Genomic DNA, 42,659 nt, shown 5'->3' with positions numbered 1-42,659 from the left:
TTCAAACCGTGGGGGAAGAATAACGTCCTTCAAGGCTGACTTCTTCAGCAGCCTGTTAAGGCCTAGCATGAATTCCACTCATTCATTGCTGAGAACCCTGAGCTTTTTCTCATGAAGCGGGTTTCTTCACTCTATGTGAGTTCTTTTGCTGTCCCGAAAGCTGATTGGTGTCGATAGGTGCGTCGGACAGTCGAAGTCACTGTGTCAATTACGTGTCACAAGATGTAGTGCTGATCATATGTGCCTACTAAACTGTTCAGACGTAAGTATCTGAAAGTAGCAGGTATGGACTTGCTAGTCAGCTATATCTAGTTATCCAGATACAAACCGAAGATGTCGGGAGTTCGAGTCTCTCATCACCCACCATCCAAATTTTCAAAATTTTATCAGATGCTTGGCTCTTGCCTCTTCGCCATTCGCGCAGGGACTTACTATTGCGTGGCAATGGTCTGTCTCCGTCCGCGCCCAGCGGCACTAAGCAGATCCGCAGGATGGAGCAAGGCAAAGATCGCACCTTCACGCCCGATCTGCGCGTTCTGTCACGGGTAGAATTTCAGCGGCTTGCCCAATGATCCTAGCTTTAACTCCCGCAAGCCTCGCCCGGTGAGGGTGGGTTCGGATGCTCTGATGAAATAAACTTTGGGCGGTTTGAAACTTTTGGTTCCCGGCTGACGTGTCTCCTGCATCAGCGGCTCAGACGAGCCTTTGAAAACAAGGGAGAACGACCAATGACCTTCAAAACCTTTCTGAGCACGGCCACTGCCATTGCCCTTGGCACCGCCGTTTATGCCGCCAACCCAACAGTGGGCGGCGCGCCGATGCTCGTAGAGCGCAACATCATCGAGAATGCTGTCAATTCGCCGGTTCACACAACGCTGGTTGCGGCGGTGAAAGCCGCCGATCTGGTCGAGACATTGCAGGGGCCGGGGCCGTTTACCGTGTTCGCGCCGGTGAATGATGCGTTTGCGGCCCTGCCCGCAGGCACGGTCGAGACGCTGCTGATGCCCGAGAACAAGGCCATGCTGCAAAAGGTCCTGACGGCTCATGTGGTCGCCGGTGACTGGTCCGCCGCCGACATCATCGCCGCCGCGCGCTCCAGCAAAGATGGCTTTTACCACTTCAACGCCGTGTCGGGCGACGCCCTGTCGGCGCAGGTCAAAGGCAACAACGTCTACATCCTTGATGAAAGCGGCAACGCGGCCCGTGTAACGGTGGCTGATGTAGACCAATCCAACGGCGTGATCCACGTGATCAACGCTGTCCTCGTGCCAAAGTAGTCCCCCACACTGGCACGGGGTCTGCCCCTCCGCCGCACGGATGGCGGGGGGGCTTTACGCAGCTTGATGCGGATATGCTTCCTGAAAACCCATGCGCGCGCCGATCAGTGTCGGGTGCGCGTCGGTCGCCTCAGCCTCGCGCGATCTCCAGAAACCGCGCAATCTGTTCCCCTGTCACAGACCAGTCGCACACGAACCGCGCCATCAATGGCTCATCGCTTGCGCCGCTCTCCAATGGCCCCTCGTAGAGCCCATAGACCGCCCCAGCCGCCTTGAGCCGCTGATGCGTGGCGCGGGGCAGGCGGGCAAAGATCATGTTGACGGCGCGCTCAAACACCATCTCAGCCCCCGGCACATCACGCAATCCGGCCTCTAACAGGGCGGCGCGGGTATTGGCCTCTTGCGCGGTGCGCAGCCACAGCTGCTCGCGCAGATAGCCCAGCATCTGCGCCGACAAATACCTATGCTTTGACACCAGATGCGCCGACCGCTTGCGCCGCAACTCGAATTCCCAGGCATTCTCGGGGTTGAAAAAAATCACCGCTTCGACGCCCAGACAGCCATTCTTGGTGCCGCCCATGGAAACCGCGTCAATCCCCGTCTTCCACGTCATCTCGGCAGGCGTGCAGCCCAGGGCCGCCACCGCATTGGCAAAGCGCGCCCCGTCCATGTAGCAAGGCAGCCCGTGATCGCGCGCGATCCCGCAGAGCGCTGCAATCTCGGCGCAGGTGTAAACCCGCCCCCGTTCCGTCGCCTGCGTCAGGGCAAGCGGCCCGTGCTGCGGATTGTGCACATCCCCCGCCGGCCAGAGCGCAATCGCGCGGGCCAGATCCTCGGGGGTCATCTTGTCCGCTTCCCCCACAAGGCTCAGCTTGGCCCCGCCGGTGAAAAACTCGGGCGCGTTGCATTCATCGGTGTGGATATGCGCCAAGGGCGTACAGAACACCGTCTGCCACGGCTCCGACAGCGTCGCGAGCGCCAGCGCATTGGCCGCTGTGCCGGTCGCCACCAGATAGACACTGGCCTGCGGTGCCTCGAACAATTCGCGCAGCCGGTCGCGGACCTCCTCCATCGGTGCCTCGGTGCCATAAGAGGGCATATGCCCCATATTGACCTCGGCCATCGCCTGCATCACACCGGGCAGCGCCGGGCCGGAATTGTCAGAGGCGAATTGCATCAGAGCGGCTCCTCGATGATGTGATCTTCCCAATCGTCCTCGGACACCTCGAATTCCGGCACCGTGCGATGCCGCATCGACACGCCCGCCTCGTGCACGCTGTTCGCATCGCCGGAAATCAGCGGGTGCCAGTCGAACAGCGGCTTGCCCTCGTAGAGCAGCTTGTAGGCGCAGGTTTCCGGCAGCCAATAGGCATGGCTCTCGATCGTATGCGGCTTGAGCGTGATGCACTCGGGCACGAACTGATGCCGGATCGGGTATTGCGCGCAGAGGCAGGTGGTATCGTCGAACAGGCGACAGGCCACGCGGGTAAAGGCAACCTCGCCGCTCTCTTCATCCTCCAGCTTGTTCATGCAGCATTTGCCGCAGCCATCACACAGCGCTTCCCATTCTGCGCGGGTCATGCGGTCAAGCCGCGTGGTTTCCCAGTAACGCGGGCGCAATCCGCTGCGATTTATGGCGTCACTCATAGCGCGGCCAGAATGGCGCGGGCGCGCAGGCAATCGGCATCCATCTGCGCGATGAACGCCTCCAGACTGTCGAATGTCGCCTCGGGGCGCAGATAATCGACCAGCCCGACCGACAGGTTGGCCCCATAGAGATCGCCCGTGAAATCAAACAGGAAGGTCTCGATATTGGCCTCTTCGCCCTGAAACATCGGCCGCACGCCGAGCGACGCGGCACCGTGATACTGCCCCTTGTGCGGCCCATCCAGCACATCGACCAGCACCGCGTAAATCCCGAACTTGGGCGGATGCAGCCCCTTGATCGACATATTGGCCGTGGGATAGCCCAGCGTGCGCCCCCGCTGCTCGCCGCCAATCACCGGCCCGTCGATCCGGTGCCAATGGCCCAGCATGGCGGCGGCGGCGCGTGGCTCGCCTGCACTCAGCGCGGCGCGGATCGCGGTGGATGATACCTGCCCGCTCTCGCCCTCCAACAGCGTTGCAATGGTCACGCCAAACCCCATCTCGCGGCCAAAACCCTCCAGCATCGCGGCATTGCCCGCCCGTCCCTTGCCAAAACAGAAATCCGATCCCACCACCACATGCCGCAGACCCAGACCGTCGCGGATCACGTTTTCGGCAAAGGCGCGCGGGCTGAGCGCGGCCAGACCGGCGTTGAAATTGATCTCATAGAGCCGCTCGACCCCCAGCTTTTCCAGCCGATGCGCCCGCGCCTCGCGACCCATCAGGCGAAAGGGCGGCGCGTCGGGGGCGAAATATTCCCGCGGATGCGGCTCGAAGGTGAGAATCCCCAGCGGCGCGCCAATGCGCTGCCCCGCGCTGCGCGCCATCTCGATCACCGAGCGATGGCCAATATGCACGCCATCGAAATTGCCGATGGCGGCGCTCGCGCCCCGGTCGGCGTCGGTGACATAGGTGTAATCGCGGATGATACGCATGGGCAGAGGGGTAGCGCCGCAGCGCCGCCTGTGCAAGAGCGATCAGGCGCTGCGCGGGCGGCGCAGGGCAGTCACAAGATAGACCAGCAAGAGACCAAAGGCGCTTCCCGTCAGAAAGAGCGCCAGCGCCGCCCCCATCGGCGGCAGCGGCACCATGCCCGCCAGCGGTCCCGGCAAATCCCCTGTCACAAGAACCCAGCCCATCGTCGCCCCGAACCAGCCCAGCACCATCGCAAGGCCCCCGCCCAAGACCCCCTGCAACCCGGCCCGGCGCCCGCGCAGCCCTCGGCGAAGCGCGGTGACAGGCCGCCCCAGATCCCGCCCGATGGCCAGCAGGGCTGGCACCACCAAGAGCACCAGCACCATCCCGAACCCAAGCCCATAAACCAGCGTGATCACCGTCGGCTTGAGGAATTGCGCCTGTGTCGAGCGTTCAAAGAGCAAGGGTGCCAGCCCCAGAACCGTCGTCAGCGTGGTCAGAAGAACCGCGCGAAGCCGGTCGGCGGTGCCCTCTATAATGGCCGGGATCAACCCCCGCGATTGCGCATGTTCGTCAATCGACGTGACCAGCACGATGGAATCGTTGATGATGATGCCGGTCATGCCCAGCAATCCGACGACCGTGAACATCGACAGCGGCACATCCCATTGCGCATGGCCCCAGATGGTGCCCACCAGACCAAAGGGAATGATCGCCATCACCACCATGGGCCGGGTCCAGCTGGCAAAAACCAGCGACAGCACGATGTAAATGCCCAACAGCGTGGCCATCAGGCCCAGTCGCGCATCGGCCATGAACGCGTCTTCCTGCTCATTCAACCCCGCCAGCCGATACTCGACCTGATAGCGCGCCGCGACATCGGGCAGGATCTCTGCCTCCATCGCGCGGGAAATCTCGGCGGCGCGGGCCGGGTCATCCTCGGAAATATCGCCCGTCACCGTCACCAGCCGCAGGCCGTTTTCCCGCCGGACCGAGGCAAAGCCGGTGCGCGTTTCGACGCTGACCACATCGGCCAAGGGCACGTATTGCCCGGCGGGCGTGCGCAACTGCATCTTTTCCAGAAAATCGGCGGTCAATTCCCCCCTCGGGCAGTTCTACCCGCACCTCGGCAGAGCGCGGCCCGTCCGGGTAGGTTGCCGCCTCGATGCCGCTCACCCGGTTGCGCAGCGTGCGCCCCAGATCGTCGATGCTAAAGCCGAGCGCCGCCCCCTGCGGCGTCAGGTCCAGGATCACCTCGGCCTTGTCATAGGCCAGACTGTCCTCCAGGCCCGAGACCTCGGGATAGCGCCCGAGCGCGGTTTTCAGCGCCTCTGCCGCGGATTTGAGCTGCTCTGCCTCCGCGCCATAAAGCTGAATGTCGAGCGCATCGCCCCCCGGCCCCGCCCGCGATCCGCGAAAGCTCAGCGTTTCGGTCAAGGGATGCTGTACCACCCGCTCTTGCAGATCTGCGACAAAGGCAAAGCTGGAATAGGGCCGCAGATCGGCGTCGATCAATTCGATGGAAATCCCCCCCAAAAGATCGGCCTCGCGCGTGTCCGATCCCGACAGGCCGCGCCCTGCCGCGCCACCGACCTGCGCCACCACATAGGCCAGCGGGTTTGCCCCGTGCTCGGCCTCATACTCCGCACCCAACGCCTCGGCGGCCTGCTGCAACGCGCGCATCTGCGCCAATGTGTCGTCGCGCGTGGCCCCCGGCAGCATCGCGAAATTGCCCGTCACGCTGCCTTGTTCCGGCGCGTTGAAAAACCGCCATGTCACATCACCGCGCACGAAACTCGCCACTTGCGTCGCCAACAGCAGCACCGCCGCCGCCAATACGGCATAGCGGCCCCGGATCACCCAAGCGATGAGCGGGCGAAAGGCACGGTCGCGAAACACCCGAAACCCCCGGTTCACCACCCGGCTTGGAATGTCATACCAATGCTCACGGGCGGAATGGGCCAGCGCGTGCGCCATATGGTTTGGCAGGATCAGGAAACACTCGATCAGGCTTGCCACCAGCACGGCAATCACCGTGAAGGGAATGTCATAGATCAGATCGCCAAACCGCCCGCCAATCACCGCCAGCCCGAAAAACGCGATCAGCGTGGTCAGCGTGGCGGCAAGGACCGGCAGCGCCATGCGCCCGGCGGCCCGCTCTGCCGCCACCATCGGCGGCTCGCGCAGGCGACGATGCCGCGCATCGGCATGTTCGCCTACCACAATGGCATCATCCACCACGATCCCCAGCGTGATGATCAAGGCGAACAGCGAAATCATGTTGAGCGTCAGGCCGGCGGCATACATGAATGCCATCGCCGCCAGCATCGCCACCGGAATCCCCGCCGCGACCCAAAACGCCGTGCGCGCGTTGAGAAAGAGGAACAGCAGCCCCACCACCAGCGCCAGACCTGTCAGCGCATTCTCGACCAGCATCTTGATCCGGCCCGAAATCGCCTCGGCCCGCGTGCGGATGAGGTCGATACTCACCCCCTCGGGCAGGGTGTCGGCCATGCGGTCCGCCACCGCCTGCACCTCGGCCTGAATATCGAGCGCATCGCCTCGCGCAGAGCGGTCCACCCGCACACTCATCGCAGGGGCCTCGCCCACGTAATAGGCCAACTCCCGCGTCGCCCCCTCGACCCGCACGCGCGCGACATCCCCGACCGTCAAGGCGCTGCCATCCGGTGCAATGCGCAGCGTGATCGCGGCAATATCGCGGGCGCTGCGTTTCTGCGTGCCGGTGCGCAGGCGGGTATTGGCCCCGGTCATGTCCCCCGCCGGATCGGCGGTGATCTCGGCGGCAATGGCGGCGGCAATCTCGGCCATGGTGATGTCGTGGGCGATCAACGCCTGACCCGGCACCTCGATCACGGTTTCGGGCGCTGCCACGCCTTCGATGGTCGTCCGCGTCACCCCGGCATCAAAGAGTCGCGCCACCAATTCATCCGCCAGCCGCGCCAGTTGCTCGGTGCCCACCGGCCCGGTGATCACCACATCCGTCACCTGATCGCGCCAGGCACCGCGCCGCACCACGGGTTCCTCCGCTTCTTCGGGCAGGGTGGTGATGATATCCAGCGCCGCCTGTACCTCGTCCGCCGCGCGGCCCATATCCCAGCCCGGTTCGAATTCGAGCGTCACCAGCGCGCTATTCTCACGGCTGAGCGAGGTGGCCGCTTCGACCCCTTCAACAGCCAACAGCGCCGGTTCCAGCACCTGCACGATGCCCCCGTCCACATCCTCGGCGCTCGCCCCTTCCCAGGCGACCGACACGCTCACATTGTCGATCACCACATCGGGAAAGAATTGCGCCCGCATGCGCGGCAACGCCATCAGCCCCAGCGCCACCATCAGCACCAACAGCAGATTGGCCGCCGTGCGGTGCCGCGTGAACCAGGAAATGACAGCCGCCATGCCGCTCAGCCCCCGATGCGGCGTTCCAGCCGTTCCACCGTGCTCAGCGAGATTTCGGGTTGTTCCAACTGCGCCAGCAGGCGGCGCTTGGCCTCTTCCGGCATGTCGGTGCTGGCCTCGACATAGGCCACCAGCCGCGCCCGCCTGTCCGGGCTGAGCGTGACGGTATCCGCCTGTGGTGTGGCCTCGGCACTCTCCAGCTTGCGCACCTTGATCCCCGCGCCCAGAACCGGCGTGCGTTCCGCCACCACATCGCGCCCCGCCAGCCCCGGCGCCGCCACCAGAATGTCATTGCCCTGCCGCCGCAAGAGTGTGACCGCCACCGCCTCCAACCGCTCCTCGACACCGATCACCAACACCTGACCATCCGGCCCAAGCGCCGTCGCGGGCAGGCGAATGGCGGCGCTCAAGACGGGCTCTTCAACCGTCACGGTCACGAAATCGCCGGGCTTCATCGCCGGGGCATTGTCCAGCGTGGCAAAGATCAGCCGTCCGCTCTCGCCCTCTGCCAGCGCCGCACCCTGCCGCGTGATCCGCCCTGTCGCCGTCAAATCCAGCCCGCCGGTATCAAGCGTCACCGTCACCGGCGCATCACTCAACCTGCCGCCCTCATCCAGCAGCCGCGCATATTGCGCCGTGGAGACGCGAAACGCCACCTCCAGCGCCGCGCCATCCACCAGTTGCGCCAGCTGCTCATTGGCTGCCACCAGACGGCCCGCAACCACGCTCACCTCGCTCAGCGTGCCGGTAAACCCTGCGGTGATCCGTGTCTCGGACAGCCGCCGCTCGGCCTCGGACAGTGCCAGTTCGGCGCGCGCCGTGGATGTCGCCGCCTGATCTATCCGCGCCTCTGCCAGCGCTAGTGCCTGACGGCTGGCCAGTACCGCCTGCCGCGCCTGCACCACGTTGAATTCCGCGTTCTCGACGGCCGTAAGCGTGCCCACGCCGCGTGCCTCCAGATCACGTTGCCGCGCCAAGGCCCGATCCTGTATTTCGGCCTGCTCGCGCCGCGCGGCCAACTCGTCCTGCGCCAGATCGAAGGCGCGCGCCGCCTCGCGCGCCTCGGCGCGGGCATCCATCAGGTCGGTGCGCGCGCGCTCGCGCGCGCTTTCGGCATCCGCAGGGTCGATCCGCGCCAGAAACTGCCCGGCGCGCACTTGTCCGCCTTCGATGAATTCGGGCGCCAGCTCGGTAATCACCCCGGTCGCCTGCGCGCGAATTTCCAGCGTGCGGCGGCTCTCGATCTGGCCAAAGGCGGTGAGGGTCGGGGTGATCTCTGCCTCGACCGCCCGCACCGTGCGCACGGCAAAGGCGCGCTCCTTGCGCTCGGGCACACGCACCTCACGGGCCATGCGCTCTTGCACGGCACTGACCACGGTCTGCCCGGCATAGGCCAAGAGACCCAAGGTAAGGGATAGCAGAAAGAGCCCGATCAGACCCTGACGCAAAAACCGCATGGCGCGCAACCTCTTGAACCGGCCCGGTCGGCTGGCTGATCCGTGTAATGTAACCCCGGCCCGCAGAATGCCAAGCCGCTCGCAGAGGTCATACGCCGCCGCCCGTCACTTCCGGCGTTGATGCTCGTCAAGGCGCGGCATGATTTCGACGAAATTGCAGGGCCGGTGCCGATAATCGAGCTGATATTTCAGGATTTCGTCCCAGGCATCCTTGCACGCCCCCGGACTGCCCGGCAGCGCAAAGAGATAGGTGCCGCCCGCCACGCCCCCCGTCGCCCGGCTCTGCACCGCCGAGGTGCCGATCTTCTGCATCGACACGATGGTAAAGACCGTGCCAAAGGCGTCGATTTCCTTTTCATAGACATCGCGATGCGCCTCCACGGTCACATCGCGGCCCGTCAGGCCCGTGCCCCCCGTGGAAATCACCACATCCACCTCCGGATTGGCGATCCACTCGCGCAACTGCTCGGCCACCTGATCCCGCTCGTCCCGCACGATCATCCGATCCGCAAGGATATGCCCCGCCTCCTCGATCCGCGCGACCAATGTGTCGCCTGACCGATCATCGGACATATCGCGGCTGTCCGATACCGTCAGAACGGCGATCCGCACCGGGATAAACTCTTTGCTCTCGTCGATACGGGACATGGGATCAACTCCTTTGCATGAGCGCCAGACGGGCGGCCAGCGCTGTAAAAATCGTGGCCGAGGCAATCCCCAGCCCCCGCGCGAACCGTGGCGAGGTCGTCAGACGCCGCCCCAGCCCCCCGGCAAAAACCCCGACCGCGCCGTTGATCACAAACCCACCCACCGCGAGGATCAAGCCAAAGATCAGGAACTGCGGCAGGATGGCGCGCGCGGGGTCAACGAATTGCGGCACAAAGGCCAGCACAAAGAGAATGACCTTGGGGTTGAGCAGGTTCACCATCATCCCCTCGCGGAATGCGCGTGCCACCCCCATGACCCGTGCATCGGGGCGCAGCGGCCCCATCCGCAGCGCGCCCCAGGCCAACCACAAGAGATACCCCACCCCCAGCCAGCGGATCACGTCCAGAACCAACGGCTGTGCGGCGATGGCCGCTGCCAGCCCCAGCCCCGCCAGCGTGACATGCACCATGCCCCCTGCCGAAATCCCGGCACTCGCGGCCAGCGCCGGGCGCGGCCCCGCGCGCAATCCCAGACCAAGGCAGAACATCATATCCGCCCCCGGCGTGAGGTTGAGCGCGAGGCCCGCCGGGACAAACGCCAAGAGGATCAGGGGATCGACGATCATGCACCCATTTCCCGCAACCGCGCCTTGAGCGCCAATAAATCCGCCCAGGCCTCGCGCTTGGCCGCAGGCGTGCGCAAGAGATAGGCAGGATGAAACATCGGCAAGGCAGGCTTGCCATAGGCTTCGGCCCAGCGCCCGCGCAGCCGGGTGATGCCGCGCTGACCCAATCCCGCCTCGCAACTGATATTGCCCATGAGCACGACCGCCGCCGGGTTCACCAAGGCCACATGCCGCGCCACGAAGGGGCGCATCATCGCGATTTCCTCGGCATTGGGGTCGCGATTCTGCGGTGGCCGCCACGGCAGGACATTGGTGATATAGACCGCCTCTTGTGGCGCTTCTGCCCCGCGCATGAGGCCAATCGCCGCCAGCATCCGGTCGAGCAATTGCCCCGCCCGTCCCACAAAGGGCTTGCCCTGCTGATCCTCGTCCCGGCCCGGTGCCTCGCCGATGATCATCACCCGCGCCGCCGGATTGCCATCGCTGAACACCAGATTGCGCGCCCCCCGCTTCAACTCGCAATGCGGATAGGCCCCAAGGGCCGCGCGCAACGCCTCCAAATCCATGGCTGCCGCCGCCGCTGCTTGCGCCGCCGCCGCCGGATCAGGGCCCGCGACCAGCGCAGGGGCGGCAACCGCTGCGCGGGGGGGCTCGGCCTTTGGGGCGACTGCGGTCTTGGCGGCCTTCTCGGGCAATTCATAGCGGTTGACCGGCGCATCGCCAATCGCCTCGGTCGCGCCAAGCTCGATCTGCCAGATCAGGCTGGCCAAGGCGTCATGGGGGCTGAGCGTTGATTCCATGGGCGCGACGCTACCCCGTGGCGCAGCGCGGTGAAAGGGCCATGATGGCGCGCCCATGTCTGAGCGCGGATTTGAGTATTTGCAGAACGATGAACACCAAACGCCCGCGCGCAATCCGCGCCTTGCCCTGCGACACCTGCGGTCTTACAAAGCAGGGCGGAACGGCTCTGGAGGGCGGCATGACATTTCCACACGCGCATCTTCTGGGGATCGAGCCGCTATCCCCGGCGGATATCACCGCGATCCTCGATCTGGCCGAGGATTACGTGACCCTCAACCGCAGCGCCACCAAACATGGCGATGCGCTGGCGGGGCTCACGCAGATCAACATGTTCTTCGAGAATTCCACCCGCACCCAGGCCAGTTTCGAACTGGCGGGCAAGCGTCTGGGCGCGGATGTGATGAACATGGCGATGCAGGCCTCCAGCCTGAAAAAGGGCGAAACCCTGATTGACACCGCTCTTACCCTCAATGCCATGCACCCCGATCTTCTGGTGGTGCGCCATCCCCATTCCGGCGCGGTGGACCTGCTTGCGCAAAAGGTGCGCTGCGCCGTGCTCAACGCGGGCGACGGGCGGCACGAACATCCCACCCAGGCGCTCTTGGATGCGCTGACGATCCGTCGTGCCAAGGGGCGGCTGCACCGTCTGACCGTGGCCATCTGCGGCGACATCGCCCATAGCCGCGTGGCGCGCTCGAATATCCTGCTGCTGGGCCGGATGGAAAACCGCGTCCGCCTCATCGGTCCGCCCACGCTCATGCCCGCCGGCATCGACGCCTTTGGCGTCGAGGTCTATGACGACATGCGCCGCGGGCTTGAGGGGGCCGATGTGGTGATGATGCTCAGGCTGCAAAAGGAACGCATGGACGGCGGTTTCATCCCCTCCGAGCGCGAATATTACCACCGCTACGGGCTCGACGCTGAAAAGCTGGCCCATGCCAAGCCGGATGCCATCGTGATGCACCCCGGACCGATGAATCGCGGCGTCGAGATCGACGGCGAGATTGCCGATGACATCAACCGCTCGGTCATTCAGGACCAGGTCGAGATGGGCGTCGCCGTGCGCATGGCGGCGATGGACCTGCTCGCGCGCAACCTGCGCGCCCGCCGGGCGGCGGCATGAGCACGGTTCTGCGCATCCCCGCCGGTGAGGCCCATATCGTGCGCCTCTTTGCCGTGGACGAGGATCGCGCCAAACCTCATGCCGATGAGGCCATCCTCGCGGCGCTGGGCGCAGGCCCGCTCAAGACGTCGGAAATCGAGCTTTTCGATGTGGCCGATCTGAATGGTATGACGCTCACCGATTATCTGGCCGAGGGGCACGGCATCGCCGCGGCCGACCTCGCGCCGATGCAGCCGCAGGTCAATGGCCTCAAGGGGCGCGTGCTGATCCTGCCCTCGCGTGCCTTTGAAGGGCGCGCACAGGACATGCGCCCGCGCAGCCCCCTGCGCCTCGTCGCGCGGTTTTCCGAAGAGGTGGCCCCCGTGCGCTTCGCCCCCCTGCCCACCGGCAGCGCCGAGGGCCTGCTCACCCCTCGTGCCAACGCTCGCCCGCAAGGTGCGGGTCGGTTGCGGCTCATGGCCTTTGCCGTGCTGGCGCTCATGGCCATTGGCGCGGCCGTCGCCATTGGCCTTGCGGTGAAGCTATGAGCGAGGGGCTGATCCATTCCATGACCCCGACAACGCCGCTCGATCCGGGCGAGCGCGTGATCCACAGCTTTCATCCCGACCGTGCCGCCTATCGCCGTGACCACGCTTGGCTTGCCGCCGGGGCCATGGCGCTGGGCATGGCGATTCTCTGGGCGATCGGCAATCCACATATCTGGACCGGGGCTGTGGGCGGGCTTGCCGCGATTGCCGTGCGGGGCTTTTACGTGGCCTCAGATGAATTGAAGGCACGGTGGGATCTGACCGACCGTCAGCTCCTTGGCCCACAAACCCGCGTGGTGCGGCTCTCAGAGATAAAAACGGTCCGGGGCTTGGGCAGCGCCGTGCAGGTGATCACCGCCACGGGCGACAAGCACCTGATCAAGTATCAGGCCGACCGCGCAGGCACCGAAGCGCGGATCCGTGCCGCCGCAGGACTATAAGAGGACAGGATGCAGGACCCCAAAGACCCACGCATGTCCGGCAAGATCGCGATGTTGGCCCTTCTGGTGATCGCCGCCCTGACCGTGGTCATGGTCTGGGTGGCGGGATGAGCGAGGGGTCGCGGTGGGACGCGCATCTTGACCCGCAAGACATCCTCTTGCGCGGGGCCAGCAATTCTTATGTCCCGCCGCTTTGGCGAACAGCGCTCGAAATCGTGGGCGGTCTACTGATTTTATACCTCGTTTGGCTCGACATATCACAAAACGCGCCCGAGCGCTTGGGGCGGTTCTGGGGCGGGGCATTGGGTGGCTTGATTGGCTGGGGAATTGTCTCTCGCCGTGTGCGATGGAACTCTGGGCGAGAATGGGCGATCACGGCATCCGCCATTCATTTCAACAACCGGCCCAATATTTCCATCGGGGATTTGAGCCATGTCCGTGGATGGGGGCATGACGTTGTCTTGATACGGCCCGATACGGGTTGGATGAACGTAAGACTGATGAAAGTTGAGAACGCGGCCGAGACGCGCGAATTGCTGCGGAATCTGATCCGCAGCGGGAAGGACGTGACAGTATGACCCAAACCCTTTTCACAAACGCCCGCCTGATCGACCCCGAGGCAGGAACCGACGTCCCAGGCTGGCTCCTGATCGACAAGGGCTTGATTGTCGCGCGCGGCACGGATGCCCCACCGAAGGCTGAGGTCGTGATGGATTGCGCTGGCCATTGCCTTGCCCCCGGTATCGTCGATATCGGCGTCAAGGTGTGCGAACCGGGCGAGCGGCACAAGGAAAGCTATCGCTCGGCTGGCCTTGCGGCGGCGGCGGGCGGTGTCACCACCATGGTCACGCGCCCCGATACATCCCCCGCCATCGACAGTCCCGAGGTGCTGGAATTCGTCGCGCGCCGCGCCAATGAGGCCGCGCCGGTCAATGTGCTGGTCATGGCCGCACTGACCAAAGGGCGGCAGGGCCGCGAGATGACGGAAATCGGCTTTCTCATGGACGCAGGCGCCGTGGCCTTTACCGATTGCGACCATGTGGTCAGCGATACCAAGGTTCTCAGTCGCGCGCTGACCTATGCCCGTTCGCTCGGTGCGCTCGTGATCGGCCACCCGCAAGACCCCGGCCTGAGCGCCGGGGCGGCGGCAACCTCTGGCAAATTCGCCTCGTTGCGCGGCCTCCCCGCCGTCTCGCCCATGGCCGAGCGGATGGGGCTCGACCGTGACATTGCGCTTCTGGAAATGACCGGCGCGCGCTATCACGCCGACCAGATCACCACCGCCCGCGCGCTGCCCGCCCTGGCCCGCGCCAAGAAGAACGGGCTTGATATCACGGCAGGCACGTCCATCCACCACCTCACCTTGAATGAACTCGACGTGTCGGATTACCGCACGTTCTTCAAACTCAAACCGCCGCTCCGCTCTGAGGACGACCGCCAGGCGGTGATCGAGGCGCTGCGCGAGGGGCTGATCGACATCATTTCTTCCATGCACACGCCGCAGGACGAGGAATCCAAACGCCTGCCCTTCGAAGAGGCGGCGAGCGGGGCCGTCGCGCTCGAAACCCTGCTGCCCGTGGCGCTCCGGCTTTACCATGCCGAGGCGCTCGATCTGCCCGCGCTCTTTCGCGCCATGTCGCTCAACCCCGCCAAGCGGCTGGGGCTGGCCTCGGGGCGGCTTGCCGTCGGCGCACCGGCCGATCTGGTGCTCTTCGATCCGATGAAGCCTTTTGTGCTCGACCGTTTCGCGCTGCGCTCGAAATCCAAGAACACCCCCTTTGACGGCGCGCGCCTGCAAGGTAAGGTCTGCGCGACCTATGTTGCAGGCACCCGCGTTTACGAGGCCGACACATGCCCCTGATCGAAACATCCACCACCTTGCTGATCCTCTGGGCCGTGATCGGCTATCTTCTGGGCTCCATTCCCTTTGGCATGGTGCTGGCGCGGATCATGGGCCTTGGCAATCTGCGCGAAATCGGATCGGGCAATATCGGGGCCACAAATGTGCTGCGCACCGGCAACAAGACCGCCGCCGCGCTCACGCTTCTGCTCGATGGCGGCAAAGGGGCGGTGGCCGTGCTTCTGGCGCGCGGGATGGCGGGCGAGGATGCGGCGCAACTGGCGGCCTTGGCATCCTTCGTGGGGCATTGCTATCCGGTCTGGCTCGGGTTTCGCGGCGGCAAGGGGGTGGCGACATTCCTCGGGATATTCCTCGCGCTCGCTTGGCCCGTGGGTCTGGCCTGCTGCGCCACATGGCTGGTGACAGCGCTGGTCACGCGGGTCTCGTCCAAGGCCGCGATCATGGCGGCGGCGCTCTCGACCGGCTGGATGGTGGTGCTGGGATACGGCACGGGCATGGTGCTGGCCTTCGTGCTGTCGCTGCTGGTCTTCTGGCGTCACCGCGAAAACATCGCACGGATCAAGGCGGGCACAGAGCCGAAGATCGGGCAAAAGGGGTAGGCGGGCGTAAATTTAGCCCCGCGCGGAATCAATGCGCGGAACGCGCCGCCGCGCGATCGCTGGGCCGTCCCGCGGCCTAGCGATTTGTAGAGGACGCGTAACTCTTTGACGTTATACGGACTTGGCTGGCATAAAGTGGCAGCCACAGGTGTTGCTTCGCTGGTCCCCAGCCCAGCGACCGCGCGGGCTATGGCAACCAACCGCCCCCTTACCCCTCGTGAACGATCTTGATATGCCGCTCGCCCCGCGCCTCGGCCAAACCCATCTGCTTTTGCCGCTCGCGAAACCGCGCCTTGTCCTCGTCGCTGGTCTCCCCCGCGCAATGATGACAGGAAACACCCTCTTCATACTCGGGCCGGTCCATATCGGCAGGCAGGATCGGCCGCCGACAGGCATGGCACAGCCGATGCGGTCCCTCGACCAACCCATGCCCCACTGACACCCGCCCATCAAAGACAAAGCATTCGCCCTGCCATGTGCTTTGATCCTCAGGCACCTCTTCGAGATACTTCAGGATACCGCCCTTGAGGTGATAGACCTCTTCCACCCCTTGCCCCAACAGGTAATTGGTGGATTTCTCACAGCGAATGCCGCCCGTGCAGAACATCGCGATCCGCTTGTTGTGAAAACGGTGCCTGTTCTCTTCCCACCATGCCGGGAAATCGCGGAATGTCGCCGTCTGCGGATCGACCGCGCCCTCAAAGGTGCCAATCGCCACCTCGTAATCGTTGCGGGTATCAATCACCGCCACATCGGGGCTGCGGATCAGCTCATTCCACGCAGCAGGCTCGACATAATGACCGACACGGGCGCGCGGGTCGACATCCGGTTGCCCCATGGTCACGATCTCTTTCTTGAGCCGAACCTTCATCCGGCGAAAGGGTTGCGTTGACGCCTCGCTTTCCTTCCATTCCAGATCAGCACAGCCGGGCAGGGCGCGAATATGCGCCAGAACCTTTGCGATCCCCGCCGCAGGCCCGGCAATCGTGCCATTGATCCCTTCTCGCGCGAGCAAGAGCGATCCGCTGATCTTTTCGGCATCGCACAGCGTCTGTAGCGGCCCCTGCACGGCGGCAGGGTCGTCGAACCGGGTGAAATGATAGAGGGCGGCAATCTTGTACATGGCCCGCGATTTACGCCGCAGCCCCTGCGCCCGCAAGAGGACAATCCGCCGCCATTGACGCGCCCGCCCGCTCTGCCTACCCCTATGGGGCAAAGGAGACCCGCCATGACATCCGCCCTCATCGTGATCGACCTGCAAAATGATTTCTGCCCCGGTGGTGCCCTCGCCGTGCCCGAAGGCGACCGGATCGTTCCCGGCATCAACGCCCTCATGGCCGAGTTTCCCTCGGTGATCCTGACGCAGGATTGGCACCCCTCGGGGCATTCCTCTTTCGCTTCCTCCCATCCGGGTACATCCGCCTACGAGATGACGCAGATGCCCTATGGCCCCCAGGTGCTCTGGCCAGACCATTGCGTTCAGGGCAGCCATGGCGCGGAGTTTCACGATGCCCTCAACACGGCGCGCGCCGACCTCATCCTGCGTAAAGGGTTCAATCCCGCCATCGACAGCTATTCCGCGTTTTTCGAGAATGACCGCACCACCCCCACCGGGCTGCATGGCTATCTGCAAACGCGCGGCATCACGGAGCTGACCATGGTCGGCCTCGCCACCGATTTCTGCGTCAATTACTCGGCCCTCGATGCCGCCCACCTTGGCTACCGCGTGACCGTCCGGCGTGATCTGGCGCGGGGTATTGACCTTGACGGATCGCTTGCGGCGGCAGAGGCGGGGATGGCGGCGGCGGGGGTCATCCTCGCATGACCTCGAACCTTACAAAATCACCTTACAAATCGTAAGGTTCGTAATGTCTGACCTCGGTTCAGAAATCCGCGCCTGCCGCCTCTGTGCGGATCGGTTCACCGCCACCCAGACCGCGCATGCGCCCCGCCCCGTGGTCTGGTTTCAACCCACGGCGCGACTGCTTGTCGCCGGACAGGCACCGGGCCTGCGGGTGCATCACTCGGGCAAGCCTTTCGATGATCCTTCCGGCGACCGCTTGCGCGACTGGTTGGGGCTAAGTGATTGTGAATTCTACGATAAATCCCGCGTGGCGATTGTGCCGATGGCCTTTTGCTTTCCCGGTTACGATGCCAAGGGATCAGACCTTCCGCCCCCCCGGATCTGTGGCAGAACATGGCACGCCCGCGTCATGCAAGCCCTTGAAAACGTGAAACTAACCGTGCTCGTCGGCGGCTATGCCCATAAATACCACTTGGGCGTCAAGACCGGTGTTACCGACACCGTGCGCGCATGGCGCGACCATGCACCGCGGATTTTCACCTTGCCGCATCCTTCGTGGCGCAATACCGCTTGGCTCAGAAAACACCCGTGGTTCGAGGCCGAGGTTCTGCCGGAATTACGCGCACAAATTCAAAGGGTTATCCATGACTGACCTGACCCCGCTCGACACCACCCATGCCGCGATGGAGGCCGCGCCCGAGGATGCCGGCGCCCGCCTGCGGTTTTACGAGACCTTGGCGGCAAGCGAGCTATATCTCTTGCTGAAATCCGAGGCAGAGGGCGATCGGCTCGACCCGGAAGTGTTTGATTTGTCGGATAATTCCTTTGTTCTCGTGTTTGACCGAGAGGATCGTTTGGCGCAGTTCGCCGGCCGTATCGTGCCCTACGCGGCACTCAGCGGGCGCAGCATCGCGACCATGTTGGCAGGGCAGGGGGTTGGCCTTGGGGTCAATCTCGAGGTTGCGCCCTCGTCCATCCTGCTCCCGCCCGAGGCGGTGGATTGGCTGGCGGAAACCCTGTCCGATGCCCCCTCGGAGATCGAGGCGCGACCGGAAAAACTGAGCGCACCCAAAGGCTTGCCTGAGAACCTGCTCTTGGCACTCGATGCGCGGCTGGCCACGATGGCGGGGCTCGCCGACCTCGCCTATCTCGCGCGCGTGACCTATGACACTGGCGCGCAGGGGCATTTGCTGGGCTTTGTCGGGGCCAAACCGGAGGCAGAAGCGGCCTTGGCCCGCGCGGTATCCGAGGTGCTGATCTTTTCGGGGCTCGAGGCCGCCGAGCTCGATGTGGCCTTTTTCGCGGCCTCCGATCCGGTCGCGGCGCGTCTGGCACAATGCGGATTGCGCTTCGATCTGCCCGAACCGCCCCGGCCAACGGTTCGCGCGGCCCCCGGCTCTGACCCGGATAAACCGCCTCTTCTCAGATAGTTATCCCGGTTCAATAACCTTTGGCGCGGTCCACCAGATGCAAGAATGGCTCGCCCGCCTCGCCGCGGCGGACATTCTCGATGACCACGCGGGCGGCCGTGATGGGGCGCGTTTCAGATGCGATATGCGGTGTCACCGTTACCCGCGGATGCGCCCAATAGGGATGCGCAGGGGGCAACGGTTCCACCCGGAACACATCCAGTGTCGCATGGCCGATCTGCCCGCTATCGAGCGCAGCCAAGAGCGCGTCATCGTCAATCAGTGGCCCGCGTCCGGGGTTCACGATCATCGCGCCCTTGGGCAGCATGGCCAACCGCTCGGCATTCATCAGGTTTTCTGTCTCGGCGGTCTTTGGCAGCAAAAGCACAAGGATTTCAGCAGCTTGCAACGCTGCGCGCAGACCCTCATCGCCCGAGAGACAGGTGATCCCCGGCACGTCGCGCACGCTGCGCGACCAGCCTGTGACCGGAAATCCTAGGCCCCGAAGCGCCTTGGCGCAGGCCTGTCCCAGCACCCCAAGACCCAGCACCGTCACCGGGCGGTCCTCGGCCAAAGGCGGGATCGTCTTGCGCCAAACCCCATCCTGCCCAAGGATATGCGCATCCATCCCCAGATGATGCCGCAGCACATGGCCCGTGACCCATTCCACCATTCCTTGCGTCAGCCCATGATCGACCATCCGCGCCAGTGGCACCTTTAGTGTTTGATTTCCAACGATATTCTCGACCCCGGCCCAGAGGTTCAACACCGCCTTGAGACGGGTAAAAGGCGTAAAATCCTGCACTGCGCTGTCGGGGGCATAGATCATGTAATCCACCTCCTCGGGTGGCAGCTCAAGCGCAAGGTTCGCCGCGACGCCTGCTTCGGAAAGCGCGGATTTCAAAGGGTTTTCATAGATGTCCCACTGCTCGGGTCGAGCAGCAAAGAGGATATTGGGCGTCATGTGTCCTACCTTGGTTTGTGGATATGGGCGCTCTGGACAAGGCCAAAGCCCACCATGAGCACGAGCATCGCCGATCCGCCATAACTGACCAGCGGCAATGGCACCCCGACCACGGGCATCAGCCCCATGACCATCGCCATATTGACCGCGAAGAACAGGAAAAACGTCATCGCCACCCCCAGAATGAGCAAGGAGGAATAGCGATCCTTGTTGCCGAAGGCGGCAGCGATACAGAACACGAGGATCAGCGTATACAGCCCCAGAATGGTGATGCCGCCTATGAATCCGAATTCTTCGGCCAGTGTCACAAAGATGAAATCGGTATGCTTCTCGGGCAAAAAGTTGAGCCGCGATTGCGTGCCTTGCATAAAGCCACGCCCGGTCCATCCACCAGAGCCAAGTGCGATCTTGGATTGGGTGATGTGATAGCCCGCTCCAAGCGGGTCATTGTCGGGATTGAGAAAGGTGTCGATCCGGCGATATTGATAATTTTCAAGGAGTTGCCAGTCTGTCCCGCGACTTTCGAAGACCGCAAAGACAAGGGCTACGACCGCAAGGATGACAGTGGCGAAATAGGCCCAATGCACCCCTGCCACGAACATCACCACGCCCCCCGCCGCCAAAAGGAGGATCGACGTGCCCAGATCGGGCTGACGTAGCACAAGGGCCACAGGGGTCAGGATCAGGCCCACCGGAATGAGCACCCAGATAGGCCGTGACACCCGCGACATCGGCAACCAGTCGTAATAGGCCGCCAGCAGCATCACCAGCGTGATCTTGACCAATTCCGAGGGTTGCAGCCGCATGAAACCTATGTCGATCCACCGCTGCGCGCCTTTACCCTCAATCCCGATGAGGGCTACGGCGATCAACAGCGCCAGGGAAATCAGATATGCAAGCAGGGACATATTGCGCCAGAACCAGATCGGCACCATGGCCACGACCAGCATCACCGCCAATCCAAGCGCAAAGCGTTTCATCTGCGGCTCTGCCCAAACCTCCAGGTTTCCCCCCGCAACCGAATAGAGCATGAGAAATCCCACCCCCGCGACCGTGCAGAGCAAGAGCACAAGCGGCCAGTTGAGGCAGAGGATCTTGCGCGCGCCCGATGGGGCGGTTTTGATGGACTGTTCCAGATAGCTCATGCGCGATCGCTGTCCTCTGGTTCGGGGCGAGAGCGGGCCGCGCGCAGTTTCTCTTGCTGCGCCTTGATCCGGGGGCGGTCGGCCTCGGGATAGGCTGCCAGCGGCGGGTCCTCGCCGTAGAGTGCCTGAAGCGTGATGTCACGAGCAATCGGTGCCGCGACGGTTGATCCGCCGCCGCCATGCTCAACCACCACCGCCACAGCGTATTTGGGGGCGTCATAGGGCGCAAAGCTGACAAAGAGCGCGTGATCGCGCTGCTCGCGCGGCAGGTTGTTGTTGCTGATCACGCCGGTTGCGCGCTCGCCGGTAGAGATGTTGCGCACTTGGCTGGTGCCTGTCTTGCCTGCCATGCGAAAGGCGTCCTCGATGATGCGGCTGCGATAGGCGGTACCACGATTGCTGTTGGTAACGGCATACATCGCGCGCCGTACCTCGCGCAGCAGGTTCTCATTCAGGCCCATTGGTTCGCCATGGCCCGATGGCTGTTCCACCCCATCGATGGATTTTACCAGCCGGGGCGTCACGCTGCGGCTGGTGGCCAGACGCGCTGTCATCACCGCAAGTTGTAGCGGAGAAGCCAGCACAAACCCTTGCCCGATCGAGGCATTGGCGCTGTCCCCCACGACCCACGGTGCGCCACGATTGGCGACTTTCCATTCGCGGGTCGGCGCTAGTCCTTTGGCAACACTGGTCATAGGCAGATCGAACTGTACCCCCAACCCCAGCCGCTCGGCCATCGCGCTGATATTCTCGATGCCGGTCCGCAGGGCGAGTTCATAATAGTACACGTCGCAGCTTTCGCGGAGCGACAGGTGGAGATCCATGTTGCCATGCCCACCCCGTTTCCAACAGTGAAAGCGGCGACCGCTGATTTCCAGATGGCCAGGGCAATAGACCGTGTCCTGAAGCGAGACATCCCCGGCTTCAAGGGCCGCAAGCGCCGTCACCATCTTGAAGGTGGACCCCGGCGGATAGATGCCCTGCACCGCCTTGTTGGGAAGGGGTCGATAGGGGTCGTCGAGCAGTGCGCGATAGTCCGCAACCGAAATACCCCGCACAAACAGGTTGGGATCATAGCTGGGCGAGGAGGCGCAGACCAGAATATCGCCTGTCTCGCAGTCGATCATCACCACTGCCGCACTCTCGCCATCCAGCCGGGCATTTGCGTAGGTTTGCAATTCGTTGTCCAGCGTCAGTTGGACATCCGCGCCGGGCTGTCCCTCTTGACGGTCCAATTCGCGCATAACGCGCCCGGCGGCGTTCACCTCGACGCGCCGCGTGCCCGCCGAGCCGCGCAAGAGGTTCTCTCGCTGCGCCTCAAGCCCAATCTTGCCAATCTGAAAACGAGGCAGGCGCAAAAGCTGCTCTGGCGCGTCGACCCGCTCCAGATCACGGTCGCTGACCGGCCCTACATAGCCCACAACATGCGCATGATCGCCCCGCAGCGGATAACGCCGCGACAGCCCCACTTCGGGATGCACACCGGGCAGGGCAGGGGCGTTGACCGCGACGCGGCTGATATCCTCCCAAGTGACCCGATCAGCCACGGTCACAGGGGTATCGCCGCGCAGTTCCTTGAGTTCGCGACGGGCCTTTTCCAACTCTCCGGGGTCCAACTCGACCAGCCGCGCCAGTCGGGCGATCACCTCGTCCACGTCGCGGGCCTGTTCGCGGATCATGGTGATCCGGTAGCTTGGCACATTCTCGGCGATGATCCGACCCTCGCGGTCGAAAATACGGCCTCGTGTTGGCGGAATGAGTTGAATGTTGATGCGGTTCTCATCAGCCAAGAGGCGAAATTGGTCGGCCTGTTCAAGCTGCATGTAGCGCATGCGCAGCGCGAGCGCGCCCATCACACCCAGTTGTAGCCCGCCCACGACCAGCCCGCGCCGGGTGATCCGGCGCTGGCTCTCGGCGGTATCGCGGGGGGGGCGTCTCATGGCCTCAGCCCCGCGTCACCAAGATCGCCGGGTGCCCGTTTGCGCACGCCAAAGATAGCATGCGACAGGATGGCTATGACGGGATACGCGATCAATGTGGATAAAAGCTGCATCAGGCTCAGGCCAAGGGGGGCTTGATCCACCATCAGAATTGCCAGGACGATGCGGTTCACAACCGTAATTGCAACCATGGTGCTGGCCACCGAGGCCCATTCCGCCGCAAATGTCAGATCACGCAGTGCGGTTGCCCGGTTGCGCAGGGTTTGAGTGCCAATGACCATCAGCGCGGCCAACAAACCTGGCGGGCGCTGCAACATGAGATCGAGCCCAAGGACCACCAGCCCAACCAGTAGCGCCGGCACATAGTCTGGGCGGCGTACCGCCCAAGCAAAGGTCAGCGCCATCACCAGATCAGGCCCAGCCCATTTCGGAGGCGTATGTTCCAGCGGCAAAAGATGCAGAAAGAGCAAGGCGATGCAAAGCGCCAGATAAAGCGCCCGCATGATCCAGGCCCGGGGGAGCAACGCGTCAGCCATTTTCAGCCTCCGCAGCTTTGGCCGCATCCGGTGCGGTTTCGGGAGTATCGCCTCCGGGCAAGATTGCGGGTGCGATCAACTGTCCGGGGTCACTCAGACGTTCGTTTTCATAGCTGCGCAGCACGCGCAGAAACTCCAATCGCTCATAATCGGCCGAGATGCGCACCCGCATCCGTCCACCCGGATCTTCGGCCAGTTGCCCCACCAACAGTCCCGCAGGAAACACGCCGCCATCGCCCGAGGTCAGCACCCGGTCACCTGGGCGCACCTGGTCGGGGGCTTCGACGAAATCGACCACGGGTGCTATGGAATTGTCACCGATGATCAATGCGCGTTGACCCGACGGCTGAATCGTGACGGGAATACGGCTTGAGGTATCGGTCAGCAGGATCACCCGTGCGGTATTGCGTCCCACCCCGGAAATTCGCCCCACCAACCCCAGACCGTCCATTGCCGCCCAGCCATCCATGATGCCATCGCGCGCGCCCACGTTTATCAATACCGATTGCCGAAAGGGAGAGCCGCTGTCCGCCATCACCACGCCGGTAACGAAGGTCAGACGCGGATCGAGTTGCACATTGTTGAGGTCGAGAAGGCGCGCGTTTTCCTGCTCGAGTTGCAGGGCGGCCTCTTTCCACGCCTTCATCTGTTGCAATTCGCGGCGCAGGTCCTGATTTTGCTGGTACATGCGCTGGTAGCTCTGGAAATCGCGCAGGATGTTGACCGCGCCCGTCACCGGCGCCATGGCCCAGTCAAAGCTTGGCACGACCCGATCCACGACCTGCGCGCGGAATCTTTCGACGCGCGGACTGTCGATTCTCCAGATCAGGAACATGCCCAGCAGGCACAAAAGCAGCACCCCCAAAAGCAGGCGCTTCAGTGGGCCACTGTAATCCTCGCCTTGTCCCCGGTCCCTAGCCACGGAGTCCCCCTTCTAGGCAAAGGTGGGTGGTTCAGCTGTCGTAGTCAATCGCGTGGCGCAACTGCTTTTCGAACTCAAGCGCCTTGCCCGTGCCAAGTGCTACGCAATTCAGACTGTCATCGGCGATGGATACGGCCAGCCCGGTCTGTTCGCGCAAGGCCAGATCCAGATCGCCCAAGAGTGCGCCACCCCCGGTCAGCATCACGCCTCGGTCGACGATATCGGCTGCGAGATCGGGCGGTGTGGCCTCGAGTGCGGTCATCACCGCCTCGCAGATCTGCTGCACCGGTTCAGCGAGCGCCTCGGCGATCTGTGCCTGGCTGATCTCGATTTCTTTGGGCACGCCGTTGAGAAGGTCGCGCCCCCGCACATGCATGGATGTGCCGCGCCCGTCGTCGGGCATGCGCGCAGTGCCGATGCTGGTCTTGATCCGTTCGGCGGTGGATTCCCCCACCAGCAAGTTTTGCTGACGGCGCAGATAGTTGATGATCGCCTCGTCCATGCGGTCGCCACCGACGCGCACTGAGCGTGCGTAGACGATATCACCAAGGCTGAGGACAGCGACTTCGGTCGTGCCGCCGCCAATATCTACCACCATGTTGCCGGTGGGATCGGTGATGGGCATGCCTGCACCAATGGCCGCTGCAATGGGTTCCGCTATCAGCCCGGCCCGACGCGCGCCCGCAGAAAGCACCGATTGACGGATGGCGCGCTTTTCCACCGGGGTTGCGCCATGCGGCACGCAGACGATGATCTTGGGCTTGGAGAAAGTCGAGCGTTTGTGCACCTTGCGGATGAAATGCTTGATCATCGCCTCGGCGGTGTCGAAATCCGCGATGACCCCTTCTCGCATGGGGCGGATCGCCTCGATGCTGCCGGGCGTGCGGCCCAGCATCAGCTTGGCATCCTCGCCTACGGCCAAAACTTTGCGCACGCCGTCCTTGATGTGGTATGCCACAACCGACGGCTCTGACAGGACGATACCCCGCCCCTTGACGTAGACAAGCGTGTTGGCCGTGCCCAGGTCAATTGCCATGTCCGATGAAAACAGACTGGGAATCCTATCGAATATAGACATGTGCGCCTGTGCCCTGTCGCCCGAAATGATGATAATCCCCGCGACTCGGGGCTGCGGGGCGTCTGTCCTTATAGTGGGCGTGCCGCAGGGGCGAAAGGGGCAGTTTCCGCCCAACCGGCGTCAAATCGCCGTTTCAGCCGTTGAGATGGTCCAATCTTGCCCGCACCGAGAGGCCATGCGCCTCAAGGCTTTCGGAGATGGCCAGCGTTTCGGCGGCGGGGCCAATGGCGCGCAGTGCTTCCGGTGTCATCCGGGCCAAAGTGGTGCGCTTGAGGAAATCCATGACCGACAGGCCGGATGAGAACCGGGCAGAGCGCGCAGTGGGCAGGACGTGGTTCGGCCCGCCGACATAATCGCCAATCGCCTCCGGCGTCCAAGCCCCGAGAAAGATCGCCCCGGCATGGGTGATCTGCGCGGACAGGGCGTCCGGGTCATCCACGCACAACTCCAGATGTTCAGGCGCGATACGGTTCGAGAGCGCAGCCGCCGTGCCCATGTCGGGCACAATAATGATCGCGCCGAAATCGCGCCAGCTCGCGCCCGCGATGGCACGGCGCTCTAGCGTTTGCAGATGGCGGTCGATGGCAGCGCTGACCGCATCGGCCAAATCGGCATCGTCCGTGATCAGGATGGCCTGCGCGCTTTCGTCATGTTCGGCCTGGCTCAGCATGTCGAGCGCGATCCAGTCGGGGTTTTGCCCCTTGTCGGCAATCACGAGGATTTCCGAGGGACCAGCGATCATGTCGATGCCGACCTTGCCGAAAACCCGCCGCTTGGCGGCGGCGACAAAGGCATTGCCGGGGCCGGTGATCTTGTCCACCGGAGCGATGCTTTCGGTGCCATAGGCAAGCGCTGCAATCGCCTGCGCGCCGCCGATGCGATAGATTTCGTCCACACCCGCGATCTGCGCCGCCAAAGGGACAAGCGGATTGGCCTTGCCATCGGGGGTCGGCACGACAATCGCCAGCCGCTCAACCCCGGCGACCTTGGCCGGGATGGCGTTCATCAGAACCGAGGAGGGGTAAGAGGCAAGACCTCCGGGCACATAGAGCCCCGCCGCCGACACCGGCGTCCAGCGCCAGCCCAGCATCGCGCCGCTCTCTTCGGTCCAGCTTGCATCCTCGGGCATTTGGCGCGCGTGATAGGCGCGAATGCGTTCGGCCGCCAGCTCGAGGGCTGCACGCTCCGCCGGGGATACCTCGGCGATCAGCGAGGCGATCTCTTGCGGCGAAAACCGTAGCGTTTCTGGCGTCAGCGCGACACGGTCAAACCGCTCGGTCAGGGCGATCACCGCCGCGTCGCCCCGCTGCCGCACATCGGCGATGATCCCCGCGACGATATCGTCCACATCAGGGCTGTCCTCGCGCTTTGCGCTCAGCAACTCGGTAAAGCGGGTCTCGAAATCGGGCGCGGTGGCGTCAAGCGTGATCGGCATGGCGGTTCCTTTTGCCGGGGGACATAGCGGGGTGGGACCCCTGTCTCAAGCCCCGGTCTTCTTTATGGGGCAAATACTCATATCCGCGGCAGTCAGGCCGCATCAGCCTTCGTGATGGGGCACTTTGCCCGATGGGGCACGGTAGGGCCGTGTCACATCCTTGAGTGTGACTTCGAGTGCCTCAACCTCGAGCCGCAGTGCGCCATCGCCCGCCAGCGTCAAGAGCACATGTCCCGCCCCCTCTGTCCCCGGCTCGAAGGTGATCGCAAGTATCGACAGGATCGTGTCCTTGTCGCTCCGGTCGATGCCTTGGCTCGCGACGCGCAGCACATTGTCGACCACCAAGAGCGATTGCACCCGTTCCGGCCCATGCCGTTCGCGGCCCTGATCCTCCCAGCGAAAGCGGTTGAGCAGCAGGCCAAACCGGCGCTTGGCCGGTTGCCAGGTCATTTCGGTGATCGGAAACACAGCATCCTGCGCCAGAGAGGAAATGACCCTTAGATCCTCCTCTTCCATCGCGCCGAGGTTGAGCGGTGCTTCCCGCCCGTCTTCGAATTTGGCGTCTTCGGTCATTTGCCGCTGATCCTTTCGATCCTGGCCCCGACATTGCCCAGCTTTTCCTCGACCCGCTCATAGCCGCGATCAAGGTGATAAACCCGGTTGACGATGGTTTCCCCCTCTGCCGCCAGTCCCGCAAGGATGAGCGAGACCGAAGCCCGCAGATCGGTGGCCATGACCGGCGCACCCTTGAGGTGGTCGACGCCGGTTACGGTGGCGGTGCCGCCGTGCACATCAATCTTGGCTCCCATCCGCATCAGTTCCGGTGCGTGCATGAAGCGGTTTTCAAAGATACGCTCTTCCAGCACCGCGGTGCCCTCGGCAGTGCACATCAACGCCATCATCTGCGCTTGAAGGTCGGTCGGGAAGCCGGGGAAGGGCTCTGTCACCACATCGACGGCGCGCACCTGGCCATTCTTGCGGCTGACCTTGAGGCCTGCGTCCGTGTCGGTCACGCTCACGCCCGCCTCTTCCAGCTTGTCGCAGAAGGCCCCAACGAGATCGCGCCGCCCGCCAAGACATTCCACCTCGCCGCCGCAGATGGCCGGGGCCAGCATATAGGTCCCAAGCTCGATCCGGTCGACCACCACGGGATGGGTGGCCCCGCCCAACCGATCCACGCCTTGAATGGTGATCGTGCTGGTGCCTTCACCTTCGATCTGCGCACCCATGCGACGCAAACACTGGGCCAGATCGACGATCTCAGGTTCGCGCGCGGCATTCTTGAGCACGGTCGTGCCCTTGGCCAGCGTCGCCGCCATCAGCGCATTTTCCGTTGCCCCGACCGACACGATCGGAAATTCGAAGGTGCCTCCCTTGAGGCCGCCGGGAGCCTTGGCATGCACATAGCCCTCACGCAGGTCGAGTTCGGCCCCCATGGCCTCCAACGCCCGCAAATGCAGATCGACGGGGCGCGCGCCGATGGCACAGCCGCCCGGCAGCGAAACCACCGCATGCCCGTCGCGCGCCAGCATCGGCCCCAGAACGAGGATCGAGGCCCGCATCTTGCGCACAATGTCATAGTCCGCAACGTGGTTGTTGAGATTGTGAGACGACAGTGCCAGCACTTGGCCGCCCTGCATCTGAACCACCTCGGCCCCCAGCGATTGCAGGAGCGTTGTCATTGTCTTGATGTCCGACAGGCGCGGCGCGTTGGTCAGGGTCAGCGGCTCATCGCTCAGCAATGTGGCGGGCATCAGCGTCAGACAGGCATTCTTGGCCCCCGCGATCGGAATTTGCCCCTGAAGCGGGCCGTTGCCCGTGACGACGATCGAATCCATCTGCTCTACCCTTTATCCTTTGTACCGGCCGGCTTTGGCGCGGACCGACCGTCCGACTTGGCGCGCATCTGCGCCTTACGCCGTGCGAGATTGGCCTTCAACGCCGATTTCAGCCTGTCCTCGCGGCTTTGGCCCTGTTTCGCGGCTTTGTCCGGTGTTTGTTTTTCGCTCATGGGCCCTCTCTTACAGGAGGTGCGAAAAACCGTCCAGTTACCCCTTGCGCCATCTGCGATTAGCGTCTAATCAGCGCGCCACACGTGCTGCTGTAGCTCAGTGGTAGAGCGCGTCATTGGTAATGACGAGGTCGGGAGTTCAATCCTCCCCAGCAGCACCAGTCCTCCCCTTCGCACGTCCAACCCTATAACAAGACCATTGCGGGCCCGCGTCGGACCGCTAGGCTGTGCGCATAAGGCGAGGAGATGGCGATGATCAGGGTCAATCCCGAGCGGTTTCTCAAGGATCTGCACCATTTGCGCAGCTTCGGTGCGGCGGGCGTAGGCAAGGGCGTGGTGCGCCCGGCCTTCAGCCCCTCTGATATCGAGGCGCGGCAATGGTTGGCGGCTCAGATCGAAGCTGCGGGCCTGAGGCCGCATTTCGATCCTGTTGGCAATCTCTTTGGTCTGGCCGAGGGGCCATCGCTTTTGGTCGGTAGCCACAGCGACAGCCAGCCCGAGGGCGGTTGGCTTGATGGTGCGCTTGGTGTGATCGCCGGGCTCGAGATTGTCCGCGCAGGGCGCGAGGCCGGTGGCCCGCCCGTGTCGGTCGTGTCCTTTCAGGATGAAGAGGGGCGGTTTGGCGTGACCACGGGCAGCGCCATCTGGGCGGGAAATTTGGCGCTGGACGCGGCGGATCGTCTGACCGACCGCGGCGGCATCAGCTTTGCCGAAGCGCGGCGCGTCGTGGCGTCCATGGCCGGGGATTTTGTCGACCCGTCCCGCTTTGCCGGGTTTCTCGAAATGCATATCGAGCAGGGGCCATGGCTCTTCGAGGCGGGCGAGGCGGTAGGGGTGGTTACAGATATCGTTGGCATCCGCGACATGCGGATCACCTTCGAGGGCGAACAGAACCATGCGGGCACCACCCCCATGCACCGCCGCCGCGATGCGTTTCAGGGGCTGGCGCGGTTCAACCTGCTGATCAATGAGCGGTTCCGTAACGTGGTGACTCCCTCAACGGTTTGGACCATCGGTCATGTCGCCTTGCATCCCGATGCACATTCCATCGTGCCGGGGCGGGTGGTCTTCTCGATGCAATGGCGGGATGGCATGGCGGACCGGTTGCACCGGATGGAGACGATTATCCGCGATACCGCCGAGGAAGTTGCACGCGAAGCGGGGCTCGACCTCAGCTATGGTGAGATGCTGGGGCTGGAGCCGGTGCCGATGGATGCCCACCTGCGCGCGGCGCTCTGTGCGAGTGCTGCGGCCGTGGCGCCCGGCCGCTGGCGCGAAATGCAGTCCGGTGCGCTCCATGATGCGACCAATGCCTCGCGGCTGATGCCTGCGGCGATGCTCATTGTTCCCTCGATCAACGGAATCAGCCATGCCTTCGCCGAGGATACGGATGAGCGGGATCTGGTCACAGGCCTTGAGGTGCTTGCCGGGGCCGTTGCGCGGCTAGAAGGATGAGTGCATGCTGCGCCGCCGCGCGACAGATCAAGTATTTTCCGCAGGATGAATTGATCTGCATCATTGGCGAGTCGGTCGTCATGTTTTCATTTTAAAGAAGATCAGGGGTGTGGCGGTCAGCACAGAGGAGGCTTGAGAAAATGTGGTATGAATTGCGGGATCGTTCCCTGCCAAGTTCCGACGCCCGCACTGTCATGCCGCGTCCACCCGGAGCAGTACGGGAATGGCGTCTTGCCGATTTGCGTACCGGATGCGGGGATTGCGTCGAAGTCTGTCCCAAAGCGATCGTCGTCCTTGATGACGAGCGTTTGCCGGTCGTGACCACGCTGGAGGTCTGCGGGCGATGCGGGCTTTGTGCGGATGTCTGCACCCGCGGTGCCATCGAATTGACGCGGGAAACCCGGCTCGGACTGGAACGCCTGCAAAAGGTCGATCTGCCAGAGCAACGCGCTGTTTGATGCTCTGATCCGTGGCGGGCGGCACGATTTGTCGCATTCAAGAGTCATCTTTCATCCCCATCTGACACTCATCAAGCCATGGAGTGAAAGATGAGACCCGAGAGGCAATTTCAGAGCGACGACACAGCGACGCTGGAGACGCACCATAGTCCGCGCGATATTCATGACCGGATCGCGCTGCGTATCGTGAAATTCATGCGGGTCTTTGCCGATGCGTTCTTTTCCAAGCGTTACGGACATCGCGCGGTTGTCTTGGAAACCGTGGCCGCCGTGCCGGGCATGGTGGGGGGGCTCTTGCAGCATCTCAAATCTGTGAGACACATCCGCGAGGATCAGGGCTGGATCCGCGAGTTGCTGGACGAGGCTGAAAATGAGCGGATGCATCTTATGACCTTCGTCCACATCGCGCAGCCCTCGCGCGGTGAACGCTGGCTGATCATGATTGCGCAGGCGATTTTTTATAATGTGTTCTTCTTCACCTATCTCTTGGCCCCGCGCACGGCGCATCGCATCGTGGGCTATCTGGAAGAGGAAGCGGTGGTAAGCTACACGCATTATCTGGCCGAGATTGATGCAGGGCGGCAAGACAACGTGCCCGCGCCGCAAATCGCCATCGACTATTGGGCGCTGCCTTCAGAGGCGCGGTTGCGCGATGTGGTTATTGCGGTGCGTGCCGATGAGGCACATCACCGCGACACCAACCACGGCTTTGCCAATCAAATCATGGAGGGGCGGCACCCTTAAGGAGCCCTCAGCCCCAGCTTACATCCCCCAGAAAGATATACCCCGCGCCATAGATCGTCTTGATCAGGCGCGGGTTTTTTGGGTCTTCGCGCAGCTTGGTCCGCAGGCGCGAGATGCGCACGTCCATGGCGCGGTCAAAGCTTTCGCCCGCCGCCCCACCAAGCGTCTCTTGCATTGTCTGGCGGGAAATCAACCGTTTGGGTCGTTCGAGAAAGAGGCGCAGCACCTCACCCTCTGCATGGGAAAAGGGTGTTTCCGTTCCAGTCTCATCCTCGAGCATGTAGCGGTCGAAATGTGCGACCCAGCCGTTGAACCGCGCCACCTCGCCGGTTTGGGTGCTGGGTGTGCCCCGGCGCAGGCGGGCGCGCACGCGGGCCACCACCTCGGCGGGATCAAACGGTTTGATGATGTAATCATCCGCCCCGAGCTCCAGCCCCGTCACCCGGTCCTGCACCTGCGCGCGCCCCGAAATGATGATCACCGTCGCCCCCTGTTCGAGGGCTAGGCGATGCACAAGGCTAAGCCCGTCCCGATCTGGCAGCGAAAGATCTACGAGGCAGACATCGGGCGTGGTGCTGCGCAGCGCCGCCTCGAATTCCGTGGCGCGGCCAAAGGCCATGGTGCGAAATCCCGCCTCGGTCAGGGCCTGCGCCAGCATCGAGCGGATCGCCGGTTCATCGTCGAGAATGGCCACAAGCGGCGCCGTCATGGTTGCGCTCCGGTGTTAAGGGCCGCGTCAAGCTGCGCGGCGGTAAAAGGTTTGCGCAGCACTGGGGCAAGCTCTGCTGCTTGCCGGTGCAGCGGATCATCAGGTGGCAGCGAAGTCATCAGTACCAGCGCGCAACCGCCACGCCGGGGGAGTCGCGCCAGATCAATGCCGGTTCGTGTGCCTTCCAGCACAATATCCGATAACACGGCGGAGATTTCCGGCAGATCGGCGATCAGGCCGGCGGCTTCATCCACGCTGGCGGCCTCGATCACGCTATGCCCGGCACCACGCAGCATGTCGCGCAGGGTCGAGCGAAGGTCGGGGCTGTCTTCGACCAATAGGACAAGGCCCGGAGGTCGTGCTGCTGCTGCACGCCGCAGCGGCAGCCGCAGTGCCACGCGCCCGCCCGTGTCGGTATTGCCGATGAGGATTCTGCCGCCCGCCAGCTTGGTCATGTCATAGACCATCGGTAGGCCAAGCCCCGATCCCTCTCCGCCCTTGGTGGTGAAAAACGGATCAAGCGCGTGTTTGAGCGCCTCGGGGCTAAAGCCCGGGCCGGTGTCATCGACGGCAATCTCGAGCCAGGTATCCTGCACTGGCTGAGCGGTCAGGGTGACCGTGCCGCCGCCCGCGCAGGCGTCGCGCGCGTTCAGAACAAGATTAAGAAGCGAATCCTGCAACATGCCGGGATCGAGCAGATAGCGATCCGTCAGGCCGTCGCAGACAATTCGCAACATGATTCCGGTGGGCAGGGCCGAACGCGCCAACGTGTCCAGATCGTCGAGAAAGGCGGCCAGATCGGTGGGCACGGGTTCATGCTCGCGCGGGCCGGTCATATCGGCGATACGGTTGAGCAGCCCACCACCCCGCCGTGCCGCCGAGAGTGTGGCATTGATCAATTCCTGCGCCTCGGGTTTCAGGCCCATGCGGCCAAGGCGCGACTGCATCCCAAGGATGATCGTCAGGAGGTTGGAGAAATCATGCGCCAGCCCCGAGGTCAGTTGTGCCGCCATTTCCCGACGCCGTGTCTGTTGCAGGGCCGCGCGGGTCTGACTTTCTTCGGTGATGTCCATCGACAGGATATAGACCCCGCCGCTGGTGTGATCCGGGGTCAGCGCCACCCGGATACGCCGCGAACTGGGCTCATGCGTGAATTCGAAAACCGAGGATTGCCCGGCATAGGCCTTGTCCAGTTCGGGACCTATAATCGACCATGGCTGTGGTCCGAGCACCTGCGCCGCGTGCACCCCGATCAGATCGGCGCGCGAGCCGGGCATGACCGAGGTCAGCCGCCGGTTGGAATACGTGTAACAGCGGTCCGGGCCGACATGCGCGATATGGGCGGGCATCATTTCGGCGGTCATTCTGGTACGGGCCTCGGCCTCGGAAATCTGGCGCTTGGCCTCTTCGAGGGCCGTGATCGTGGCCTCCAACTGCCGGTTTGTGGCCGAGAGCTCTTCGGAATAGCCGACCAATTGATCGGATAACTCTTCTGAGCGCGCGCGCAACAGCGCTTCTTGCCGTTTGGCGCGGGTGATGTCGGTATAGACCGTGACCCATCCCCCCTGCGGCAGCGGTGTGCCCTCGACGCTGATGGTGCGGCCGTTGGCGCGGGCGCGTTCCATGTAATGCGGCTCGAAGGCACGGGCGATCTCGACGCGGGTGGCGACAAACCCCTCCACATCTCCGACATCGCCGTAATCGCCGCGCGTGGCCAGATAGCGGATCGTATCCGCGAAATCCGCCCCGGGTGTCACCAAAGCATCGGGCAGGGCGAACATTTCCTGAAACCGCCGGTTGCACACAGCCAGCCGCAAATCGCGGTCATAAATGGTCAAAGCCTGCTGAATGAGGTTCAGCCCGGCCATGGTCATAGCGTCGTGATCGGCGCGGCTCGTGCCCATTACAGTCTCCTTCCGCGTCTTGGCTAACACCGGAAAACCGGTCCGCAAAGACCAATCGTGGCGCTGTTACAATTCGTAAGGATTGCGAAATGTTCAGGAAAAAGTTGACGGCGAGTGTGATTCTCGCACCCTCTAGGGGAAGAGGAATCGCCCGAAGGCGGTCGGATGTTCGCGCAGGCGGGCAAAGGGAGGATAGAACTTGGCACAGTCGTCACAGGCGACGGACGGAATGGATTCCGTTCCGGCGCTCTTGCAACGTAACGCCACGCGATTTGCCGACAGACCGGCCTATCGTGAAAAGGAATATGGCATTTGGCAATGCTGGACCTGGGCCGAGGCCGAGAAAGAGATCGAAGCCCTTGCGCTTGGTCTCATCAATCTTGGCGTGAATGAGGGCGATTTTGTCGCCGTCATCGGCCGCAACCGGCCGCATTTCTACTGGTCCATGGTCGCCGCGCAATCGGTGGGCGCGATCCCCGTGCCGCTCTATCAGGACGCTGCCGCCCCCGAGATGGCCTATGTGATGGAGCATTGCGGCGCGCGCTTTGCCATTGTCGAGGATCAGGAGCAGGTGGACAAGCTGATCGAGGTTCAGGACGGGCTGCACCAGCTTGAGCACATCATCTATGTCGATCCGCGCGGATTGCGCAAATACGATCACCACAAGCTGCACCGTTTCGTCGACATCCAGGAACAGGGCCGTGCCGCCCATTATGAATGGATCGAGGATCTCAAGGCGCGGCGCGCGAAACTGACCTATGACAGCATCTGCGTCATGCTCTACACCTCTGGCACCACCGGCAAGCCCAAGGGCGTGGTGCTGTCCAATCGCAACATCATCGAGGCGTCGAAATCCTCGTCCGAGTTCGACAACCTGACCAAGGATGAAGAGGTTCTGGCCTATCTTCCGATGGCGTGGGTTGGCGATTTCATCTTCTCCATCGGGCAGGCCTATTGGAGCGGTTTCTGCGTCAACTGCCCCGAAAGCCCCGAGACGATGCAGACTGACCTGCGGGAAATCGGCCCCACCTATTTCTTTGCCCCGCCGCGTGTGTTCGAGACCCAATTGACCAACGTCATGATCCGGATGGAGGATGCGGGCCGCGTCAAGAAATGGCTCTTTGATCGCTTCATGGCGCATGCCCGCCGCGTTGGCCCTGCGATCCTAGATGGCAAGGCCGTGAGCGGGATGGACAAGCTGAAGTATGCGCTTGGCAATCTCTTCATCTATGGTCCGCTCAAGGATACGCTCGGCCTTGGCCGGGTTCGGGTGGGCTATACGGCGGGCGAGGCCATTGGGCCGGAAATTTTTGATTTCTATCGCTCGCTTGGCATCAACCTCAAACAACTCTACGGCCAGACCGAGGCCTCGGTGTTCATCACCCTCCAGCCCGATGGTGAAGTGCGCTCCGACACGGTTGGCGTCCCCGCGCCCGGCGTGGAAATCCGTATCAGCGACACTGGCGAGGTGTTCTACCGCTCGGCGGGCACCTTCGAATATTACTACAAGAACCCCGAAAGCACGGCCTCGACCAAGGACCCCGAAGGCTGGGTCGCCACGGGCGATGCGGGCTTTTTCGAGGAAGGCAGCGGACATCTACGGATCATCGACCGCGCCAAGGACGTGGGCAAGATGGCCGATGGCCGTATGTTTGCGCCCAAGTATGTGGAAAACAAGCTCAAGTTCTATCCCAACATTCTGGAGGCGGTCGTCTTTGGTAACGGGCGCACTGCCTGCACCGCCTTTATCAATATCGACCTGACAGCGGTGGGTAACTGGGCCGAGCGGAACAATATCGGCTATGCCTCGTATCAGGAACTTGCCGGGCACCCGAAGGTGCTTGAGACGATCAAGGGCCACGTCGAAGAGGTCAATCGCAGCCTTGCCGACGATCCGATGCTGTCGCATTGCCAGGTGCATCGGTTCCTTGTGTTGCACAAGGAACTGGATGCCGATGACGGCGAGATGACCCGCACCCGCAAGGTGCGGCGCGGTGTGATTTCGGAGAAGTTCGATGACCTTCTGACCGCGCTCTATGATGGATCTGAGGAGATCTTCACCACGACCGAGGTCACCTACGAGGACGGACGCAAGGGCAGCATCTCGGCGACGCTCAAGATCATCGACACCGAGGTGGTGCGGGTTGAAACGCCCCGGAAGGAGGCGGCGGAATGACCTACGCGGCTCTTGTAACACTCGCGCTGGGGGGGATGCTGACAAGCGCAGGACTGACCAGCGATCAGAAACCTCCTGTCATGGCGCAGTTTCTTGAGACGTGCCTGCCTCATGTCGAGGCCGAGACAAACATGCCGGAGGGGCAAGAGTTGATAAGCGACACGCATATACTGCGCTGGCGCATGATGAAAACCGGATGGCAAAGCTGCATCGTCGATTTCCGCGAGGACTACAGTCTGCCCGACAACCGTCGGAAGGAAGAGATGACCCACCGCCGCGACGTTGCCCAGACCATGCTCTCCGCTGCGCCTTTGCTTGTCGAGGACATGCGGGCTCGAGGCTATGAGGTCTGCTTTGATCAAGCCACGCAAGAGAACGAGGTCAATATCGGATTGAGAAAGCCGCTCTCTGACGGTCGCGCTGTATCCGCGTTGATCTGGATGCTTCCCGATTATCCGATCGCCGTGATGAACGCGGGCATCCTGTCGAAGGAACAAGTCAAGACGCAATCCTGCCAGCCGGAGCTTTCGTGATGCTTGATCAAACACAAGGATACACCACCGAGGATGGTCGCAAGATCGGCGGCGTGGTGATGGAGATGAAGAACATCACCCTGCGGTTCGGCGGTGTGGTGGCGATCAAGGACATCAGCTTTGACATCCGTCAGGGCGAAATCCGCGCCATCATCGGGCCGAACGGGGCTGGTAAATCCTCGATGCTGAACGTGATAAGCGGCTTTTATCACCCGCAAGAGGGTGAGGTCTGGTATCAGGGCGCGCGGCGCCCGCCGATGAAGCCCTATCAGGTGGCACAGCAAGGCATTGCACGCACATTCCAGAACATCGCGCTCTTTGAAGGCATGACCGTGCTCGACAACGTGATGACGGGCCGCATTCGAGAGATGAAGGCGGGGCTATTTGCGCAAGCGATCTGGAAGGGCCGGGCCGAGCGGGAAGAGGTTGCCAACCGTGAAGTCGTTGAAAAGGTTATCGACTTTCTTGAAATCCAACATATCCGCAAGACCCCGGTGGGCCGCTTGCCCTATGGTCTGAAAAAGCGGGTGGAACTGGCGCGCGCGCTTGCGGCAGAGCCGTCGATCCTTCTGCTAGATGAGCCGATGGCGGGTATGAACGTCGAGGAAAAAGAGGATATGAGCCGCTTCATCCTCGATGTGAATGACGAATTCGGCACCACGATTGCCCTGATCGAGCATGACATGGGCGTGGTCATGGACCTGAGCGACCGGGTGGTCGTGATGGATTATGGCAAGAAAATCGGCGACGGCACCCCCGACGAAGTGCGCAACAATCAAGACGTGATCGACGCCTATCTGGGGGTGGCGCATGATTAGGGCATTGGTGATGGCCGGCATGCTGCCAATCGCAGCCAATGCCGCGCCATCGGATCAGTTCGCTACATTTCTGGAAGAGCGCTGCCTTGCCCCGATCAAGGATGCGACCACGCCTGTGACTGCCGATCTAACACAGTTCACCCCGGAGCAGTCCGAACAGCTTGGCCGCAATATCGGCGAGTCTTTTGAAAGCTGGACGCTGTGGACCGATGCGCAGGCGCAGCATGTTCTAGGTATTCGACAGGGCGGTGATGCCTGTAGGGTCTTTAGCTTCAGAGCTTCGACCGAGGATGCAATTCAGATTTGGGACCGGATCAGTCGCTATGAGGGTCTGCGGGGTACGGCAGAATTGACCACCGCGCCGCTCGCCGGGACGAAGATCGAGGATTTTGGCGCGGCGTCCGGGGCCATTCACACGACTGAAAAAAACTTTGTCCACGTCATGATGAACTTTGCGGGCAACCCATCGTTGAGCTTCACGAGCGTTGTCGCGTTTCACGTCGTCGAAACCGAATTCGCCTGCAATCTTTTCCCAGAGGAGTGCCGCTAATGCCTGATCAGTTGATTTTCGGGATGGAGGTCGTTTTGAACGGCCTCATGGCCGGGGTGCTCTATGCGCTGGTCGCTCTTGGTTTTGTGCTCATCTACAAGGCCTCGGGCATTTTCAACTATGCCCAAGGGGTGATGGCGCTCTTTGCGGCGATGACATTGGTGGGGATGATGGAAGGCCGGGTGCCCTTCAGCCACCTCATCAACGCGATTTTCGGCACGGAGATCCACCACTTCGGCTGGCACTTGCCGGGGTTGGCGGCGGTCCTCTTGACCATGGTTGTCATGGTGGCGCTCGCCTGGGTCGTGAACCAGCTCATCTTCCGGCATCTGGTCAATCAAGAGCCGATCATTCTTTTCATGGCGACGATTGGTCTGGCCTATTTCCTCGAAGGGTTCGGGGACATGATGTGGGGCAGCGACATCAAGAAGCTGGATGTGGGTCTTCCGCAGGGTATCAACCTGATGATCGACGAAACCACGTTCAACATTTTCGGCTACGGGTTCTTCATCGACAATCTAGATCTTGTGGCAACAGGTGTTGCGGCCCTTTTGGTGATCGCGCTGGTTATCTTCGCGCAATATTCCAAACAGGGCCGGGCCATGCGCGCGGTGGCGGATGACCATCAGGCGGCGCTTTCGGTCGGTATTTCACTCAACTTCATCTGGGTCATGGTCTGGTCACTGGCGGGCTTCGTGGCACTAGTGGCAGGGATCATGTGGGGCACCAAATCGGGCGTGCAGTTCTCGCTGTCCCTGATTGCACTCAAGGCGCTGCCGGTGCTGATGTTGGGTGGCTTTACCTCAATTCCCGGCGCTATCGTCGGTGGTCTGATCATCGGAGTGGGTGAAAAGCTCTTTGAATTCACCGTCGGTCCGCTGGTGGGCGGGGCCACCGAAAACTGGTTCGCCTATGTCCTGGCGCTCATTTTCCTCGTGTTCCGGCCACAGGGCCTGTTCGGCGAGAAGATCATCGAGAGGGTGTGAGACCATGCAAAAGCTGATTGCCATCGTCAATGTGATCGCCTGGGCCGGGTTCTGGTCGTTTGGTTACCTTGCCCTCTCGGCACGGGTGGAAAACACCGCGCAAATGGTCACGGCGGCGGTTCTTGCGGCCATGGGCGGGGGGGTGGGCATGCTCGCCTATCTCTGGCTGGTGCGTCACACCGAGGCGACGGGCTATGCCAAGCCGGCAAATCGCGCGATCAAGCCGGACGATGAAATTCATGGGGAGGTTCTCTAAATGTTTTACCGGGAAGCAGGGGATTTCAAGACCTCCTACGAGCAGGACAGCCAGACCTTTCCGATCAAGTTCGACCGCTACCGCTATTACGCGGTACTGGTTGCGGCCTTTGCCGTGGTGCCGTTTGTGATCAACGATTACTGGGTCAACGCGGTCTTTCTGCCGTTCCTGATTTATTCAATCGCGGCAATCGGCCTCAATATCCTTGTGGGTTATTGTGGTCAGGTGTCACTTGGGACGGGCGGGTTCATGGCGGTGGGGGCCTATGCCAGCTACAAGCTGATGACGGCCTTTCCCGAGGTCAGCATATTTTTTCACATCATCCTTGCGGGTGGTGTGACATCAATCGTCTGTGTTCTCTTTGGGTTGCCCTCTTTGCGGATCAAGGGATTTTACCTTGCAGTGGCGACGCTGGCGGCACAGTTCTTTCTGGTGTGGCTCTTCAACCGGGTGGGTTGGTTTTACAACTATTCCGCCTCTGGCCAGATCACCGCGCCAGAGCGCTCGGTCTTTGGCGTCGCCATCACCGGGGCGGCAAACCCGCCGTGGTCTGCCTATCTCTTTTGCCTCGTCTTTACCGTGGCGGCCGCGATCATCGCCCGCAACCTGACGCGCGGCATGGCGGGGCGCAAATGGATGGCAATTCGAGATATGGACATCGCAGCCGAGATCATCGGGGTGAATCCGCTCAAGGCGAAGCTCACTGCTTTTGCGGTTTCGGGTTTTTTCGTGGGGATTTCCGGCGCGCTGTTCTTTGCGGTCTACTTGGGCGCGGTCGAGGTGGGCGAGGCGTTTGGCATCAACAAGTCGTTTCTCGTGCTCTTCATGGTGATCATCGGCGGGCTTGGATCGATCTTTGGCAGCTTTGCAGGGGCGGCGTTTCTGGTGCTGTTGCCTGTGTTGCTCAAGAATACACTCGTGGGCGGTTTGGGTTGGCCCACGGATCTTGCGGCGCATCTGGAGTTCATCATCGTGGGCGCGCTGATCATCATTTTCCTGATCGCAGAACCGCACGGTCTGGCGCAGCTCTGGCGCGTCGCCAAGGAGAAACTGAGACTTTGGCCCTTCCCGCATTGAACGGTGGGGCACGGAGGGGGGAAACCCGACCGAAGAGATTGGGCGCAAGATGTCGTGTCCAAGACGAAACATCGGAAAAACCAAGGGAGGAATAAACCGATGAAACAGAGACTGATGACGGCCCTGGCCGCGGCCATGCTGGTCGCAAGCCCGGCCTTGGCCGAATTGACGATCGTCGATACCAGCTATCGCACCGGGCCATATGGCGCGAATGGCATCCCGTTCTCGGACGGCTACCAGGATTACTTTACCCTGCTCAATGAGCGCGATGGCGGCATCGGTGGGGAAAAGATCAACCTCGTGGAATGCGAGACCGGCTATAACACCGAAAAGGGTGTGGAGTGCTACGAGGCCACCAAGGCTGCGGGCAATGGCGCGCTGATCTATCAACCGCTCAGCACCGGGATCACCTATCAGCTGATTCCCAAGGTATCGGCGGACGGAATCCCGCTCCATACCATGGGTTACGGGCGCACCTCGGCCAAGAATGGCGAAGTGTTCAAATGGGTGTTCAACTATCCCGCCAACTACTGGGATGGGGCGAGCCACGCCATTACTCATATCCTTGATCTCAATGGCGGTGACATCAACGGCAAGAAAATCTCGCTTGTCTATCACAACTCGGCCTATGGCAAGGAGCCGATCCGCACGTTGGAAGAGCTGAGCAAGAAGCATGGGTTCGAATTGATCCTGCTGCCGGTTGATCATCCGGGCCAAGAGCAGAAATCGCAGTGGCTTCAAATCCGTCGCGACCGCCCTGACTACGTGCTGATGTGGGGCTGGGGCGTGATGAACCAGGTTGCCATTCAAGAGGCGGTGAACATCCGTTTCCCGATGGAGAACTTCATCGGCATCTGGTGGTCGGGCTCCGAGAATGACGTCAAGCCCGCAGGTGACGCGGCCAATGGCTACAAGGCGCTGACCTTCCACAATCTCGGCGATGAATATCCGCTCTATGATGACATGCGTAAATACGTCGTCGATGCCGGCAAGGCGGCAGGTGCAGGCGATCAGGTGGGCAGCGTTCTCTATAACCGGGGCATGTATGCCGCGATGCTGGCTGCCGAGGCGATCAAGACCGCGCAGGAAATGCACGGTGTGACCGCGATCAACGCAGCACAGATGCGCGACGGCATGGAGAACCTCGAAATGACCGAGGCAAAGATGACAGCACTCGGCCTGCCGAACTTTGGGCCTGAGTTCAAGGTCACCTGCCAGAACCACGGTGGCAATGGCTTTGGTGCCGTTTCGCAATGGGATGCGGCTGCGGGCGAGTTCAAGTTGATCACCGACTATTTCCAGTCGGATCAAGAGATCATCTCGGCGCTCGTCGCAGAGGATAGCGCAGCCTTTGCCGCTGAAAGCGGCATCACGCCCGGCTGCTGAGGAAACGGTTGTCCCGGCCCCGAGCCGGGACCTCCTTGCCACGGGGCGTGGCGGCATGACGCCGCGCCCACAAAAGCCGAGATATCCGGGATCAAGTCCGGGATGACATGGAGAAAGAGACGCAGATGCTGGACGCCACCCCACGCGACGAGACCCTGCTTGAGGTCAACAATATCGAAGTGATCTACAATCACGTCATTCTCGTCCTAAAGGGCGTCAGCCTAAACGTCCCCAAGGGCGGGATTACCGCGCTTCTTGGTGGTAATGGTGCCGGCAAGACGACGACGCTCAAGGCGATTTCCAATCTCTTGCGCTCCGAGAGGGGCGAAGTCACCAAGGGGTCGATCACCTACCGTGGCGAGCGGGTGCAGGATCTGATGCCCTCGGATCTCGTGAAAAAGGGCGTGGTGCAGGTGATGGAGGGGCGGCACTGCTTCGAGCATCTGACGGTCGAGGAGAACCTTTTGACCGGGGCCTATACGCGTGGCTCCAGCCGGGGCGAGATCGACGCCGATTTGAACATGGTTTATGACTATTTCCCGCGCCTCAAGGAACGGCGCAAAAGCCAGGCGGGCTATACCTCGGGCGGTGAGCAGCAGATGTGCGCGATTGGCCGCGCCCTGATGAGCCGGCCGGAAACGATCCTTCTTGACGAACCGTCGATGGGTCTGGCGCCGCAACTGGTCGAACAGATTTTCAGCATCGTGAAATCCCTCAACGAAGAGCAGGGCTATACATTCCTGCTGGCCGAGCAGAATACCAACGTGGCGCTGCGGTTCGCGCATTACGGCTATATCCTCGAATCCGGGCGCGTGGTGATGGACGGCGACGCACGCAGTCTGCGCGAGAACCCCGACGTCAAGGAATTCTACCTCGGTATGTCCGACGAAGGGCGCAAGAGCTTTCGCGATGTGCGCAGCTATCGCCGTCGCAAGCGTTGGCTGGCGTAACGCCTTTCCCTTTGCAAGACACCGCCCCCGAGGATGATGGCATGACCCAGTATTTTGACCCGCTAGAAACCCGTAGCGC

General features: G+C 62.4%; 42 protein-coding genes, 1 tRNA gene and 1 pseudogene. 23 read left to right on the top strand and 21 right to left on the bottom strand.

Annotated features, from left to right (window positions below; genetic code table 11):
• Window positions 1-728 precede the first annotated feature (728 nt).
• Complete coding sequence (locus ROSMUC_RS15365; protein WP_052115406.1) at window positions 729-1,277, top strand: fasciclin domain-containing protein; 549 nt, start codon at window positions 729-731, stop codon at window positions 1,275-1,277.
• A gap of 130 nt (window positions 1,278-1,407) precedes the next feature.
• Here ROSMUC_RS15365 and ROSMUC_RS15360 read toward each other — a convergent pair whose 3' ends face one another.
• The 8 genes and pseudogenes from ROSMUC_RS15360 to ROSMUC_RS15325 all read right to left on the bottom strand — a co-directional run bounded on the left by ROSMUC_RS15360 (window position 1,408) and on the right by ROSMUC_RS15325 (window position 10,783).
• Window positions 1,408-2,454, bottom strand: coding sequence for a threonine aldolase family protein (locus ROSMUC_RS15360; RefSeq protein ID WP_037275131.1), 1,047 nt, complete (start codon window positions 2,452-2,454; stop codon window positions 1,408-1,410).
• Window positions 2,454-2,924, bottom strand: coding sequence for a YcgN family cysteine cluster protein (locus ROSMUC_RS15355; protein WP_037275128.1), 471 nt, complete (start codon window positions 2,922-2,924; stop codon window positions 2,454-2,456). Before ROSMUC_RS15355 ends, ROSMUC_RS15360 begins: the two co-directional genes overlap by 1 nt.
• Window positions 2,921-3,859 (bottom strand): bifunctional riboflavin kinase/FAD synthetase, encoded by a 939-nt coding sequence (locus ROSMUC_RS15350; protein ID WP_037275125.1) that lies wholly within the window; start codon window positions 3,857-3,859, stop codon window positions 2,921-2,923. Before ROSMUC_RS15350 ends, ROSMUC_RS15355 begins: the two co-directional genes overlap by 4 nt.
• Before the next feature lie 42 nt (window positions 3,860-3,901).
• A pseudogene (locus ROSMUC_RS15345) lies at window positions 3,902-7,253 on the bottom strand (efflux RND transporter permease subunit).
• A gap of 5 nt (window positions 7,254-7,258) precedes the next feature.
• A complete protein-coding gene (locus ROSMUC_RS15340; RefSeq protein WP_037275122.1) occupies window positions 7,259-8,710 on the bottom strand; it encodes an efflux RND transporter periplasmic adaptor subunit in 1,452 nt (483 codons plus the stop codon).
• Between the two features lie 105 nt (window positions 8,711-8,815).
• Window positions 8,816-9,358 (bottom strand): molybdenum cofactor biosynthesis protein B, encoded by a 543-nt coding sequence (gene moaB / locus ROSMUC_RS15335; protein ID WP_037275120.1) that lies wholly within the window; start codon window positions 9,356-9,358, stop codon window positions 8,816-8,818.
• A 4-nt stretch (window positions 9,359-9,362) separates the two neighbouring features.
• The gene (locus tag ROSMUC_RS15330; protein WP_037275117.1) at window positions 9,363-9,983 is read right to left on the bottom strand and encodes a LysE family translocator; all 621 of its coding nucleotides are present in this window, start codon (window positions 9,981-9,983) and stop codon (window positions 9,363-9,365) included.
• Window positions 9,980-10,783, bottom strand: coding sequence for a uracil-DNA glycosylase (locus ROSMUC_RS15325; protein ID WP_037275114.1), 804 nt, complete (start codon window positions 10,781-10,783; stop codon window positions 9,980-9,982). The genes ROSMUC_RS15330 and ROSMUC_RS15325 overlap by 4 nt, the downstream gene beginning before the upstream one ends.
• Before the next feature lie 179 nt (window positions 10,784-10,962).
• On the opposite strand from ROSMUC_RS15325, the gene ROSMUC_RS15320 reads away from it, so the two are divergent.
• The 6 genes from ROSMUC_RS15320 to plsY all read left to right on the top strand — a co-directional run bounded on the left by ROSMUC_RS15320 (window position 10,963) and on the right by plsY (window position 15,334).
• Entirely contained in the window at window positions 10,963-11,907 is a 945-nt protein-coding gene (locus ROSMUC_RS15320) for an aspartate carbamoyltransferase catalytic subunit (RefSeq protein WP_037275304.1), read from the top strand.
• On the top strand, window positions 11,904-12,434 hold the full coding sequence (locus ROSMUC_RS15315) for a hypothetical protein (protein WP_037275111.1): 531 nt from the start codon (window positions 11,904-11,906) through the stop codon (window positions 12,432-12,434). Before ROSMUC_RS15320 ends, ROSMUC_RS15315 begins: the two co-directional genes overlap by 4 nt.
• Window positions 12,431-12,874: a hypothetical protein gene (locus ROSMUC_RS15310; RefSeq protein ID WP_037275108.1), complete on the top strand. Its 444-nt coding sequence runs from the start codon at window positions 12,431-12,433 to the stop codon at window positions 12,872-12,874. Before ROSMUC_RS15315 ends, ROSMUC_RS15310 begins: the two co-directional genes overlap by 4 nt.
• Window positions 12,875-12,981: 107 nt before the next feature.
• Window positions 12,982-13,452, top strand: a complete 471-nt coding sequence (locus ROSMUC_RS15305) for a hypothetical protein (protein ID WP_037275106.1) — start codon at window positions 12,982-12,984, stop codon at window positions 13,450-13,452.
• Window positions 13,449-14,735: a dihydroorotase gene (pyrC, locus tag ROSMUC_RS15300; protein ID WP_037275104.1), complete on the top strand. Its 1,287-nt coding sequence runs from the start codon at window positions 13,449-13,451 to the stop codon at window positions 14,733-14,735. Before ROSMUC_RS15305 ends, pyrC begins: the two co-directional genes overlap by 4 nt.
• The gene (plsY, locus tag ROSMUC_RS15295) at window positions 14,726-15,334 is read left to right on the top strand and encodes a glycerol-3-phosphate 1-O-acyltransferase PlsY (protein WP_037275102.1); all 609 of its coding nucleotides are present in this window, start codon (window positions 14,726-14,728) and stop codon (window positions 15,332-15,334) included. Before pyrC ends, plsY begins: the two co-directional genes overlap by 10 nt.
• Before the next feature lie 208 nt (window positions 15,335-15,542).
• Here plsY and trhO read toward each other — a convergent pair whose 3' ends face one another.
• Window positions 15,543-16,457 carry an oxygen-dependent tRNA uridine(34) hydroxylase TrhO gene (gene trhO, locus ROSMUC_RS15290; protein WP_037275100.1) on the bottom strand — a complete coding sequence of 305 codons (915 nt, stop codon included), beginning with the start codon at window positions 16,455-16,457 and terminating at the stop codon, window positions 15,543-15,545.
• Window positions 16,458-16,562: 105 nt separating this feature from the next.
• On the opposite strand from trhO, the gene pncA reads away from it, so the two are divergent.
• From pncA to ROSMUC_RS15275, 3 genes are read left to right on the top strand one after another with little or no spacing between them, the layout of a single operon-like run.
• A complete protein-coding gene (gene pncA, locus ROSMUC_RS15285; protein ID WP_037275097.1) occupies window positions 16,563-17,159 on the top strand; it encodes a bifunctional nicotinamidase/pyrazinamidase in 597 nt (198 codons plus the stop codon).
• 43 nt (window positions 17,160-17,202) lie between these two features.
• Window positions 17,203-17,790, top strand: a complete 588-nt coding sequence (locus tag ROSMUC_RS15280; RefSeq protein WP_037275094.1) for a uracil-DNA glycosylase family protein — start codon at window positions 17,203-17,205, stop codon at window positions 17,788-17,790.
• The gene (locus tag ROSMUC_RS15275; protein WP_037275092.1) at window positions 17,783-18,568 is read left to right on the top strand and encodes an SseB family protein; all 786 of its coding nucleotides are present in this window, start codon (window positions 17,783-17,785) and stop codon (window positions 18,566-18,568) included. The genes ROSMUC_RS15280 and ROSMUC_RS15275 overlap by 8 nt, the downstream gene beginning before the upstream one ends.
• Window positions 18,569-18,578: 10 nt before the next feature.
• On the opposite strand, the gene ROSMUC_RS15270 is transcribed toward ROSMUC_RS15275, so the two are convergent.
• From ROSMUC_RS15270 to ROSMUC_RS21075, 10 genes are all read right to left on the bottom strand, one after another.
• A complete protein-coding gene (locus tag ROSMUC_RS15270; RefSeq protein ID WP_037275090.1) occupies window positions 18,579-19,511 on the bottom strand; it encodes a 2-hydroxyacid dehydrogenase in 933 nt (310 codons plus the stop codon).
• A 5-nt stretch (window positions 19,512-19,516) separates the two neighbouring features.
• Window positions 19,517-20,656, bottom strand: a complete 1,140-nt coding sequence (gene rodA / locus ROSMUC_RS15265; protein WP_037275088.1) for a rod shape-determining protein RodA — start codon at window positions 20,654-20,656, stop codon at window positions 19,517-19,519.
• Window positions 20,653-22,596 carry a penicillin-binding protein 2 gene (mrdA, locus tag ROSMUC_RS15260; protein ID WP_037275086.1) on the bottom strand — a complete coding sequence of 648 codons (1,944 nt, stop codon included), beginning with the start codon at window positions 22,594-22,596 and terminating at the stop codon, window positions 20,653-20,655. Before mrdA ends, rodA begins: the two co-directional genes overlap by 4 nt.
• Window positions 22,593-23,132, bottom strand: coding sequence for a hypothetical protein (locus ROSMUC_RS15255; RefSeq protein ID WP_037275084.1), 540 nt, complete (start codon window positions 23,130-23,132; stop codon window positions 22,593-22,595). The genes mrdA and ROSMUC_RS15255 overlap by 4 nt, the downstream gene beginning before the upstream one ends.
• A complete protein-coding gene (gene mreC, locus ROSMUC_RS15250; RefSeq protein WP_037275081.1) occupies window positions 23,125-24,054 on the bottom strand; it encodes a rod shape-determining protein MreC in 930 nt (309 codons plus the stop codon). The genes ROSMUC_RS15255 and mreC overlap by 8 nt, the downstream gene beginning before the upstream one ends.
• Window positions 24,055-24,085: 31 nt before the next feature.
• Entirely contained in the window at window positions 24,086-25,132 is a 1,047-nt protein-coding gene (locus tag ROSMUC_RS15245) for a rod shape-determining protein (protein WP_037275078.1), read from the bottom strand.
• Between the two features lie 133 nt (window positions 25,133-25,265).
• Complete coding sequence (hisD, locus tag ROSMUC_RS15240) at window positions 25,266-26,567, bottom strand: histidinol dehydrogenase (protein WP_037275075.1); 1,302 nt, start codon at window positions 26,565-26,567, stop codon at window positions 25,266-25,268.
• Between the two features lie 102 nt (window positions 26,568-26,669).
• Entirely contained in the window at window positions 26,670-27,140 is a 471-nt protein-coding gene (locus ROSMUC_RS15235; RefSeq protein WP_037275071.1) for a DUF2948 family protein, read from the bottom strand.
• The gene (gene murA / locus ROSMUC_RS15230) at window positions 27,137-28,405 is read right to left on the bottom strand and encodes a UDP-N-acetylglucosamine 1-carboxyvinyltransferase (protein WP_037275068.1); all 1,269 of its coding nucleotides are present in this window, start codon (window positions 28,403-28,405) and stop codon (window positions 27,137-27,139) included. Before murA ends, ROSMUC_RS15235 begins: the two co-directional genes overlap by 4 nt.
• 5 nt (window positions 28,406-28,410) lie before the next feature.
• Window positions 28,411-28,578, bottom strand: coding sequence for a hypothetical protein (locus ROSMUC_RS21075; protein ID WP_170062581.1), 168 nt, complete (start codon window positions 28,576-28,578; stop codon window positions 28,411-28,413).
• An 86-nt stretch (window positions 28,579-28,664) separates the two neighbouring features.
• On the opposite strand from ROSMUC_RS21075, the gene ROSMUC_RS15225 reads away from it, so the two are divergent.
• The 4 genes from ROSMUC_RS15225 to ROSMUC_RS15210 all read left to right on the top strand — a co-directional run bounded on the left by ROSMUC_RS15225 (window position 28,665) and on the right by ROSMUC_RS15210 (window position 31,235).
• Window positions 28,665-28,739, top strand: a tRNA-Thr gene (locus ROSMUC_RS15225).
• Window positions 28,740-28,830: 91 nt separating this feature from the next.
• A complete protein-coding gene (locus ROSMUC_RS15220) occupies window positions 28,831-30,033 on the top strand; it encodes a hydantoinase/carbamoylase family amidase (RefSeq protein ID WP_037275302.1) in 1,203 nt (400 codons plus the stop codon).
• Window positions 30,034-30,173: 140 nt separating this feature from the next.
• Window positions 30,174-30,491 (top strand): 4Fe-4S dicluster domain-containing protein, encoded by a 318-nt coding sequence (locus ROSMUC_RS15215; RefSeq protein ID WP_052115405.1) that lies wholly within the window; start codon window positions 30,174-30,176, stop codon window positions 30,489-30,491.
• 90 nt (window positions 30,492-30,581) lie between these two features.
• On the top strand, window positions 30,582-31,235 hold the full coding sequence (locus tag ROSMUC_RS15210) for an alternative oxidase (RefSeq protein ID WP_037275065.1): 654 nt from the start codon (window positions 30,582-30,584) through the stop codon (window positions 31,233-31,235).
• Window positions 31,236-31,242: 7 nt separating this feature from the next.
• Here ROSMUC_RS15210 and ROSMUC_RS15205 read toward each other — a convergent pair whose 3' ends face one another.
• Both ROSMUC_RS15205 and ROSMUC_RS15200 read right to left on the bottom strand, forming a co-directional pair.
• Complete coding sequence (locus ROSMUC_RS15205; protein ID WP_037275061.1) at window positions 31,243-31,944, bottom strand: response regulator transcription factor; 702 nt, start codon at window positions 31,942-31,944, stop codon at window positions 31,243-31,245.
• Entirely contained in the window at window positions 31,941-33,848 is a 1,908-nt protein-coding gene (locus tag ROSMUC_RS15200) for a hybrid sensor histidine kinase/response regulator (protein ID WP_037275058.1), read from the bottom strand. The genes ROSMUC_RS15205 and ROSMUC_RS15200 overlap by 4 nt, the downstream gene beginning before the upstream one ends.
• A gap of 229 nt (window positions 33,849-34,077) precedes the next feature.
• Between ROSMUC_RS15200 and ROSMUC_RS15195 the strand changes: the two genes are divergently transcribed.
• The 9 genes from ROSMUC_RS15195 to ROSMUC_RS15155 all read left to right on the top strand — a co-directional run bounded on the left by ROSMUC_RS15195 (window position 34,078) and on the right by ROSMUC_RS15155 (window position 42,580).
• Complete coding sequence (locus ROSMUC_RS15195) at window positions 34,078-36,024, top strand: AMP-binding protein (protein ID WP_037275055.1); 1,947 nt, start codon at window positions 34,078-34,080, stop codon at window positions 36,022-36,024.
• Window positions 36,021-36,557: a hypothetical protein gene (locus tag ROSMUC_RS15190; RefSeq protein ID WP_037275053.1), complete on the top strand. Its 537-nt coding sequence runs from the start codon at window positions 36,021-36,023 to the stop codon at window positions 36,555-36,557. Before ROSMUC_RS15195 ends, ROSMUC_RS15190 begins: the two co-directional genes overlap by 4 nt.
• A complete protein-coding gene (locus ROSMUC_RS15185; RefSeq protein ID WP_037275050.1) occupies window positions 36,557-37,375 on the top strand; it encodes an ABC transporter ATP-binding protein in 819 nt (272 codons plus the stop codon). The genes ROSMUC_RS15190 and ROSMUC_RS15185 overlap by 1 nt, the downstream gene beginning before the upstream one ends.
• Window positions 37,368-37,925, top strand: coding sequence for a hypothetical protein (locus ROSMUC_RS15180; RefSeq protein ID WP_146005699.1), 558 nt, complete (start codon window positions 37,368-37,370; stop codon window positions 37,923-37,925). Before ROSMUC_RS15185 ends, ROSMUC_RS15180 begins: the two co-directional genes overlap by 8 nt.
• A complete protein-coding gene (locus tag ROSMUC_RS15175) occupies window positions 37,925-38,911 on the top strand; it encodes a branched-chain amino acid ABC transporter permease (RefSeq protein WP_037275044.1) in 987 nt (328 codons plus the stop codon). The genes ROSMUC_RS15180 and ROSMUC_RS15175 overlap by 1 nt, the downstream gene beginning before the upstream one ends.
• A gap of 4 nt (window positions 38,912-38,915) precedes the next feature.
• Complete coding sequence (locus tag ROSMUC_RS15170) at window positions 38,916-39,167, top strand: hypothetical protein (RefSeq protein ID WP_037275041.1); 252 nt, start codon at window positions 38,916-38,918, stop codon at window positions 39,165-39,167.
• Window positions 39,168-40,244, top strand: a complete 1,077-nt coding sequence (locus ROSMUC_RS15165; protein WP_037275038.1) for a branched-chain amino acid ABC transporter permease — start codon at window positions 39,168-39,170, stop codon at window positions 40,242-40,244.
• Window positions 40,245-40,343: 99 nt separating this feature from the next.
• Window positions 40,344-41,630 (top strand): ABC transporter substrate-binding protein, encoded by a 1,287-nt coding sequence (locus tag ROSMUC_RS15160; protein ID WP_037275035.1) that lies wholly within the window; start codon window positions 40,344-40,346, stop codon window positions 41,628-41,630.
• A 125-nt stretch (window positions 41,631-41,755) separates the two neighbouring features.
• Window positions 41,756-42,580 carry an ABC transporter ATP-binding protein gene (locus ROSMUC_RS15155; RefSeq protein WP_037275300.1) on the top strand — a complete coding sequence of 275 codons (825 nt, stop codon included), beginning with the start codon at window positions 41,756-41,758 and terminating at the stop codon, window positions 42,578-42,580.
• Window positions 42,581-42,659 lie beyond the last annotated feature (79 nt).

Origin of the sequence: Roseovarius mucosus DSM 17069 (assembly GCF_000768555.3) — a bacterium.
GTDB lineage: Bacteria > Pseudomonadota > Alphaproteobacteria > Rhodobacterales > Rhodobacteraceae > Roseovarius > Roseovarius mucosus.
The sequence above is the reverse complement of the archived record's forward strand: the minus strand, read 5'-3'. Positions and strand labels throughout refer to the sequence as shown.

Bases quoted from the DNA above. Each gene is read 5' to 3' on its own strand.
- ROSMUC_RS15365 (WP_052115406.1), top strand. From the start codon at position 729: ATGACCTTCAAAACCTTTCTGAGCACGGCCACTGCCATTGCCCTTGGC.
- ROSMUC_RS15360 (WP_037275131.1), bottom strand. From the start codon at position 2,454: ATGCAATTCGCCTCTGACAATTCCGGCCCGGCGCTGCCCGGTGTGATG.
- ROSMUC_RS15355 (WP_037275128.1), bottom strand. From the start codon at position 2,924: ATGAGTGACGCCATAAATCGCAGCGGATTGCGCCCGCGTTACTGGGAA.
- ROSMUC_RS15350 (WP_037275125.1), bottom strand. From the start codon at position 3,859: ATGCGTATCATCCGCGATTACACCTATGTCACCGACGCCGACCGGGGC.
- ROSMUC_RS15340 (WP_037275122.1), bottom strand. From the start codon at position 8,710: ATGCGGTTTTTGCGTCAGGGTCTGATCGGGCTCTTTCTGCTATCCCTT.
- moaB (WP_037275120.1), bottom strand. From the start codon at position 9,358: ATGTCCCGTATCGACGAGAGCAAAGAGTTTATCCCGGTGCGGATCGCC.
- ROSMUC_RS15330 (WP_037275117.1), bottom strand. From the start codon at position 9,983: ATGATCGTCGATCCCCTGATCCTCTTGGCGTTTGTCCCGGCGGGCCTC.
- ROSMUC_RS15325 (WP_037275114.1), bottom strand. From the start codon at position 10,783: ATGGAATCAACGCTCAGCCCCCATGACGCCTTGGCCAGCCTGATCTGG.
- ROSMUC_RS15320 (WP_037275304.1), top strand. From the start codon at position 10,963: ATGACATTTCCACACGCGCATCTTCTGGGGATCGAGCCGCTATCCCCG.
- ROSMUC_RS15315 (WP_037275111.1), top strand. From the start codon at position 11,904: ATGAGCACGGTTCTGCGCATCCCCGCCGGTGAGGCCCATATCGTGCGC.
- ROSMUC_RS15310 (WP_037275108.1), top strand. From the start codon at position 12,431: ATGAGCGAGGGGCTGATCCATTCCATGACCCCGACAACGCCGCTCGAT.
- ROSMUC_RS15305 (WP_037275106.1), top strand. From the start codon at position 12,982: ATGAGCGAGGGGTCGCGGTGGGACGCGCATCTTGACCCGCAAGACATC.
- pyrC (WP_037275104.1), top strand. From the start codon at position 13,449: ATGACCCAAACCCTTTTCACAAACGCCCGCCTGATCGACCCCGAGGCA.
- plsY (WP_037275102.1), top strand. From the start codon at position 14,726: ATGCCCCTGATCGAAACATCCACCACCTTGCTGATCCTCTGGGCCGTG.
- trhO (WP_037275100.1), bottom strand. From the start codon at position 16,457: ATGTACAAGATTGCCGCCCTCTATCATTTCACCCGGTTCGACGACCCT.
- pncA (WP_037275097.1), top strand. From the start codon at position 16,563: ATGACATCCGCCCTCATCGTGATCGACCTGCAAAATGATTTCTGCCCC.
- ROSMUC_RS15280 (WP_037275094.1), top strand. From the start codon at position 17,203: ATGTCTGACCTCGGTTCAGAAATCCGCGCCTGCCGCCTCTGTGCGGAT.
- ROSMUC_RS15275 (WP_037275092.1), top strand. From the start codon at position 17,783: ATGACTGACCTGACCCCGCTCGACACCACCCATGCCGCGATGGAGGCC.
- ROSMUC_RS15270 (WP_037275090.1), bottom strand. From the start codon at position 19,511: ATGACGCCCAATATCCTCTTTGCTGCTCGACCCGAGCAGTGGGACATC.
- rodA (WP_037275088.1), bottom strand. From the start codon at position 20,656: ATGAGCTATCTGGAACAGTCCATCAAAACCGCCCCATCGGGCGCGCGC.
- mrdA (WP_037275086.1), bottom strand. From the start codon at position 22,596: ATGAGACGCCCCCCCCGCGATACCGCCGAGAGCCAGCGCCGGATCACC.
- ROSMUC_RS15255 (WP_037275084.1), bottom strand. From the start codon at position 23,132: ATGGCTGACGCGTTGCTCCCCCGGGCCTGGATCATGCGGGCGCTTTAT.
- ROSMUC_RS15245 (WP_037275078.1), bottom strand. From the start codon at position 25,132: ATGTCTATATTCGATAGGATTCCCAGTCTGTTTTCATCGGACATGGCA.
- hisD (WP_037275075.1), bottom strand. From the start codon at position 26,567: ATGCCGATCACGCTTGACGCCACCGCGCCCGATTTCGAGACCCGCTTT.
- ROSMUC_RS15235 (WP_037275071.1), bottom strand. From the start codon at position 27,140: ATGACCGAAGACGCCAAATTCGAAGACGGGCGGGAAGCACCGCTCAAC.
- murA (WP_037275068.1), bottom strand. From the start codon at position 28,405: ATGGATTCGATCGTCGTCACGGGCAACGGCCCGCTTCAGGGGCAAATT.
- ROSMUC_RS21075 (WP_170062581.1), bottom strand. From the start codon at position 28,578: ATGAGCGAAAAACAAACACCGGACAAAGCCGCGAAACAGGGCCAAAGC.
- ROSMUC_RS15220 (WP_037275302.1), top strand. From the start codon at position 28,831: ATGATCAGGGTCAATCCCGAGCGGTTTCTCAAGGATCTGCACCATTTG.
- ROSMUC_RS15215 (WP_052115405.1), top strand. From the start codon at position 30,174: ATGTGGTATGAATTGCGGGATCGTTCCCTGCCAAGTTCCGACGCCCGC.
- ROSMUC_RS15210 (WP_037275065.1), top strand. From the start codon at position 30,582: ATGAGACCCGAGAGGCAATTTCAGAGCGACGACACAGCGACGCTGGAG.
- ROSMUC_RS15205 (WP_037275061.1), bottom strand. From the start codon at position 31,944: ATGACGGCGCCGCTTGTGGCCATTCTCGACGATGAACCGGCGATCCGC.
- ROSMUC_RS15200 (WP_037275058.1), bottom strand. From the start codon at position 33,848: ATGGGCACGAGCCGCGCCGATCACGACGCTATGACCATGGCCGGGCTG.
- ROSMUC_RS15195 (WP_037275055.1), top strand. From the start codon at position 34,078: ATGGATTCCGTTCCGGCGCTCTTGCAACGTAACGCCACGCGATTTGCC.
- ROSMUC_RS15190 (WP_037275053.1), top strand. From the start codon at position 36,021: ATGACCTACGCGGCTCTTGTAACACTCGCGCTGGGGGGGATGCTGACA.
- ROSMUC_RS15185 (WP_037275050.1), top strand. From the start codon at position 36,557: ATGCTTGATCAAACACAAGGATACACCACCGAGGATGGTCGCAAGATC.
- ROSMUC_RS15180 (WP_146005699.1), top strand. From the start codon at position 37,368: ATGATTAGGGCATTGGTGATGGCCGGCATGCTGCCAATCGCAGCCAAT.
- ROSMUC_RS15175 (WP_037275044.1), top strand. From the start codon at position 37,925: ATGCCTGATCAGTTGATTTTCGGGATGGAGGTCGTTTTGAACGGCCTC.
- ROSMUC_RS15170 (WP_037275041.1), top strand. From the start codon at position 38,916: ATGCAAAAGCTGATTGCCATCGTCAATGTGATCGCCTGGGCCGGGTTC.
- ROSMUC_RS15165 (WP_037275038.1), top strand. From the start codon at position 39,168: ATGTTTTACCGGGAAGCAGGGGATTTCAAGACCTCCTACGAGCAGGAC.
- ROSMUC_RS15160 (WP_037275035.1), top strand. From the start codon at position 40,344: ATGAAACAGAGACTGATGACGGCCCTGGCCGCGGCCATGCTGGTCGCA.
- ROSMUC_RS15155 (WP_037275300.1), top strand. From the start codon at position 41,756: ATGCTGGACGCCACCCCACGCGACGAGACCCTGCTTGAGGTCAACAAT.